This window comes from Methanocella paludicola SANAE (assembly GCF_000011005.1).
Classification (GTDB): domain Archaea; phylum Halobacteriota; class Methanocellia; order Methanocellales; family Methanocellaceae; genus Methanocella; species Methanocella paludicola.
In genome coordinates, this window is record NC_013665.1 from 1,868,809 (window position 1) to 1,924,413 (window position 55,605).

General features: G+C 53.3%; 62 protein-coding genes and 1 tRNA gene (2 of these 63 cut by a window edge). 25 read left to right on the plus strand and 38 right to left on the minus strand.

Translation table 11 applies throughout. The features are described 5' to 3' along the window. From MCP_RS09405 to MCP_RS09420, 4 genes are all read right to left on the minus strand, one after another. Positions 1-593, minus strand: partial view of an ATP-binding cassette domain-containing protein gene (locus MCP_RS09405; protein ID WP_012900610.1) — the 5' portion only. Its footprint begins 97 nt before the window's first position; the window shows 593 of its 690 coding nt (coding positions 1-593); it begins with the start codon at positions 591-593; its stop codon lies off the left edge, out of view. Continuing rightward, positions 590-1,411, minus strand: a complete 822-nt coding sequence (locus MCP_RS09410) for an ABC transporter permease (RefSeq protein ID WP_012900611.1) — start codon at positions 1,409-1,411, stop codon at positions 590-592. Before MCP_RS09410 ends, MCP_RS09405 begins: the two co-directional genes overlap by 4 nt. Next, positions 1,404-2,111, minus strand: coding sequence for a molybdate ABC transporter substrate-binding protein (gene modA / locus MCP_RS09415; protein WP_197525913.1), 708 nt, complete (start codon positions 2,109-2,111; stop codon positions 1,404-1,406). The genes MCP_RS09410 and modA overlap by 8 nt, the downstream gene beginning before the upstream one ends. A 235-nt stretch (positions 2,112-2,346) precedes the next feature. Beyond that, positions 2,347-2,739 carry a winged helix-turn-helix transcriptional regulator gene (locus tag MCP_RS09420; RefSeq protein WP_012900613.1) on the minus strand — a complete coding sequence of 131 codons (393 nt, stop codon included), beginning with the start codon at positions 2,737-2,739 and terminating at the stop codon, positions 2,347-2,349. Between the two features lie 85 nt (positions 2,740-2,824). Here MCP_RS09420 and MCP_RS15705 point away from each other — a divergent pair, with 85 nt between their 5' ends. The 6 genes from MCP_RS15705 to MCP_RS09440 all read left to right on the plus strand — a co-directional run bounded on the left by MCP_RS15705 (position 2,825) and on the right by MCP_RS09440 (position 6,361). After that, positions 2,825-2,989 (plus strand): hypothetical protein, encoded by a 165-nt coding sequence (locus tag MCP_RS15705; RefSeq protein ID WP_158301479.1) that lies wholly within the window; start codon positions 2,825-2,827, stop codon positions 2,987-2,989. Between the two features lie 36 nt (positions 2,990-3,025). Next, entirely contained in the window at positions 3,026-3,544 is a 519-nt protein-coding gene (locus MCP_RS15980) for an ABC transporter ATP-binding protein (protein WP_012900615.1), read from the plus strand. Beyond that, entirely contained in the window at positions 3,541-3,948 is a 408-nt protein-coding gene (locus MCP_RS15985; protein ID WP_197525914.1) for a DUF4162 domain-containing protein, read from the plus strand. The genes MCP_RS15980 and MCP_RS15985 overlap by 4 nt, the downstream gene beginning before the upstream one ends. 2 nt (positions 3,949-3,950) lie before the next feature. Then, positions 3,951-4,712 carry an ABC transporter permease gene (locus MCP_RS09430; protein ID WP_012900617.1) on the plus strand — a complete coding sequence of 254 codons (762 nt, stop codon included), beginning with the start codon at positions 3,951-3,953 and terminating at the stop codon, positions 4,710-4,712. A 181-nt stretch (positions 4,713-4,893) separates the two neighbouring features. After that, positions 4,894-5,199, plus strand: coding sequence for a cupin domain-containing protein (locus tag MCP_RS09435; protein ID WP_012900618.1), 306 nt, complete (start codon positions 4,894-4,896; stop codon positions 5,197-5,199). 616 nt (positions 5,200-5,815) lie between these two features. Further along, positions 5,816-6,361, plus strand: a complete 546-nt coding sequence (locus MCP_RS09440) for a hypothetical protein (RefSeq protein WP_128860020.1) — start codon at positions 5,816-5,818, stop codon at positions 6,359-6,361. Positions 6,362-6,959: 598 nt separating this feature from the next. On the opposite strand, the gene MCP_RS09445 is transcribed toward MCP_RS09440, so the two are convergent. After that, on the minus strand, positions 6,960-7,526 hold the full coding sequence (locus MCP_RS09445) for a TATA-box-binding protein (RefSeq protein ID WP_012900620.1): 567 nt from the start codon (positions 7,524-7,526) through the stop codon (positions 6,960-6,962). 705 nt (positions 7,527-8,231) lie between these two features. On the opposite strand from MCP_RS09445, the gene MCP_RS09450 reads away from it, so the two are divergent. From MCP_RS09450 to MCP_RS09470, 5 genes are all read left to right on the plus strand, one after another. Continuing rightward, positions 8,232-8,510 carry a PadR family transcriptional regulator gene (locus tag MCP_RS09450; protein ID WP_231845054.1) on the plus strand — a complete coding sequence of 93 codons (279 nt, stop codon included), beginning with the start codon at positions 8,232-8,234 and terminating at the stop codon, positions 8,508-8,510. Beyond that, a complete protein-coding gene (locus tag MCP_RS09455) occupies positions 8,511-9,452 on the plus strand; it encodes a hypothetical protein (protein ID WP_012900622.1) in 942 nt (313 codons plus the stop codon). A 159-nt stretch (positions 9,453-9,611) separates the two neighbouring features. Beyond that, on the plus strand, positions 9,612-10,094 hold the full coding sequence (locus tag MCP_RS09460; RefSeq protein WP_012900623.1) for a DUF6326 family protein: 483 nt from the start codon (positions 9,612-9,614) through the stop codon (positions 10,092-10,094). 481 nt (positions 10,095-10,575) lie between these two features. Beyond that, positions 10,576-11,598 (plus strand): toll/interleukin-1 receptor domain-containing protein, encoded by a 1,023-nt coding sequence (locus MCP_RS09465; protein WP_012900624.1) that lies wholly within the window; start codon positions 10,576-10,578, stop codon positions 11,596-11,598. A 266-nt stretch (positions 11,599-11,864) separates the two neighbouring features. Further along, positions 11,865-13,157 (plus strand): hypothetical protein, encoded by a 1,293-nt coding sequence (locus tag MCP_RS09470; RefSeq protein WP_128567141.1) that lies wholly within the window; start codon positions 11,865-11,867, stop codon positions 13,155-13,157. Positions 13,158-13,397: 240 nt separating this feature from the next. On the opposite strand, the gene MCP_RS09475 is transcribed toward MCP_RS09470, so the two are convergent. From MCP_RS09475 to MCP_RS09510, 9 genes are all read right to left on the minus strand, one after another. After that, entirely contained in the window at positions 13,398-14,063 is a 666-nt protein-coding gene (locus MCP_RS09475) for a metallophosphoesterase family protein (protein ID WP_012900626.1), read from the minus strand. A gap of 97 nt (positions 14,064-14,160) precedes the next feature. Next, positions 14,161-14,856 (minus strand): metallophosphoesterase family protein, encoded by a 696-nt coding sequence (locus tag MCP_RS09480; protein ID WP_012900627.1) that lies wholly within the window; start codon positions 14,854-14,856, stop codon positions 14,161-14,163. Between the two features lie 4 nt (positions 14,857-14,860). Then, complete coding sequence (phoU, locus tag MCP_RS09485) at positions 14,861-15,514, minus strand: phosphate signaling complex protein PhoU (protein WP_012900628.1); 654 nt, start codon at positions 15,512-15,514, stop codon at positions 14,861-14,863. Positions 15,515-15,519: 5 nt separating this feature from the next. Then, entirely contained in the window at positions 15,520-16,284 is a 765-nt protein-coding gene (gene pstB / locus MCP_RS09490; protein WP_012900629.1) for a phosphate ABC transporter ATP-binding protein PstB, read from the minus strand. Further along, positions 16,284-17,132 carry a phosphate ABC transporter permease PstA gene (gene pstA / locus MCP_RS09495; protein WP_012900630.1) on the minus strand — a complete coding sequence of 283 codons (849 nt, stop codon included), beginning with the start codon at positions 17,130-17,132 and terminating at the stop codon, positions 16,284-16,286. The genes pstB and pstA overlap by 1 nt, the downstream gene beginning before the upstream one ends. Then, complete coding sequence (pstC, locus tag MCP_RS09500) at positions 17,132-17,995, minus strand: phosphate ABC transporter permease subunit PstC (RefSeq protein ID WP_012900631.1); 864 nt, start codon at positions 17,993-17,995, stop codon at positions 17,132-17,134. The genes pstA and pstC overlap by 1 nt, the downstream gene beginning before the upstream one ends. A 47-nt stretch (positions 17,996-18,042) precedes the next feature. Then, complete coding sequence (locus MCP_RS09505; protein WP_012900632.1) at positions 18,043-18,906, minus strand: phosphate ABC transporter substrate-binding protein; 864 nt, start codon at positions 18,904-18,906, stop codon at positions 18,043-18,045. 199 nt (positions 18,907-19,105) lie between these two features. Then, complete coding sequence (locus MCP_RS16170; protein WP_269445982.1) at positions 19,106-19,234, minus strand: hypothetical protein; 129 nt, start codon at positions 19,232-19,234, stop codon at positions 19,106-19,108. A gap of 74 nt (positions 19,235-19,308) precedes the next feature. Next, positions 19,309-20,310: a phosphate uptake regulator PhoU gene (locus MCP_RS09510; RefSeq protein ID WP_012900633.1), complete on the minus strand. Its 1,002-nt coding sequence runs from the start codon at positions 20,308-20,310 to the stop codon at positions 19,309-19,311. A 157-nt stretch (positions 20,311-20,467) separates the two neighbouring features. On the opposite strand from MCP_RS09510, the gene MCP_RS09515 reads away from it, so the two are divergent. Both MCP_RS09515 and MCP_RS09520 read left to right on the plus strand, forming a co-directional pair. Beyond that, positions 20,468-21,232 (plus strand): 23S rRNA (uridine(2552)-2'-O)-methyltransferase, encoded by a 765-nt coding sequence (locus MCP_RS09515; protein WP_012900634.1) that lies wholly within the window; start codon positions 20,468-20,470, stop codon positions 21,230-21,232. A 220-nt stretch (positions 21,233-21,452) separates the two neighbouring features. After that, positions 21,453-23,150 carry an NBR1-Ig-like domain-containing protein gene (locus MCP_RS09520; RefSeq protein ID WP_158301480.1) on the plus strand — a complete coding sequence of 566 codons (1,698 nt, stop codon included), beginning with the start codon at positions 21,453-21,455 and terminating at the stop codon, positions 23,148-23,150. A gap of 70 nt (positions 23,151-23,220) precedes the next feature. Here MCP_RS09520 and MCP_RS09525 read toward each other — a convergent pair whose 3' ends face one another. Further along, a complete protein-coding gene (locus MCP_RS09525) occupies positions 23,221-23,859 on the minus strand; it encodes a DedA family protein (protein ID WP_012900636.1) in 639 nt (212 codons plus the stop codon). Positions 23,860-24,007: 148 nt separating this feature from the next. On the opposite strand from MCP_RS09525, the gene mch reads away from it, so the two are divergent. After that, positions 24,008-24,952 (plus strand): methenyltetrahydromethanopterin cyclohydrolase, encoded by a 945-nt coding sequence (mch, locus tag MCP_RS09530; RefSeq protein WP_012900637.1) that lies wholly within the window; start codon positions 24,008-24,010, stop codon positions 24,950-24,952. 658 nt (positions 24,953-25,610) lie between these two features. On the opposite strand, the gene MCP_RS09535 is transcribed toward mch, so the two are convergent. From MCP_RS09535 to MCP_RS09555, 5 genes are all read right to left on the minus strand, one after another. After that, positions 25,611-25,889 (minus strand): hypothetical protein, encoded by a 279-nt coding sequence (locus tag MCP_RS09535; RefSeq protein ID WP_012900638.1) that lies wholly within the window; start codon positions 25,887-25,889, stop codon positions 25,611-25,613. 28 nt (positions 25,890-25,917) lie between these two features. Next, the gene (locus tag MCP_RS15710) at positions 25,918-26,091 is read right to left on the minus strand and encodes a hypothetical protein (RefSeq protein WP_012900639.1); all 174 of its coding nucleotides are present in this window, start codon (positions 26,089-26,091) and stop codon (positions 25,918-25,920) included. A 227-nt stretch (positions 26,092-26,318) separates the two neighbouring features. Next, positions 26,319-27,893, minus strand: a complete 1,575-nt coding sequence (locus MCP_RS09540; protein ID WP_012900640.1) for a GTPBP1 family GTP-binding protein — start codon at positions 27,891-27,893, stop codon at positions 26,319-26,321. Positions 27,894-27,940: 47 nt separating this feature from the next. After that, a complete protein-coding gene (locus MCP_RS09545; protein ID WP_128860022.1) occupies positions 27,941-28,414 on the minus strand; it encodes a hypothetical protein in 474 nt (157 codons plus the stop codon). Between the two features lie 794 nt (positions 28,415-29,208). Next, positions 29,209-29,577: a hypothetical protein gene (locus MCP_RS09555; RefSeq protein WP_012900642.1), complete on the minus strand. Its 369-nt coding sequence runs from the start codon at positions 29,575-29,577 to the stop codon at positions 29,209-29,211. A 241-nt stretch (positions 29,578-29,818) separates the two neighbouring features. On the opposite strand from MCP_RS09555, the gene MCP_RS16175 reads away from it, so the two are divergent. Together MCP_RS16175 and MCP_RS09565 are read left to right on the plus strand one after the other, a co-directional pair. Further along, positions 29,819-29,950 carry a hypothetical protein gene (locus MCP_RS16175; RefSeq protein WP_269445983.1) on the plus strand — a complete coding sequence of 44 codons (132 nt, stop codon included), beginning with the start codon at positions 29,819-29,821 and terminating at the stop codon, positions 29,948-29,950. Positions 29,951-29,968: 18 nt separating this feature from the next. After that, positions 29,969-30,580: a hypothetical protein gene (locus MCP_RS09565; RefSeq protein ID WP_012900643.1), complete on the plus strand. Its 612-nt coding sequence runs from the start codon at positions 29,969-29,971 to the stop codon at positions 30,578-30,580. A 20-nt stretch (positions 30,581-30,600) separates the two neighbouring features. Here MCP_RS09565 and MCP_RS09570 read toward each other — a convergent pair. After that, positions 30,601-30,686: transfer RNA gene (locus MCP_RS09570), tRNA-Ser, on the minus strand. Positions 30,687-30,839: 153 nt separating this feature from the next. Here MCP_RS09570 and MCP_RS09575 point away from each other — a divergent pair. Both MCP_RS09575 and MCP_RS09580 read left to right on the plus strand, forming a co-directional pair. Then, complete coding sequence (locus MCP_RS09575; protein ID WP_012900644.1) at positions 30,840-31,127, plus strand: hypothetical protein; 288 nt, start codon at positions 30,840-30,842, stop codon at positions 31,125-31,127. A 68-nt stretch (positions 31,128-31,195) separates the two neighbouring features. Continuing rightward, positions 31,196-31,615 (plus strand): NUDIX hydrolase, encoded by a 420-nt coding sequence (locus tag MCP_RS09580; protein WP_012900645.1) that lies wholly within the window; start codon positions 31,196-31,198, stop codon positions 31,613-31,615. Positions 31,616-32,336: 721 nt separating this feature from the next. Here the strand turns inward: MCP_RS09580 and MCP_RS09585 are convergent. Continuing rightward, positions 32,337-32,714, minus strand: a complete 378-nt coding sequence (locus MCP_RS09585) for a non-histone chromosomal MC1 family protein (protein WP_012900646.1) — start codon at positions 32,712-32,714, stop codon at positions 32,337-32,339. A 332-nt stretch (positions 32,715-33,046) separates the two neighbouring features. Then, positions 33,047-34,012, minus strand: a complete 966-nt coding sequence (locus tag MCP_RS09590; protein WP_012900647.1) for a class I SAM-dependent methyltransferase — start codon at positions 34,010-34,012, stop codon at positions 33,047-33,049. Positions 34,013-34,102: 90 nt separating this feature from the next. On the opposite strand from MCP_RS09590, the gene MCP_RS09595 reads away from it, so the two are divergent. Both MCP_RS09595 and MCP_RS09600 read left to right on the plus strand, forming a co-directional pair. Continuing rightward, entirely contained in the window at positions 34,103-34,681 is a 579-nt protein-coding gene (locus MCP_RS09595; protein ID WP_128567144.1) for a hypothetical protein, read from the plus strand. A 285-nt stretch (positions 34,682-34,966) separates the two neighbouring features. After that, positions 34,967-35,710: a metallophosphoesterase family protein gene (locus MCP_RS09600; RefSeq protein WP_012900648.1), complete on the plus strand. Its 744-nt coding sequence runs from the start codon at positions 34,967-34,969 to the stop codon at positions 35,708-35,710. On the opposite strand, the gene MCP_RS09605 is transcribed toward MCP_RS09600, so the two are convergent. The 4 genes from MCP_RS09605 to argB form a co-directional block, all read right to left on the minus strand. Next, positions 35,679-36,272, minus strand: coding sequence for a nucleotidyltransferase (locus MCP_RS09605; protein ID WP_012900649.1), 594 nt, complete (start codon positions 36,270-36,272; stop codon positions 35,679-35,681). The genes MCP_RS09600 and MCP_RS09605 overlap by 32 nt on opposite strands. Before the next feature lie 61 nt (positions 36,273-36,333). Then, positions 36,334-39,018 (minus strand): calcium-translocating P-type ATPase, SERCA-type, encoded by a 2,685-nt coding sequence (locus MCP_RS09610; protein WP_197525942.1) that lies wholly within the window; start codon positions 39,016-39,018, stop codon positions 36,334-36,336. Between the two features lie 12 nt (positions 39,019-39,030). Beyond that, on the minus strand, positions 39,031-39,468 hold the full coding sequence (locus MCP_RS09615) for a universal stress protein (protein ID WP_012900651.1): 438 nt from the start codon (positions 39,466-39,468) through the stop codon (positions 39,031-39,033). A 6-nt stretch (positions 39,469-39,474) separates the two neighbouring features. Further along, on the minus strand, positions 39,475-40,353 hold the full coding sequence (argB, locus tag MCP_RS09620; RefSeq protein WP_012900652.1) for an acetylglutamate kinase: 879 nt from the start codon (positions 40,351-40,353) through the stop codon (positions 39,475-39,477). An 89-nt stretch (positions 40,354-40,442) separates the two neighbouring features. Between argB and MCP_RS09625 the strand changes: the two genes are divergently transcribed. Next, complete coding sequence (locus tag MCP_RS09625) at positions 40,443-41,372, plus strand: NAD(P)/FAD-dependent oxidoreductase (RefSeq protein WP_012900653.1); 930 nt, start codon at positions 40,443-40,445, stop codon at positions 41,370-41,372. Positions 41,373-41,399: 27 nt separating this feature from the next. Here the strand turns inward: MCP_RS09625 and MCP_RS09630 are convergent, their stop codons facing one another. The 5 genes from MCP_RS09630 to MCP_RS09645 all read right to left on the minus strand — a co-directional run bounded on the left by MCP_RS09630 (position 41,400) and on the right by MCP_RS09645 (position 47,708). Next, the gene (locus MCP_RS09630; RefSeq protein ID WP_012900654.1) at positions 41,400-42,980 is read right to left on the minus strand and encodes a sodium:solute symporter family protein; all 1,581 of its coding nucleotides are present in this window, start codon (positions 42,978-42,980) and stop codon (positions 41,400-41,402) included. A 3-nt stretch (positions 42,981-42,983) separates the two neighbouring features. Beyond that, the gene (locus MCP_RS16240) at positions 42,984-43,094 is read right to left on the minus strand and encodes a symporter small accessory protein (RefSeq protein ID WP_394296146.1); all 111 of its coding nucleotides are present in this window, start codon (positions 43,092-43,094) and stop codon (positions 42,984-42,986) included. Positions 43,095-43,205: 111 nt separating this feature from the next. Beyond that, the gene (locus MCP_RS09635; protein WP_012900655.1) at positions 43,206-44,798 is read right to left on the minus strand and encodes an L-lactate permease; all 1,593 of its coding nucleotides are present in this window, start codon (positions 44,796-44,798) and stop codon (positions 43,206-43,208) included. A gap of 31 nt (positions 44,799-44,829) precedes the next feature. Next, a complete protein-coding gene (locus tag MCP_RS09640) occupies positions 44,830-46,083 on the minus strand; it encodes a UbiD family decarboxylase (protein ID WP_012900656.1) in 1,254 nt (417 codons plus the stop codon). Between the two features lie 104 nt (positions 46,084-46,187). After that, positions 46,188-47,708 (minus strand): PAS domain S-box protein, encoded by a 1,521-nt coding sequence (locus MCP_RS09645; protein WP_128567146.1) that lies wholly within the window; start codon positions 47,706-47,708, stop codon positions 46,188-46,190. A gap of 297 nt (positions 47,709-48,005) precedes the next feature. Between MCP_RS09645 and MCP_RS09650 the strand changes: the two genes are divergently transcribed. Next, on the plus strand, positions 48,006-48,752 hold the full coding sequence (locus tag MCP_RS09650; protein ID WP_012900658.1) for a HesA/MoeB/ThiF family protein: 747 nt from the start codon (positions 48,006-48,008) through the stop codon (positions 48,750-48,752). Positions 48,753-49,001: 249 nt separating this feature from the next. Beyond that, on the plus strand, positions 49,002-49,262 hold the full coding sequence (locus MCP_RS09655) for a hypothetical protein (protein ID WP_012900659.1): 261 nt from the start codon (positions 49,002-49,004) through the stop codon (positions 49,260-49,262). 10 nt (positions 49,263-49,272) lie between these two features. Here MCP_RS09655 and MCP_RS09660 read toward each other — a convergent pair whose 3' ends face one another. The 4 genes from MCP_RS09660 to MCP_RS09675 all read right to left on the minus strand — a co-directional run bounded on the left by MCP_RS09660 (position 49,273) and on the right by MCP_RS09675 (position 51,784). Then, on the minus strand, positions 49,273-49,545 hold the full coding sequence (locus tag MCP_RS09660; RefSeq protein ID WP_012900660.1) for a hypothetical protein: 273 nt from the start codon (positions 49,543-49,545) through the stop codon (positions 49,273-49,275). Positions 49,546-49,647: 102 nt separating this feature from the next. Further along, the gene (locus MCP_RS09665; protein WP_012900661.1) at positions 49,648-50,253 is read right to left on the minus strand and encodes a UbiX family flavin prenyltransferase; all 606 of its coding nucleotides are present in this window, start codon (positions 50,251-50,253) and stop codon (positions 49,648-49,650) included. Continuing rightward, a complete protein-coding gene (locus tag MCP_RS09670; protein WP_012900662.1) occupies positions 50,238-50,594 on the minus strand; it encodes a hypothetical protein in 357 nt (118 codons plus the stop codon). Before MCP_RS09670 ends, MCP_RS09665 begins: the two co-directional genes overlap by 16 nt. Continuing rightward, the gene (locus tag MCP_RS09675; protein ID WP_012900663.1) at positions 50,594-51,784 is read right to left on the minus strand and encodes an HD domain-containing protein; all 1,191 of its coding nucleotides are present in this window, start codon (positions 51,782-51,784) and stop codon (positions 50,594-50,596) included. Before MCP_RS09675 ends, MCP_RS09670 begins: the two co-directional genes overlap by 1 nt. Before the next feature lie 118 nt (positions 51,785-51,902). Between MCP_RS09675 and cofD the strand changes: the two genes are divergently transcribed. Then, entirely contained in the window at positions 51,903-52,796 is an 894-nt protein-coding gene (gene cofD, locus MCP_RS09680) for a 2-phospho-L-lactate transferase (protein WP_012900664.1), read from the plus strand. A gap of 569 nt (positions 52,797-53,365) precedes the next feature. On the opposite strand, the gene MCP_RS09685 is transcribed toward cofD, so the two are convergent. After that, entirely contained in the window at positions 53,366-54,190 is an 825-nt protein-coding gene (locus tag MCP_RS09685; protein WP_012900665.1) for an ATP-binding protein, read from the minus strand. Positions 54,191-54,287: 97 nt separating this feature from the next. On the opposite strand from MCP_RS09685, the gene MCP_RS09690 reads away from it, so the two are divergent. Next, positions 54,288-54,818: a DUF5817 domain-containing protein gene (locus MCP_RS09690; protein WP_012900666.1), complete on the plus strand. Its 531-nt coding sequence runs from the start codon at positions 54,288-54,290 to the stop codon at positions 54,816-54,818. Between the two features lie 4 nt (positions 54,819-54,822). Here MCP_RS09690 and ablB read toward each other — a convergent pair whose 3' ends face one another. After that, on the minus strand, positions 54,823-55,605 hold the 3' portion of the coding sequence (ablB, locus tag MCP_RS09695) for a putative beta-lysine N-acetyltransferase (protein WP_012900667.1). Its footprint extends 63 nt past the window's final position; the window shows 783 of its 846 coding nt (coding positions 64-846); its start codon lies beyond the right edge, outside the window; the stop codon is at positions 54,823-54,825.

The following is a 55,605-nucleotide window of genomic DNA, read 5'->3' on the forward strand; positions in this document are numbered from 1 at the left end:
GTGTTTCCGATCATCCCCGCTTCCCACGGGTCGTGCGTTATGTATATTACGGGTATGCTAAATTCTCCTAGCACATCTTTGAATGTGGGCAGGAGTTGCTCCTTTTTAGCCCGATCCACCTCGGTCATAGGTTCGTCCAGGAGCAGGACCCTTGGCCGTGACATGATCGCTCTGGCCAATGAAACCCGACATTTGTATCCGCCGCTAAGCTCCCCGGGCCTCATCAAAAGATATTTTTCCAGGCCTAAGAGCGAAACGACGTTTGCGAATGCTTCTTTCGATCCTCGCCCGTTTTTCAGGCTATAGGAAATGTTATCCTCAATGGTCAGGTGGTTGAAAAGCGAAGGGTGTTGCGGCACATAACCCACGTTTCGGTCCTCAGGGGGTAGATTGGTCACATCCTTTTCGTCGATCTTGATGACGCCCATGTCAATCTTTATGACGCCTGTTATGGCCTTGAGAAGGGTTGATTTTCCGCTCCCGTTCAAGCCTATGATGACTCTTGTTTCGCCGTCTTTGACGGCGATGCTGGCGCCGTTTAATACGGGCCGGTGGTCATAATACTTTACGAGGTCGTGGGCTTCGAGCATCATTTCCCTCCCGGCAGAGGTATGGCCTTCATTTTCCGTATGCCTCTTCTCGTGGCCATATGCCTGTTCCACAATCGAAGGGCGAGCACAAGGGATAGCGATAGTAGTACACAAATGGCGCTCGCCGTGACGGCCATTTCCACCTCACCCTCCTCCACCTTTGTGAACACGTAGGATGCCAGCACCTGAGTAGCGCCGGGCACGTTGCCCCCGAACATGATGACCGCGGCGAACTCGCTCAGTGAACGCGAGAAAGCAAGGATGAGGGCAGAAATGAGCGCCTCGCCAATCAATGGTATAACGACTCGGATATAGGCCTTTGTCGGAGTATCTCCGAGAGTCCTGGACACGTCGATCGTCTCCCGATCCACTTCGTCTATGGCCGAGGCGATCGCCCTCGATGCCAGCGGATACGATACAAAGAACATGGCAAGGGAGACGGCAAACAGTGTGAAAGCCAGGCCGGTGCTGCCCGCAAAGCCGAATGCTTTCCTGCCGAACGCCAGAAGCAATGCGAGTCCAGCCACGGTGTGAGGGAGGGCTATCGGGAGGTCGTTCGTGAGGTTGGCTAGCCTATACATCAGAGTACTTTTATGGAAAATATAATAATATCCGAAACCCATGGCCAGTAAGACCCCCAACAGAGCGGCAAAGGTAGCGGCCAGTATAGTGTTTATAAAGCTATTCCAGAAAAAGGAATCGGAAAGGGTCTTATATATGCCGACCAGGGTGACGTTGCCCACGATAGCCGCGACGGGGTAGACGATTAGTAATAAAAAAAGGGGAATGAATAGTATTTCGAATGGGCTGATCTTACGCATATCTTTCCCACCCGTACCGCTCGAACTCTCCGGCGTTTTGGATAAGGTAATCCATGAAATTCTTGGCCTGCGCCTCATTTCCACCTTTTATGGTTCCGAGGCCGAAGGTGATGTCTCCGCTCTGTGCTGGGGAGTATTTTTCCGCGTAGTGGAGGCCATATAGGTTGGCCGTGCTGGAAAAGACGAATGCTGCATCCACGTCGTCGTTCCTGACCATCAATGCAGCCTGGTTTACCGTCACCGGCTGGGCCTTGATATTGCCCTTTTTCTGTAACGTATCCCATATGCCGAGGCTCTTCAGCACGTTCTCCGTATACCTTCCCACTGGAGCGCGCTTATCGCAGACGGCGACCGTCATACCATCCTTCGTAAGGTCTGTCGCTGATTTTATGCCCTTTTTCTCTCCTGTTTTTGATACGATGAGCACGACGTGGTCCCTTAGAAATTTTTTTGAATCTACTATCTTTCCCTCGTTTTTAAGCTTATCGATATATAGCCAATCGGCTGGAAGGAACAGGTCACAGGGCTGGCCTTTCTCGATTTGTGCATAGAGGCCACCCGCCGATCCATAGTTGGGGATGACAGTTACACCCTTTTCCTTATGGTACTTTTCTATCAGCGTGTCCATTGGCTTCTTAAGCCCCGCCCCCGAATCCAGCATCAGCGGTTTTTGATCCGTCGAGGACGCATATCCGGACATAAAAAAGGCTGATGTAACCAAGGCGGCCAAAACAAATACGCAAATTAACCTGGCCATAATATTTTTCGTTGCCAATCCCCCCCACAACGACAATGCCATCGCGAATCTGAAGTAAATTATGCCGACGATAGCATATGCAATATAAGTAATTATATTAAATTTATAATATTAACCATTTGGCACGGATGCGGGTTATTTTTTATCCGCCGCCCATAGTTTTATAGCTTTGACAAAATTATTTTAGGGTAATCCTTTTTGCACCATTTGGCCCGTTTTTACAGGGATATGGGCACTTCCCCGAGCCATGATTATCCCGGCTCGCGGCCCATTTTAACAGAGGTACGATGGCACACCTTAGCGATTTCCCCTCATCTGTCAGGTAATATTCTACACGGGGTGGTATTTCGTTGAACGACTCTCTGCCAATCAATTGTTCATTCTGGAGGTCTTTGAGCGTATCGGCCAGAGTCTTGGGGCTGATCCCTTCCAGGTCCCCCTCGATCTGCTTGAACCGCGCCCTGCCCCGGTTCCCGATGGAATTGATGATGAGTAGAGCCCACTTCTTAGAAATAATATTGATGATTCCATCCAGGCGGCATATGCAGAGGTACTCGCTATCTTCGGGCATAGTAACTATATTACTATAAACTTGATAGCTTATACGCTTTACTTTTAATAGTAACATTGAAGGCGATAACGTGTGTAACACCCATATGATACAAAACTGTGGCTGCCACGAAGAATGCTGCTGCGGCATGGAGGCCGAGGACGAGGTCCAGATGCTTGAGCTGAAGAAAAAAATGCTGCAAGTGAGGGTCAAGGCCATCGACCGTAAGATAGTCCAGCTTAAAGAGAACGAAAAGGAAGCCGGGAGCTAGACAGTCCCGGCTATTTTTGAATCGCGAAGGCAGGATATGACCGAGGCCATAAAAGCTCAAGGGCTCACGAAATTGTTCGGGCGAACCGCAGCCGTCGACCACGTTTCCTTCGAGGTCAGAAAAGGCGAGGTCTTCGGCTTCCTTGGCCCGAACGGGGCAGGCAAGACCACCACGATGAGGATGCTCACCGGGATAATCAAGCCCGATGAAGGTGCGGCATCCGTCATGGGCCATGACGTAGTGAAGGAGACCATCCTGGCAAAGCAGGTCAGAGGAGTAGTCCCCGACACATCGAACGCATACGTGGACATTTCCGCGTGGCAGAACCTAATGCTTACGGGTGACCTCTATGGCGTTCCTCGGAAGCTAACGGAGGAGAGGGCCGAAAGGCTGCTCCGGAGGTTCGGGCTTTATGAGAAAAGGAACCAGGTCGTAAAAGGCTACTCCCGGGGGATGAAGCAGAGGCTCATCCTCTGCATGGCTTTGGTTAGCGAGCCCCGGTATTGTTCTTGGATGAGCCGACTTCGGGCCTGGACGTCGAAAGCTCCCGGTTGATCAAGGACATCGTCCGCGAGGTGAACAAGGACGGTGCCACCATCTTCCTAACGACCCACAATATGGAGGAGGCGAACCAACTCTGTGACCGGATTGCGATTATAAGGATGGGCAGGATCGTGGCCGTTGATAGTCCGGAGAAGCTTAAAGCCCAGAGTAAAGGGCTTCAATCGATCGAAATCAGTTTTGACCGACCGGTGGACCTTGACAGTGTGCCCTTGAGCGGTATCACCAAGGCTGTCAAAGTGGGGGATAAGTTCAGGCTCTACACAGGCGATCCCGACTCCGTAGTTAAGCAATTGGTTGATTACGCGGAGGAAAAACGACTGAAAATCATTTCCCTTAACCTGCTCTCGCCGTCCCTGGAGGACGTTTTCGTTGAATTGACCAGGAAGGAGGCCTGAGCATGCTTTCCCTTAACATGTTCATGGAGCAATTAAAGCGGTCGGTCGCCATAGCCCGGAAGGACATGAAGATCTACTACATGAAGGGGCCGGTGATCACCTTCGGGCTGATTTTCCCGTTCTTCCTGATCGTGGCGTACACGCTGGGGAGAAACGTCCCCATTAAGGACCTTTACCCTGGCATCATGGGCATGACGGTGTTCTTCACGGCGACGTCAGTAGGCCCGGCCATCATTCCGTGGGAGGTGCGCTCCCAAACCTTCGAGCGGCTTATTTCCATGCCCGTCGCGTTGTGGGCGATGCTTTTCGGGGACGTGCAGGCATCATTCTGCTTCGGCCTGGTGATCTCCCTGCTGACGGCATTGATCGCCCCCATCATCGGCGTCTCCATCCTGCACTTACTGGTCTTTAGCTTCGCCCTCCTGCTCGGAACATTATGCTTTGCCACGCTGAGCATCCTACTCTCTGCATACCCGCCCACGGACACGCCCGGCAACACCATGATGCTCGCCTCCATGATCAAGTTCCCTCTCGTGTTCATCAGCGGCGTGTTCCTGCCGATAGGGCAAATGCCGGAGTGGGGCAGGCTGGTCTCGTATTTCTCGCCACTAACATACTACACGGACCTGGTGAGATATTCCATCGATGGTGTAAGCTATTTCCCAATCCTAGTGGATTTCACGGCTATAGCTGTCTTTACCGTCGTCTTCATGTTCGCCGCCATTAAGATCCACGAAAAGGTGCTGACACGGAGATTAACCTGATATTAATCGTTTCTTTATACAATACACCGGCTATGATTTATTCTCAGGACGTCAGTTGGAAATATTTTATCATTCCCCCCGGTCTTATCATTATCGGAATTTGTGCCTGCGTGTATGATACATTACCTTCGTAAAGTGACATTAGATATTTTAACGTTTATTTAAATACCGTATTATTACTATGAGCCTGATCGATTTAAGTGCCTTAATTGAATTTTCGAGAGTGGGCCGGGTGAAAAAGGATCTGATAAAAACGAAGGGATTTAATGCGATCCTCGTGTGCTTGGACGCCGGGCAGGAGATATCTCCCCACCCCGAGCCTTACGAGGTGCTGTTCGTTGTAATCGAGGGTGAGGGAACGATTACCTGTGGAGATGGCCGATACGGTGTCAAGCCCGGGAGCGCTGTCTATGTTAAAAATGGCGAGGACCGCGGGATTAGGTGTGATAAAAGGATGGCGGTCGTGGGGATACAGGAAGCCCATTAGCGGTGGTGATGCGAATGAGCTCCATTGAAACCCGTGGGCTGACTAAACTTGGTCTCATACATTAGCTGTGAGAATCTTGTTTTTCCAGACAACAGATGCTATCATTAAATCATTGATGTTCGAGAGGTTTCGGAAAGAATACGAAGGCCATCGGCAATGGCTTGGGCCTTTACCTGGTCAAGTCGCTCGTAGAGTACTTCCGCGGTACAGTCCATGTCTAAGACCGTGTGCTAGGCGACCATAAAAGGGCATCAGGTTCGTGCTCACGCTGCTGGCTGTTGATAAATAATTATTATCCAGATATTTTTATAAGAAAAGTGTCCAGAAAGTCGATGCCTAACTATATCCCCGAAACATAAGTGGGGGGGATATAGTTAGCAGGCCAGAAACCGGACTGTTTTCTTATAAAACAAGAAGTATAATAAATAGTAGCTATTCAAGGGCGTATTTTATAACGTTGTGTAATTAAACAATATTAAAGGTTATTTACAGATTAATTTGTCATTCTTCCGTATATACCCAAGCAGTAGTGCTTTTACCGGTGTTTAGGCTTAAATATATAATATAAATTATATAATAATTATATTTTAAATAATAAGCCTTAGAGGTGTTAACCATGAGAACAACACGAATGATAATTGTGGCCATGCTGGTGATAGCACTACTTGCCGCGGCCATTACTCCAGTGTCCGCTGTTACAGATCCTTCTAATTTGAATAAGAACAATGGTAAAGACTTCAAGAGTTTAGAAAAAATTTTGAAAATTCTCGAGAAGATACATAAAAAGGTTACGAAATTCTTTGAGAAGCAGGGGTTTGTGGCAGGTGGCGTGCCCGAAGTGTTTAAGACTTTAACACTCAACCCCGATGGGACATGGCACATCGCCATATACCAGACGGTACCCACGGATTTTACGGGGTTCATCTATGATTATCCGGTTAACCTTGTGCCCATTCCAGGATCGTTCACTCCTATACAACCTAACGTAGTGAATGAGGGGTATATAGAATATGATAACCTACCACCGGGCACCTATGTGCTACAATTCAACGCAACACAGCCCGTCTCGGGATACGTCGCCGACGAGGTATACAGTAGTGGTATTAATATCCCTGTTGCATACTGGTCCAGTTATAATGTGACAGGATATAACGAATTTTAGATATGACGAGTATGGAAATGAGGCAACACCGGCCTGCTGATGTGCCGGTATTTTATCATATTAACAAAGTAAGCTATTATTATCCAAATATTTTTGATTCTTCCGCGGTTTTGGGATGAATATTTTTTTATCCTTTTCTAGTTATGCCGTCGTTGAGTGGTCCAACCACAGGGGCACGGAGCGCACGGGAGTTACACAGAGTTTTCTTATAATTTGAGACTCAGAGAGCTCAGAGGCCGGTTTATTGGCTTTCCTGGGGCACAGAGTTTATTGAGGCCCGATTGACCAATAAACAATAATGCGGTTTATCCTCGCCAGTGCCTCTTTCAACTCCGTGCCCCGGGAATGTTATAAACCCGTCCCCTGTGCCCTCTGAGCCTTCCTTTATAAGAAAACTCCGTGAAACTCAGCGCTCTCCGTGCCCCTGTGGTTGGACCACTCAACGACGGCATAACATAAAAACGAGCGAAGGCATCAGCCAAAACGATGAACTATACTCCCCCAATTAAATCTGAAATTAGGACCAGGCGGTTCCGGGTGTAACAACAGAATATCCGATGTACGAAGTGTACAAAGAAAAATGGGCGAGAAGGCTGCCTTATATTAAGGCGAGGCCCTCGAGCTCCTTGACGATATGGTCGACGGCCGCTTCGGCGTCCTCGGGCTTCTTGCCGCCGGTGACGACGAGCTTGCCGCTGCCGAATAACAAAACTACGACCTTTGGGCTGTCCAGCCTATAAACTAAGCCCGGGAACTGCTCGGGCTCGTACTCGATGTTCTCGAGGCCGAGGCCGATGGCGATGGCGTTCAGGTTAAGCACCGAGCCCAGGTCTACCGATGAGACGATGTTCTGCACGACGATCTCCGGATTTGGCATTACCTTGATGCCGACGCTGCTCATTTTTTTGAATACCTTATCCAGGCCTTTGCCCACATCCTCGACTTTCTTGGCGCCCGTGCAGACGATCTTGCCGCTTCTGAAGATGAGAGACGCCGTCCTGGGGTCTTTTGTCCTGTATACTGATCCCGGGAACTGTTCCGGGTCATAGTCCCCACCCATATCGAGAGACACACGTGTCAGATCATCTATCTCATGTCCGATAGCAGTGGATGCCACGACGTTCTCGATCCTTATCGTTTTTTTCGCTTCTTCAGCTTTACTCATAGGCATACATCTCTAACATTTTCCAAATACCCACCAATAACGAGTATTTATCAAATATTTGCATTAGGTACTATTTGCTAGTACCTACGGTCACCCGCCATGGCGCCAGGAATCCATTACAATGAAAAGAACTGGAGAATAAAAATGGGCGCCAGTAAAATTGACACCACATAGGCTAAAATAGGCGTGAAGGCTGTACATCTGTGTCAATATAATAACGAACTTCAAATCTAAATTCCAGAATATACCTAACAATTGCTGAACAAGTAGGTGTTTTACTATTTAACTATTTTTATAAGGAAATAGTCCAAAAACGAGGAACTGACTATATACCCTGAAATAGAAGTGGGGGGTATATGGTATCTTTTAAATCTGGACTTTTTTTATAAAAATAACTGAATAACATTTTTTATAGTCACATCATCTGGCGTCTCTTCAGCGACAACCTCACCTCCATTTTTCCCACCATCGGGCGTCTGTCCATAATCCGATGCGTGTGTTGTTGCACTTCGGGCTGTCTGATTTCTTACTATTATGTTTGTCACCGGCCATGGGGCAACTTATTTATACATTGTGACACACAGTATACTGTGTGGCAGTATAAATTGTGCCACATGTTATCTGGCGAGAAAAGTGATACAGATGGACGCTATCTTGGAACGGTTCGAGACGGAGGTCAGGCGGGGTGTGATGCAGGTGACCATCATGTGTCTCCTCGATCAGGAATCCTACGGCTACGACATCATCCGGAACCTGAAGGAGGTCGGCATTGAGGTCGACGACGGCACGCTCTACCCGATCCTCCGCCGGCTCGAAGACGACCAGCTCCTCGTGAGCCGCTGGGAGATGAAGGGGCCGCGCCCCAGGAAGTACTACGTGATCACGGAATACGGAAGGGACGTAAGAGAGAAAATGCTGACTTCACTCGCGTCGATGAACACGGCGCTGGAGACGATGAAAAGCCGGATACGGAGGAAGGACTGAATGTACGAGAGATTGATCGACGAATACGTTGGAAAGGTCACGAAAGACATGGGCGCAAAGCAGCGTGACGAGGTCGGCAATGAGCTTAAGGCGCACATATACGACAGCGCCGAAGCTATCACGGCAAAGCGGGGCGCCGGTGTTGACGAAGCGGCCGTCCAGGAAGTGCTGTCGAAGATGATGGCGCCCGAAAAGCTCGCGGCCATGTACCCGTCTAAGGAAACGTTCCTGCGAAAGAGCGGGGTGTGGAAAGCCGTCCAGGCCCTCGCGGGCATAGCCGTCGCCTTCCTACTGCTGGCCGCGATCATATACGCCGTGGCCCCCGAGGCGGCCGGCATATCGGTCGGCGTGATCCTCTCGGTCGTGTCGGCGCTGGCGCTGGCGATCGTCGCACTGGTGGCCATATTCTTCCTCATCTACCTGTATGAGTCCAGGCTCAAGCTGACCTACGAAGCCCGGCTGTGCAGGCTTGTCAAAAGCCTCGAATACCCCGCTTCGCCCCTCGAGGTAGGCATCGTGATCGCCCTGTCGGTCTTCGGGTTGATCTTCATCTTGTTGCTCTGGCCCTACGTGCCCTTCCTCGCTGACTTCGGCACCGGCAGGCTGGTGCCGCTGTTTTCGCCGGCATTCGCCACGTTCGTACCCTACTACGTGCTGTGGCTGGTGGCAGAGATCGCTGTCCAGCTACTGTACCTGGCGCTACGGCAGAAGTGGGTGCCGTCTCTCGCGGAGACAGGGCTGAGCCTTGCCAGCGCCCTGCTGACCTTGTGGGTCCTCCAGGCCTTCCCGTTCAACCTAGAACTATCGGTGACGATCCAGGCAGGCATCAAGGTACTGCTGGCCCTGTGCATCCTGGGCACGCTGATCGACGCCGCCCAGAAGCTATGGCAGACTGCCAGGTTTTTCATCTATGGAGATTTCCGGAATACCCCGGTGGATTAGGCCGGCCTTCCACCTTCCATGAAAATACCCGGACCGGCCGTCGACAGCCGGCATAAGCCTTGGTCGAGGCCGGGATGAAGAAAGGAAAAATGTCTTGACATGATAGCTGTCGCTATCGCTATGAAACGTAACAAATAAACTCATGCTGGAGGAAAAGAAATGGCAAATCATTCTGTAAAAATACTGGAAGATGTAAAGATAGACGTGAAGCTGAAGATTGCGGCATTGTGGACGACGATGATGCTGTTGTTCGCCTACGGGGATATTTTCAGCTATTTCCGCCCGGGGCTTATCGAGGATATCCTCAAGGGGACGGTCGCAGGTAACCAGATCGATCAGGTATTCCTGATGTTCACGACGGTATACGTTTTGATCCCTAGCCTGATGGTTTTCCTGTCCCTGGTGCTGAAGCCCGGGATTAACCGCCTGGCCAACATCGTGCTGGCAGTGGTTTATGCCGCCAGTATCATGTTATTCTGCGTAGGGGAGACGTGGGCATATTACATCTTCCTGAGCATCCTGGAATGCGCGGTTCTGGCAATGGTTGTATGGTTTGCGTGGAAGTGGCCCGCGCAGGGATCACCCATAATAAAACCTAACGATAAGGCTTCGAATACGGCAGCCCCTAAAGCCATCCAGTAACCAGGTACTATATACCGGCTGCCGATAACCTGGTAAGGACAAGTGGCCGGGTTTCATCTTTTTAATTATAGTTCCCCATACTTGATATGCCCACGACACACGGGGCTTGAGTCATAAGACATAAACATCTCCGCGGGGCAAATGATCGCAGAGCGTTCGCGCAATAAAAGCCAAAGAAATTATTATTCTATTATTTTTATAATAAAAGGTCCAAAAACGCCATTCTGACTATATATCCCGAAATCGAAGTGGGGGGTATATTATACACCTTTTATTTTGCCTTTTATCATGTGCGCCATATAATTAAATGAGCGTATGCCACGCGCTGAAGACAAGCGCCCCCTGCAACTAAGTATAATATATGGCACCATTTTTCTGTCCTTATATACATTGATTTGAAAATATGTATCTATAATAAGTATTATTTATCTCGGGCATCATACTATAATCGAATCTATAGGTGAGTTATAGGGGTAGATATATGGCGCATGATGTTTTCATCAGCTATTCATCCCGTGACAAGGCGATAGCTGATGCCATATGTAATAGTTTGGAAAATCGTAAGATACGTTGCTGGATTGCACCCCGAGATGTCTTGCCTGGAATACCGTATCCAAAGGCTATTATAGATGCTATCAATAGCTGTAAGGTTTTAGTCCTCGTATACTCGGCCAGTGCCCTCGAATCTAAAGATATTGAGAGCGAGGTGGGAAGGGCATATAAAAAAGGCATACCAATACTGCCCTTTAAGATCGAGGATGTGCCGCTGAACGATATCATGGATTATTATATCGGGAATGTCCATTGGCTAGATGCCATGACGCCGCCGCTGGAAAAGCATCTTCAGCAGCTCGTCGATAAGATCCAAGTGCATATATCCGACCCGAATACAATCCATGAAAAAATTACTTCAGAAAAAATAGAACCCTCCGTATCTGCACTACAGAATAACGTAGAACGGACACAACATTTTGTGAAGTATCTTAAAAAAACAGCCTTGATAAGCATATTTTTCGGCATTGTTATCACCGTGAAATCGCTAGTATTTGGGTTTTGGTTGTACGATAAGGTCGTCAACCACATCCAAACTGGTGACTTTCTATGGGATATGCTAGTCGAGGCTGCGATAATTGTTATTGCGGGTATAACCATTATCATTGTTAGTGATCGCGTATTAAAAAAATTGATAGATGCCGTAGTCATTGCCTTTTTTAGCGGATTAATAATGGGTCTGACAATCGCAGTTATGAACCTGATCTTTTTCTTAGCGACAAATAGCTGGGATAAACCTTTAAATATTGTAGTGAATGCGGGGGGAATAATCACAATAATAGCTTCGGAATTTGGACCTCAATTTGAGTTTGAAGGTGTATTATTCAGTGGACTAATGATTATTCTATTTAGTACGATTGCTTTAGGTATATTTGGTGTCATTTATTGGGGATATAGGTGGTTCCTCAAAGCATTCAGCTCATTAGAAAAAGGGCAAACTCGCGGAGAATAAGCATAAATTCGGACAATGAGGTAATTACACCCCAGATTTTGCTATAATTTTGCGCCAGTGCAACTAAGTATATTAAGCAATTATTTAATATTTATATGGTTATTACATGGGCCTTTTTGTTATTACCGTTAATTAATTAATAAAATTATATAAATACTAAAATATTATAGTTATATAGCTTGATAGCCAGCCCTATCTGAGAGCATCGCTGTTCCTAGAAACAACGAACATGGGTCGGCTCTAAAAAAATAAGGGAGTGATATGTGATGAATAGGAAACTAATCGCGTGGCTTCTCGCCACGATCATGGTATTCGCATTCTTCGCCGCTGCTATCGGGCCATCGACCGCGGCGAGGGAGAAAACAACGGTGGTCGAACCTGCTATTGTATGGCAAGACACTTACGGCGATGACGACCTGTTCGCCCATGATGTCATCCAGACGAGCGACGGGAACTTTGCGGCGACCGGAGAATTCATATTCTTTAGCCCCAGCGGGCTGGAGGGCGGAGCCATATTCCTGCTGAAAGCCGCCGGAGCCGATGGAGAGAAGCTATGCCAGACCTTTGAGAGCCACGGGTTAGCACGCTTCTATGACGGGGAGTTCATACAGCAGACCGAAGACGGATATGTCGTGGCAGGCTCGGGGACTGAATTGTTACCGCCCACATCCTTCTTCTACCTTGTGAAATACGACGAGAACGGTAACGTCCTGTGGAGCAATAGCTATCGCCCGGTAGGCGGGAACAGCCAGTGCACAGGAGCCACCGCGACGCCGGACGGCGGCTATCTACTGGTAGGATACACGATTGAGCCATCCAGTGCATCATATGCCTATGTGGTCAAGACAGACGCGCTCGGAAATAAGCAGTGGGATACCGTAATAACCGATCCGGCTGGCCTGGGCGTATCATCATCGATCCCGCGCTCGGTCACCAACGCTCCGGGAGGATATGCCATTACCGGTGAAGTCCTCAATGAAGAAACAGGATTGAATGAAGCGTTCCTGTTGAGATTAAACACCCATGGAAAAGTGATCACGACCGAGCACTATGTTTTCGCTCTGCCTGACACGTTAAGAACCGAATTAGACGGTGCATCCATACAATATACGAAAGACGGTTTCATCATAGCAGGTCGTGCCTATGGCTATGGTTTGATCGGCATTAACGCGAAGGCAGCATTCCTGCTCAAGGTCTCTGTAAATGGAAACATCCGGTGGTACAACACCTATGGGCGGGATACGTTTAGCGGCGCCTCATCGGTAGCCCAGACAGTAGACGGCGGGTACATCCTTACGGGAACAACCAACTTTATCACCGCCGGCTCACCGATCTATGCATACATCGCGAGGACGGACTCGGACGGAAACCTTCTGTGGAGTAAAACCATCAGCGGTAAAACCATCGGACCCATAGTGGTTCCATATGCTACGGCATCCGGTAGTAAGGTAAAAGTGACCTCGGACGGAGGATACATAGTGGCTGGAATGGCCGTACCAGGCGGCTCTTCCGATACCCTTCTCGTGAGGCTTGCGCCGGATATCGTTCCCCTGAGCTGAAGGCGTTTCGACCTAAAAAACGGTGGCATTTGCCACCGTTTTATTCTTTAATTTTAGCAATTAGAAGGCCATAATAGCATATTATTATAAAATCAATTTTTATATTAGTGCATTTAAAAACATGCCGCCCATTACCCCGAAAATGAAGCGGGACACTCATAATTTGAATAGAACACCAATCAACAAAAGAGTAAGATATAATTATAATAATATCTTTATAAATGCAATAAATAATATTAGCTATTTCCCATAAGTGAGCCGCTCGGCCATCAGGTCCGGCAGCCCTTCGGCGAGGATCTTATCCTGGACCTGCTTCAGGTCATACTTGACCCGGCGAAGCTCGAACGTCCGTTTCTCCGTATCCCAGATGGCATAGCTCGCTTCGCTGTTGCCGTCCCTGGGCTGCCCCACGCTTCCCGGGTTCAGGATGATCTTATCTCCGCACTCCTTGATAAGGGGGACATGCGTGTGCCCGTACGTGAAGACCTTGTGGCCGACCGAGTTGAAGACGCTACACATCTTCTCGGGCTCGTACTCGATGATAAGGTCCTTCATGTTCCCCGGGTTGCCGTGATAGACGGTCATGCCGTCCAGCTCGATGTGGTCAGGCAGGGATTTAATAAAATTAAAGTTGTCCACTGTAAGGTGCTTGATGGTCCACCGTAGAGTATCTGCAGTGACCCCGTTAAACCACTCCGTGTCGCCGGTGATGATGGCCTTATCGTGCTCCCCCATGACGCACTTTACATCATATCGTCTTAAAAGCTCGATCGTCTCGTTGGGGTACGGGTTGTACCCGACGATGTCGCCCGCACAGATAATGGCGTCCACGTCGCCCATGTTCTTTAATACGGCCTCCAGCGCGACCGCGTTAGAATGGATGTCGGCTATAAGCCCGATCTTCATTTCCCTCTCGTCCTTCTTGTATTCTCAGTGTCCTTTTTTAATAAATACTTTATATGCTTAGCCTAAGAAAAGAGCAGGCCAAATGGATTATTTCCGCTTAGTAGCCCCGCCTCAAGATGCGTTCCAGTTCTGACGCATGGGGCATTACCTTTCGGATCTTGTCGCAAACGCTATCGATGTCGTACTGCACCCGGATTATTCGGGCATCTCCCGTGGCCGTATCCAGGCTAAGGCACGACGCCCGGCTGTCGCCGTCCCGGGGCTGCCCCACGCTTCCCGGGTTCAGGATCGTCTTATCCGGTAAAGATACGATCATCGGCTTATGCGTATGCCCCACGGCCAGATAGTCGCAGCTTATGGCGCCTGTCAGCTCGGCGAGGCGCTCTGCCGGCGTATCCGGGTACATATAATCGAAGAACGACCCCGGGCTTCCGTGGGCCAGAACGAGCTTAACCCCGTCCACCTCCTTTTCAAGGAGCAAAGGTAGCCCCTTTAGAAACGATATATCGTTATCGTCGATAGAGGCCCACGTGTACTCCCGGGTAGCCTCCGATAGATGCTTATATACATAGCCGCACCCGCAGTCGACCCTATATGCCACCGCATTATCGTGGTTTCCTCGTATGGTCGCCACGTTATTTTTCCGTAACCAGTCGATGCATTCCGCGGGCTCCGGGCCATAATCCACAATATCGCCCAGACAAAATACGATGTCATAGGGGACCTCGTCATTCACCGCTTTCAGCGCCTCAAAATTGCCGTGGATGTCCGAAATAAAAAGGACCTGTGTCATACGATCACTTGATCCTGACACGCTTGCCGGTGGCCCGGTAGATGGTCCACGATGCGATGACGCAGGCGTGGTCCGCCGTCCGCTCCAGGTACATGGCCACGAATGAGAGGTGCGAGGCCATGTCGATGGACGACGGGTGCTTCACCATCTCGTCTATCAGGGCTCGGCGGATCTGGTCGTACTCAGCGTCGACGGCGTCGTCCCGGGCGCCCATGCCCCGGGCAAGCTCGACATCTCCCGACACGAACGACTTGAGGCTGTCCTTGACCATGCCATTCACGAGTTTATAGAGCTCCATGAGGTCGTCGATCTGGGGCAGTAGAGGCTCTGTATCGATGCGCAGGGTGATCTTGCTGATGTCCCAGGCGTACCGGGAAAGCCGCTCGAAGTCGGTCAGGATCCGCAGCGTCGTGACTAAAAATCTCAGGTCGGAAGCCATGGGCTGCTGCAATGCCAGGAGCTCGATACACTTGTTCTCCAGCTCCATTGCCCTCATATCCACATTCTTGCTGCCATCCATGACCGTATTGGCCAGCGCCTTATCCTTATTGATGAGCGACTTCAGGGACAGCGAAAGCAGCCTCATGCACTCGTCGCCCTCCGCTATCAGGCCGTCCTCCAGCTCCTTTATCTGTCTAACGTAATATTCTCTGGACATATCATTCACCCGAACCTGCCCGTGATGTAATCCTCTGTTCTCTTATCCTTCGGCGCCTCGAATATCTTTTTCGTATCGCAGTACTCGATCAGCTCGCCCATGAGGAAGAATGCCGTCTTCTCCGATACCCGGGCGGCCTGCTGCATGTTGTGCGTGACGATGATGATGGTGTACCTATCCTTGAGCTTCTGCATGAGGTCCTCTATTTTGGAGGTCGCGATGGGGTCCAGCGCCGAGCAGGGCTCGTCCATCAGGATGACTTCCGGCTCGACCGCCAGGCACCTCGCGATGCAAAGCCGCTGCTGCTGGCCGCCCGACAGGCTCATGGCGGAGTCGTGTAGCCTATCCTTCAACTCATCCCACAGGGCGGCCTGCCTCAGGCTTGTCTCTACGGTGATGTCCAGCTTCGCCCTGTCTTTTATCCCGTGGATACGGGGCCCGTAGGCTACGTTATCGTAGACAGACATTGGGAAGGGGTTAGGCTTCTGGAAGACCATGCCTATGTTCTTCCTCAGCTCGACCACGTCCACGTCCTTGTCGTAGATGTTCTTACCCTTAAAATTCACAGTGCCTTCTACGCGCGTGCCCGGTATCAGGTCGTTCATCCGGTCCAGGCACTTGAGGAACGTGGATTTGCCGCACCCTGACGGGCCGATGATGGCCGTAATGCTCCGCTCCGGTATGTCGATATTTATATTTTTCAGCGCATGGGTCTTACCGTAATAAAGGTCAAGGCCTTCGACTTTGAAGGCCGGCTTATCCGTTGTCATTATGTCTTACCGCCCAGCTTTGCTATGTATCTTCGAGTGATGATGCTGCTCGTTATGGTGATGGCCAGGATCATGATCACCAGCACGGCCGAGGTGCCGAAGGCATTCTCGATCGAGATGTTCTCCATGGCCAGGATGAACGTGTGGTATGTCATCGTCCTGATGGGGTCGAACAGTGAATCGGGTACCTTGGCCACCGTGCCCGCCGTAAGATAGACGGCCGCCGTTTCTCCCACGGCCCGGCCCATGCCCAGGATGATGCCGGTGAGGATGCCCGGGAGGGCCGTGGGAAGCACGACTTTGCGGATGGTCTGCCACTTGCTGCCGCCCAGGGCCATGCTGCCCAGGCGGTAGGACTCGGGCACGACCTTGATGGCCTCTTCCGCTACTCTCATGATGATAGGGAGTGCCATGAGCGCCAGCGTAAGCCCGCCTGCAAGCAGGGAATATCCCATTTTCAGATAGTACACGAAAAAGATGTACCCGAACATGCCGAACATGATGGAGGGTATCCCCGACAGGCTGTCGGCCCCGAAGCGCACCAGCCGGGTCAGGATGTTATTGCCCGCGTACTCCGACATATAGATGGCCGCCCCGACGCTCAGCGGCGTGGCGACCAGGATAGCGATGGCCGTGATCGCGACGCTTCCGACGATGACCGGGAATATGCCGCCGGTCCGCCCCATGTTCTTGGGCATCCCGGACAGGAAATCCCAGCTGATCACGCCGATGCCGTTCACGAGCACGTACCCGATGATGACGAGTAGTATGGCCAGCGTAAGGGCCCCGGATAACCATAATAAGCCTATGCCCATGTCGTTGAATAAGTATCGGCGGCTTCGGCCCATCATATCCTCTCCACGATACGTCCCCGGTTTGTCATGTATACGGCCAGGTTCAGCAGCATGATGATCGCCAGCAGCACGATGCCGATGGCGAACAGCGCCGTCCGGTGGTCGCCGGAGGCGTAGTTCCATTCAAGGGCGATCTGGGAAGACATGGGAGCGACGGAGCTGAGCAGTGACGTGGGGATCAGTCTCGTGTTGCCGCTGACCATCCACACCGCCATGGTCTCGCCGATAGCGCGGCCCATGCCCAGGATGGCGGATGCCAGTATGCCTGAGCGGGCGGCGGGCACGACGATGCCGGCGATCATCTGCCATTTCGTGGCCCCTATGGCGAGCGACCCCTCCCGGTATTCCTTCGGCACCGAGCGTAGCGCGTCTTCCGAGATACTGATGATAGTCGGGAGTATCATGATGGCGAGCACGATGCCGCACGCAAGGACGCTAAGTCCGCCACCTCCCAGGTTGTTCATGATGAACGGCACGATCAGGATGAGCCCAAAAAAGCCGTATACGACGGAAGGTATGCCGGCGAGCGTTTCGATGGCCGGCTTCAGTATATCCCTCGACCACCGGGGCGCCACTTCCGATAAGAGGATGGCACACCCGAGCCCGAGGGGGAGGCCCAGTATCAGGGATAGTGCAGTGATCGCCAGCGTGCCGACGATCATCGGGAATATGCCATAGGTGCCTCCCTCGGCGGCGGGGTCCCAAACGCTGCCCGTGATAAACTCGACGATGCCGACTTGTTTTAAAGTGGGGAGGCCTTCGTTCACGATAAAGAACAGGATAAGCAGGATGATCAGGATAGTCGATAATGCGGTAATTAAAAGGCTACCTTCGACGATCTTTTCCATATACTTCATTGTGCCACCAGAAATATAAGGGCGGGAGGTCATCCCGCCGATCGGATCTATTTTGTTATGAGGTTGTGCTTAGCCAGGATGGCCTGCCCATCGGAGCCTAAGGTGTAGTCGATGAACGCCTTCGCCAGTCCCCCGGGCTCGCCCTTCGTCACGAATAAGAAAGGCCTCTGGATCTTGTAGGATCTGTCCTTGATGGACTGGGTCGTAGGGGCTACTCCATCAACCTGGACTGCCTTCACGGTGTCCTTGAGCGAACCGTAGGATACGTACCCTATCGCGTTCTTGTTCGTTTCCAGATAGGCCGTGACGCTGCCCGTGCTGCCCTGTGTGATGGCGCCCGTCGTTATGTTCGCCTTCTTCTGCATGACCAGCTCCTCGAAGGCGCCCCTGGTGCCGGAGCCCGGCTCCCGGGTCACGACAAAGATCTGTGCGTCGTTGCCGCCGACCTGCTTCCAGTTGGTGATATTGCCGGCATAGATCTCACGGACCTGAGTCGTCGACAGGTTCGAGACCGGATTGTCCTTATTAATGATGACTGCTATGCCATCGATGGCGATCTCATAGGTCTTTAAGCCCTTCGCGGTCTCGGCCGCGGTCAGCTCTCGCGAGGACATGCCCACGGCGGCCGTGCCGTCGAGGACGGCATTGATGCCCGCCGTGGATCCTACCTGCGACACATCCACGCTGGTCTTACCACCGTTCTTCTCGTCGAACGCCACGGCGAGCTCTTCCGCGTACGGCCCTACGGACGTCGAACCGATGACCTGTAGTGAGCCGGAAAGCGGTGCAGGGGTCGCCGAGCCGGCGGCCGGGGTAGGAGTAGGGGTCGTGCCCGTACATCCGAGGATTAAGGCGCTTGCGCCTATGATCGCAATTGTAAGTATTGTGATCGCTAACTTCTTATTGTCCATTTGTCTGTTCACCTTATGCGGTTAGAGTCGGCATGGGGTAATAAAAATAATCTCCATACCGTATATATCACTATATAGAATATTTATAAAGAGGCGTATGCCGATTGATAGCGAATATCAATTCTGTTTATTGTGATATGAGAAAAACGTCCAGAAAAATGTGGCAAAGGGCGATGCCCTTTTTAGCTTTTATATAGTTTTACTTCTGCTTTACCTGGCAGTCTACCTGTCCCTGGCGGCACTGATACCAGAAGATACAGTCGCTACATGTGCCGTTGTTGATGGCCTTTATGCCCGTGTTATTTTGGTTTTTCATCTCTTTCACCATTACGAAGATAGAAAATGGTTATAATATATATGTTTTTAACATAAAATATATAGTACTATATAAAAAGGTGAGTGTCAGGGGTTAGACCCGGACACGGCTGAATTAATGGCGATCTCGGCGATATTACAGCCGTAGTCGCTGGTCCTCTCGATACTATCGAGGATGATCCCGACAGGCACGGAGAGGTCCGACTTTAGCCCCAGGACCGATTCCTCGCTTACCCTGATCCGCTTATTAAGGTCGTCACGCCTTGCGAACGTCGTATTCGCCAGCTCGATATTTTTCTTGAACAGGGCGTCGGTCGCGTCGTCAACGATCTTCAGGGATAACATGTTCATATCGTCAATAGCCCGGACGATGTCCGCCGGGACTTCCTTATCCCCGATCTGGACGACCGAGTTACAGATCTTCGTGGCGTGGTCGCCGATCCTTTCGAGGGACGTGGAGGCCAGGCGCATGTCCAGGTGCTCTTCCATGCTCATGTCGAACTTGTCGGCGATGGATATGTCGCGCATGACCATCCGGAATTGTTTGGAAACCAGCAGATAGAGCTTGTCGACCTCGCTGTCCCGGTCCATGACGTCCTTGGCAAGGTCGAAGTCCTTTTCCTTTAGCGCACGGATGGCGTTCTCCTGCATGGCCCGGGTGATCATGTGCATGCGGCGTATGCTCTTTTTCACGGAAAGCTCGGCCGGGTTGAGGATATCCTGGAGCACGATCTTGTCGAGCGTCTCCTCGATGATCTCGGGGCCTATGAGCATGTTGACGGTCTTCCGCACTACATCGCGCTGCTTTGAGAGGATCTTGTTGGCTTTTAGCTCGATAGACGTATAGCCGGCGATATAGGCGGCGATGACCTCCCGGACAAGATTATCGCCGTCCTTGCCCTCGATGTATATTAGCTTGGTATTGTGTATCTCGGGAGCCGTCCTCGTCCGGAGGGATAGTGACCCGTCGGACTGGGGCTTGAGCGTTACTTCGTCGCCCGCGCTGAGATTGACCTTGTTGACCCAGGATTTTGGGAGGGAGACGATGAGTGTCGTGCCCCCGGTAAGCTGAACTTTGCGAGTTTCCATGGCCTGACTTCCTCGTGACTTAATGAAATCTATATATTTTTACGTTATAAATAACTATCATATATAGTTTATTTAGTTCTATTGTGGATAAGCGCATGCAGGCCGGGTGTTCTAGAAAGGTAAATAATGTATGATGCACGTTCCTTGTGTAGGGATCATGCCGACGAAGAAAAGGGATTTTTACTATAACAAGGCCAAGCAGATGGGATACCGCTCCCGCGCCGCCTTTAAGCTTAAGTTCATCAATGAGAAGTTCGGGCTCATCAAGAAGGGCGACGCGGTCGTAGATCTGGGCGCCGCCCCCGGCGGCTGGCTGCAGGTGGCGAAGGAGATTTCGGAAGGCACCGTCATCGGCGTCGACCTCCAGCGTATAGAGCCCGTCGAGGGGGCCGTCACCATCAAGGGCGACATGACCTCTCCGGAAACGCAGGCTAAAATATTTGAGAAAGTGGAGAAGGTGAACGCCGTGATCTGCGATGCGGCGCCTAATTTGTCCGGTAACTGGGCGCTCGACCACGCCCGTTCCATCGACCTATCGAAGACGGCGCTCGACGTCGCTGCTAAGATCTTAGCGCCCGGCGGGAACTTTTTAGTCAAGGTCTTCCAGGGCGACCTGTACCAGGGTTTCGTAGACGAGGTCGGCAGGCGCTTTTCCCGTGTCTACACGTACAAGTCCCCGGCCTCCAGGCAGCAGAGCGCCGAGATATACGTCATCGGCAAGGGCTTCCTGACTACGGGCATCCGCAAAGGCGACGTCCTGGACCTGGCGATCGACGGCGTCGGAAAGAACGGCGACGGCATAGCCCACGTCGACGGCTTCGTCATTTTCGTCAAAGGGGCGAAGCAGGGGAGCAGGGTAAAAGTAAAAATCACCGATGTGAAGCCCGAGTTCGGGTTCGGTAAAATAGAAAAAGGTCATTAATAACAAAAATTTTTTAAATATTTACCGGATAAGCATTAAATTAGCCATGGCTTACTAAGCAATCTATATCAATAGGTACTCCCAGATAATGAGTTTAATTCCCATCGAATGTTTCCCCGGAAGCAGCAGGGGAACATATATGACGGGTAATACAACGAATCTAGGTGGTTAGGGCATGAATCAAAGTATCAGACGGCTAGTTAAGCCTATCTCGTTTTGTATGATATGCCTGGCAGTGTTTTTATCGCTTGCCAGTGCCATGTCGGCGGCGGCAACGGCCCCGGCAACAGTATGGGAAAAGAGCTACGGGAACGACGGCTTCGTGGACACGGGCGCCTCGGTCTGGCAGACGAGTGACGATGGCTTCATCATCACGGGCCTCACGTATTCGAAAGGTACGGCCTCGGGGATCACCAGGGTCATGCTGGTTAAGACCGACTGGCAGGGCAACCAGGTGTGGGTCAAGTACAACGACGAGGGCAAAGAGGGTAAGTTCGTCCGGCAGACCAGCGACGGCGGCTACATCGTGACGGGCTCGGCGGGCGGTAGTCTTTTCGTCCTCAAGACGGACGCTAACGGCGATAAGGTGTGGAGTAAGATCTACCCGCGGCCGAACGGCAAGACCGTCGACGGCGCGTGCATCCAGCCGACGGCCGACGGCGGCTACATCGTTGCCGGAAGCATTAACATGGGCGGCAAAGACGGCTCGGACATGTACGCCACGAAGATCGATGGCAGCGGTAACCAGCAGTGGGAAAAGATGTACGGCGGAGATGATGGCGAGGTCGGGAATGGGGCCGATTTCTGCTATTCCGTCTGGCCGACCAGCGACGGCGGCTATATCCTGGGAGGCAACGACTGGTCTTCGACCTACTGGCCTAAGGCGGCCCTGGTAAAGATCGATGCGAACGGGAACCAGCAGTGGTATAAGGTCTTCAGCGAGTCCGACGCCCGCATGGACGGCTCGTACATCCAGGTCCAGCAGACCCGGGACGGCGGCTACATATGGGCAGGCATCCGGAGCGGAAAGATGTGCTTGCTCAAGGCCGACTCAAAAGGTAATGAGCAGTGGAATAAGTCATATGATAACGGCCAATGCTACTCCGTCCAGCAGACCTGGGACGACGGCTACATCATCACCGGCGGAGCCGGGACCGGCGCGGACAATGTTACTGTGATCCGCACTGATCCCACGGGCAGCGTACTCTGGCAGAAGCAGCTGAAAGGCCTGGGCCTGGGTAAAGGCACGTCCGTACAGCAGATTGGGAATGGCAGCTACGTCGTGGCCGGGTTCACGAAGAAGGACAAGAATACCCAGGATGACTTTTACCTGGCTGAGCTGGAGAAGGATATGACCCCGGTGCCGAACGCTAAGGTCACAAAGGAGAACATCCCGGCGCAGTTCGAGGCGAACCAGTCGTTCACTGTCTCGGTGACCTTCGAGAACAACGGTACGAAGCCCTGGACATTCCAGGACGAGACCATGTTCAGCCCGGTAGGCGGAGCGAGCGGGGATGCGGCACAGTTCGGGGTAACGAAAACCCAGACGATACCCATCGGTACGGTGATCCGGCCGGGCCAGAGCATGACGTTCGAGTTTGTCATGACCGCCCCCGCGATGAACGGCACCTACTATCCTGAAGTGCGCATGCTCTGGGAAGGCCACGACTACTTCGGCCAGCCCGCGGTCAAGGCTGTAAAAGTAGTTAACGGCACTCCCGATACGAGAAAGCCGACCGCTACGGCCACGGCAATAGCGACCGGAACGGCTAACCCGACGACTGCGCAGGCTTCGTCCACGCCGACGGGAACCCCGACGACAGAGAGTAAGTCCGGCTTACCCTGCTTATCGGTCGTCTTACCCCTGCTCATCGTAGGGACGGTCTCTGTCGGGCTGTACAGGCGCAGAAATAAGTAAGAATAATGGCATTTTCTGCCGGCACCACAATATGCCTGCCGGCAGAGCCCTTTTTTATTAAAAAAATATACTATTTGTTGGACTTCAACATCGACTGTACAGAATTTTTTATGATAAAGGCATGATAGGTCACATAGACGGCGACGACGATGATGCCGAGCACGGTGAGGATATCCAGGTATATCCAGTACTCCTCGAGCAGGCTCCAGTTGTCCCCAAGGATCACTCCCGCGTAGGCCAGCGCAAAGCACCATGGCACCGAGCCGACGAACGAATAGAAGGAAAATTTCTTGAAGTCCATGCCGATAATGCCCGCCGGCAGCGAGATGAACGTCCGGACGATCGGCAGCAGTCTCGCGACGAAGACCACCTTGACGCCGTACTTGCCGAACCAGCTCTCGGCCATCTCAAGATCATGCTTCTTGATGAGCACGACCTCGCCGTAATTATCCAGCATGGGTCGGACAATGCGCTGCCCTATCACGAAGGACAGGATTGAGCCGGCAAGGCACCCGAGGCTGCCCACAAGGCCGACCATGATGAAGTCCAGGCTCCCGCGCTGGGCGGCAAAGCCGCTGAAGGGCATCACGATCTCGCTGGGCACGGGCATGCACGCGCTTTCCAGCGTCATCAGAATGAAGATCCCCAGATAGCCGATACTGCTTATAAAATCAGTAATATAAGTGCTCAGGAACTCGAATAATACCAAATTACTTCACCAGGTCCGACAGAAGCTCTTCAATTGTTAAGCACCGCACATCATATATCTTTTCCGCTGTACCGGCGACAATACCTTTAAGAGGGATGCGGCTTAAGCACTTGCATACCGGATAGCGCTCGATTATGGTGGGGTCCCAATGATATCGGTCAACGAAAACGTTACGAAATTTATCGACAAACTGCTCGACCGGGAGGAAGAGCTGGGCATCAAGTCTTATTATCTGGAGAACAAGGCAACGGTCATCGACTGCGGCGTCAATACCGTCGGCAGCATCGGCGCGGGGATACTGTTCGCCGACATCAGCCTGGCCGGGCTGGGGAAGGTTTCGGTCGTACCCGGCATCATCGACAGCTATTATATCAATTTCGCCCAGGTCTACGTCGATCGCCCCGCCATCGCATGCCTTGGCTCCCAGAAGCCCGCGTGGAAGCTCAAGTCCGAGGGCTTCGTCGGCACAGGGTTCGGCCCCGCAAGGGCGATCTCCCAGAAGCCGAAGAACATCTACGCCGCCATCAACTATACGGACGACGCCGAGACGGCCGTCATCAACATCGAGACGCAGGTATTACCTGCAGCAAAGGAGCTGGACTATGTTGCGAAGCAGTGCTCGACGGACCCCGAATGTGTGGTCGCCCTGGCCGCGAGGCCCAATTCTATCGCCGGCTCGGTCGTGAACGGCACAAGGGTCGTCGAATGGGCCATGAACCGCCTTTTCCAGCTGGGCTATGACGTCAAGGACATCCAGTCCGCTTCCGGCGCCTGCCCTATCGCGCCGCTCAGAAAGGAGGAGCCCATGTTCATGGGCGCCTCGTTCGACAGCATCGCCTACTATGGCATGGCCTACCTGTACGCGGGGACCAGGAACGATACGTTCAAAGAAGCCGTTTCAGCCTCCTCGAAGTCATACGGTAAGAGCTTTAACGCGCTGCTCAAGGAGTCACAGGACGATTTCTCGAAGGTGGACCCGGCGATGTTCGCTCCCGCCAGGCTCATGATCAACGGCATACAGGACGGGTCCCTGGAAACTTATGGTAAGCTCGATCCCGCCATGCTGCTTGAGTCGTACGGGCTTAAGCGCTGACCGTCAGGAAAAAATTATGACTCTTCCGCGGTTTTGGGATGAATGTTTTTTTATCCTTTTCTAGTTATGCCGTCGTTGAGTGGTCCAACCACAGGGGCACGGAGCGCACGGGAGTTACACAGAGTTATTTTTTAATAATTTGAGACTCAGAGAGCTCAGAGGCCGGTTTATTAGTTTGCCTGGGGCACAGAGTTTATTGAGGCCCGGTTGACCAATAAACAATAATGCGGTTTATCCTCGCCAGTGCCTCGTTATACTCCGTGCCCCGGGAAAGTTATAAACCCGTACTCCGTGGCCTCCGAGCCTCCATTTATAAGAAAACTCCGTGAAACTCAGCGCTCTCCGTGCCCCTGTGGTTGGACCACTCAACGACGGCATAACATAAAAACGAGCGAAGGCATCAGCCAAAGCAATATATCATCCCAAAAACGCACAAGAACAAAAATTATTAAAAAGGTTTTTACTTTTATCGAACTCAGGAGGGAATAAAGCCGGTATCAGGCCCGGATCCCGTATTTAGATATCGCGATGTTGATGTTTCGCTTGTTTTCTTCAACTCTTTTCTCGATCTCTTTAAATCTACTCTCGAACTCTTCAAGCTTAATTTTATTATTGAGCACTTCTCTGTTCACCAGTATGTATCCCCCGTGGAATTAAGTTATGTATAGACAGTGCCATTCTCGAAGGACATTTTTTTTACGTTGTAGACCGGCTTGCTGTTAATGTGCCAGTTGCCGTCATAGAACAGCTCGACTTTGCTGCCAACCGGATACTCCTTTTCTACAAATCGCCTTTGCCGGACGTCGATCGGGATCGTAACGGTCTTATCCTTGACCATAACGATAACGTCGGCTTCTCTCTTAAACGGGTTCAGATTTTGAGAATATTTTAAAAGTACACCGGTTACTCTCGATGCTGTCAATTCCTTATTCATCATTTTGCCCCCTGAATTAATATTTCTAGCTTTATTCGACCAGTATTCGGTCTTTGACCCGAAGATGAGACAGGTTAAGCATTTCCAGGACCTCGTCCACGCTTTCCGAAAATTCCCGCTCTACGTTCCTGATATACGCGAGGTCTTCTTCCAGCGTAGAATTTAAAGCTTCCATGCACACTTCGGTATCATTTTCCATTGTCATTCATTGCCCCCTATCCAGTAACCGTTTATTGCACAATATATAATAGTCAGTACCTATAAAAAACTTTTCGATTGTTACACAAATAATCGAAATTCTTTCGAGTATTGAATATTATGTTCTAACCAAGGGGATAAAATCGCATTATTTTTCCATGCAAATAAAGAAACAATCAACAAAAATGCTCAAATAAAAAATTTTTTATCGATATAAGCCTATCATCGGGCGATTCAAACGCCGATAACTCGCCCGATACCCTTACTCTTACCCTCGCGGAAAATGAACTTCTGGCCGGGTTCCACCGCGTACGGCCTGAACTTAAACCGGATACGTGCCTTACCCCGCTCTCCGGCCATCATGTACTTCCGGTCCAGGCCGACGATCTTCACGGCCTCGCAGATGGTCTCCAGGTGGATGACGGGCTCGTAGCCGATGCCTATACGGGTGGGATGGTTCAGGATGGCGATCTCCGCCTCGAACTCCTGCACTACTGCAGGCTCTTTTTTCGACAGGACCATGCCCCGTGCGATGTCCGATGCCTTCAGCCCTTTGACTGCGATGCCGACGATGTCTCCGGATATGGCCTTATTGACCCGGTAGTGGTGCATCTCGATGGACTGGACCCGGACTTTCTTGAACGAGCCGTCCTCCATCGGGCCCAGGTAGACGGGGTCGTTCTGGTGTACGATGCCCTGCTTGATGGTGCCGCTCACCACGACGCCCACGCTGTCTACCGTATATATCCGGTCGATATACATCTCGAACGGCTCTTCGCTCGTCATGTTGCGCTTGGGCAGGCGGAAGATAAGATGCTCGAGAATGCCGTAGCCTTCTCGGGTGACCGAGGATGTGTGCAGGATGGGCACGATGACGCCTTCGGGCACTTTGCCGATGATCGTCTCTACGTCTTCGGGCGTTTTGACTCGATAGGGTACTTTGCCTACCAGTCGCAGCGTCGTGTGGATGCTCGCCTCGGTCTTCTTGAGCTGCTCCGGCGTCGCCAGGTCGATCTTGGTCATGGCGATAATGACAGGGAGGTCCATGGCCAGTAAAATGCCCAGGTGCTCCCTCGTGATGTGCGTAATGCCGTCGTCCGCGGCCACTACGAGCAGCCCGTAGTCGAGCTTCTGGCCTACGATGCCGCGGATAGTCGTCCTGAGCCAGGGCTCGTGGCCGACGGTGTCCACGAATGAGATGATCTTGTCGGACTGCGCCACGACGCTGGCGCTTTCCCGCTTATTCAGGGGATTCTTGAGATGGATGATATCCGAGCCCTTGATGCCGTAGACGGCATACGACAGGTCGGCAGACAGGCCCCTGGCGATCTCGTGTGGCAAGACGTCGAGATAGATCCGGGTCCTGCCGGCGCCGTCGTCGGTCGTGCCGGTCACCAGCGCCCCGACGAGAGTGCTCTTGCCGTGGTCGACGTGCCCCGCCGTGCCGATAAGCAGGTGCTCGCTGGATTTGACGTTGTTCTCCACGGAGACAAGCCCGACTAGCCCGCCGTCGACCTTATACTCCTCTACGCTCGCAACGTCCGCATCGATTTTCATGGCTATGTTCTTTAATACCAGAACAGTCTCGTCGAACTCTTCCCTCGTCAGCCCCTTCATGCTCCCCGCGTCCGTCACGCCGATGATGTAGAGCGCTTTGCCGTTGCCCGCGAGCACCCGGTGCTTCATCTGGCAGGACAGGTTCTCCGTCCTCCGGGAGTTGAGGTGGGTCTCCTCGTTGAGGAACTCCTTGAACTCGATATTTGAGGTCTCTCCGGCCGATACAAGGGTCTCGAGCTCGAGTTTGTTCATTAGTCTTTATCTTTTATTTATATGGTGTTATAATCTTTGTGTTGAACTTAACGCCTTTTCCTGGATATACATAGAGAAGTGGCTATTGCCAGTAGCGCCAGTATTGCTGATGGTCCCGGCGATGCTTTTGGGCTCTCGCTGCCGGCCGGCACTGGCGTGCCGGATTGGATCGGCGTCGGACTCGGGGTCTGGATGACGGTGGGAAGCGGCGTCGCCGTCGCATTTAAAAGTGTAAAGGGAGGGATATGGACGTTCGCGGTCTTCGTGCCCACGTTCTCCTCCATGTAAAAGATGGTATACCACCTGTTGCCCTGGTTGTCAGCCTCGAGGTAATACCACTGCCCCGACGGCACCTGCGGGAACGTGTACATGCCAGGCGCGGCCAGCGCAGGGTCCATGTTCACGTGCTGCGGGTTGTCGGGCATGGGCACGATGTCGCCCTTCGTTGCGTTCGCATTGTCATAATGATACAGCGTGACAGTCGTGTTGTACATCTGGCCGAGGTCGGGAGTGCCCTGCATCGTCGCCGGCAGGCTGGCAAATATTAAGGTAAAAATCGTAAAGACCAATAAGGCGAATATCCATGGCTTATTCGGCATTTAACCTACCAGAATAGAATGGGACCCCTTATGGTCTTAAACATTTTCCTGCACCTGCTGTGTTGAATTAGCCTTATTTATCGGAGCATCCCCGGGTTTAAGCACACGAAGCTGGTTAAGTCCGCGAAGACTGTTTCGAGCCCGAAGACCGCAAAGCTTACGCGAAGACCGCGAAGATACATTAATAGATAATTTAAAATGGTTCGCGTAACTTTTAGGATGATAAATTGCATTAGCTGATACAGATTCTCGCCTTTCCACGTTGTGCTGTCCTGGCGTGTCATCAACCACAGAGGGACCGAGAAACGGGATGCGCAGAGATTTTTTAATAATGGAGGCTCCGAATGCACGGAGGACGGGGTTATACTTTCCTGAGGCACGGAGTCGTAAGAGGCACTGGCGAGGATAAACCGTTTAAATTCTTTATTGGCCAACCGTGCCTCAACAATCTCTATGCCTGGCGAAACCCAATAGACCAAGGACAAAAAAAATCATATAAAACTGCGTGAGAGTCTTTAAAACATAGATGAATAGGGTAAAAAATCTAATATTAATATTTAAGATAGTCTTCGCGGTCTTCGCGTAAGCTTCGCGGTCTTAGGGCTCGAAACAGTTTTCGCGGACTTAACCAGCTTCGCGGGCTTTGAAAGCATTAGCGAGATGATAGTAATTCAACCAGTACCTGCACCCAGTTGTACACATAAGTATAAGTTAACTCATATAATGGCTTTCTGGCCACCCTCTTTCGATTTAAAATATTCTGAGACGTCGCCGGCCCTCATGTATTCGAACTCGAGAGTGGCATCGTCGATCCTCGTTATGCGGGCATACTCACGATACCCGCTCTTACCGCTATCGTCACCTTCCTCGATGATATCCCCGGCCTTCAGGCCGTCCACCGAGTACCCGCCGGCTTTACCCCTGGTATCGTAAAGCGAACGCCTGAGAAAGTCACGGCTTAGCCCGAACTTCTCGTCCAGCCCGGTGATCTTCGCCATCCAGTGCTTTTTCTTCGTGTCGACGGGGCATACCTGTCCCGAGCTTATCGCCCTGCCCCGGGGTGACTTGATGATCTCGATCCTCATTTTTTGACCATCTTTAATTATGGGATTATTATATATGTACTTTCACCCCGAGGAAATATATTAAAATAGGTTTGCAGTATGGCGAAATCATACCCGAAAAAAATAATGCATATAATTATTTTCCATCAGGACAAAGTTTTTAACTATGCCTGCTTTTCAATTCATTGGGGTTTATATGGCTGCTAGAAGAAGGCTTATTGACCAGGGGCCCAGATCTAAAATAACTACCGCCCAGAGTATCATGGTGCAGATACTCGAATCGGCGCAGGTGGCGATCGTCGGCATAGCCAGCCTCTACATGATGGCGACCAATAAGTCTGTCAGGGGATATCTAGACAGCCTGGGAAGCCACAATGACAGTAAGAAAACATGATAATACAGGAGGACGCCCTTGAATAATATTTTCATGCTCGGCATCGTGATGGTCGTGCTTCTAACGGCCGGCTGTGCCGGGCCTCAGGATAATAGCGCTCAGCCGGGCGCCGGCCATTCTGGCGTCATCACTCCGGCATCTGGCGGCATGGGCTTTTCTCAGGCAGCCCCGGCACATATCGGCGAGACCATCGCCTTAACCGAGCGAGTGAACGATAGCGGCCAGGGATATGCTGATTACTCTGCACGATTAACCCTTCTCGAAGTCCTGAGGGGAGATGCGGCCTATGAAAAAATAAGGCAAAGTTATCCATATAATCTGATCAATATCCAGCAGGACAGGGAATTCATGGTCGTCCGCTTTAAGTACGAGCTTACGGATACGAGCGTTGCCGGTGTTTCACGCCTGGTGAACCGGGACTCTTTCGCCATATGCCGGGATGGAAAATTCGATTCTGAAGACAACAGGTATATCATAGGCGCTATGCCGGACTTTTATGGAAGGGTCACAAAGGGCGGGTCCGTGGACGGCTGGATCGCCTTTACTGTGCCGAAGGACGCCTCATGGCCCCGGATAGCCTATGGAAGCGCTAACTTGGGGAGCGGCGGTATCTGGTTTGAAACTCATTAAGCCGTAAAATAAAACGTAAGCGCTGAGGGAGAGATTTGAACTCCCGCGAGGCGTGAGCCTCAACAGCTCTCAAGGCTGCCGCCGTGGTCCGCTTGGCTACCTCAGCACGTATGCTAAAAGCAAAATACAGTTACGTTCCATCGATATAAAGCTTGTTACGGCCGGGGAGACCGGCAAACTTTTATCGTCAGCATGGATAGTAATCGGGTGCAATCATATACCGGCACGGTCAATGACCGGCATTATGAGGTGATATCTGATGAAGTTGATTAGCGTTTTAATGTTCGTATTACTGGTCGTGTCCGCCATGACGCTGGGCTGTATCGGCTCTCCGGCGCCTACGCCTACGCCGACGCCCACGCCGACGGCAACTTCGACGCCCACGCCTACGCCTGCTCCGACGGTGACTGTAGCGCCGGTCACTTCCGACATCTACATGCCCCAGGAGACCACGAACGGCCGTACGTATCCGAGTGCGACTGTACCCCCGTCGAATAGAACCCCGGGGAGTGGCGGGCTGATTACCGGGGAGTTAGGCCCCCAGTAATATTTATTTATTTTTAATTTAGTGCGATGAAAGATTTTTTATGATAAGGCCGCATCATAGCTCTTATCATGGCGACCCATTACATCGTAGGCTGCGGGGCCGTCGCCCGTGACGCCGAAGGCCGGTTCCTGATGGTCAGGCAGATGGGAGGCTACTGGAAGGGCCTGTGGATCTTCCCCGGCGGCAAGCTCGAGATCGGCGAGACGCTTGAGCAATGCGCCCGCCGCGAGTTCGCCGAGGAGACGTGCAGCGACATCAACATCAAAAAGCTCATCGGCGCCTACGTGTCCTACGACCCGGACACCGAGTTCGAGAAGCAGGTGGTGCTCGTCTATTTCCTTGGTAATAGTCTGTCCTCAGAGCCCAGGGTGGGCGAGGGTGTCACAGGCATAGGGTGGTTTACCCTAAGTGATATCGAGGCTATGGAGAAAAATCGGCAGACACCTGGGATCATCTCAACGGTCGCAAAAGACTCGATAAAATTATAAATATTATTCATCACGAAGTTTTTTAATTTCCTGTGGGCGTTGGATTGTTTGGTCAGTAACACGAACTTCTCCAAAGGAAATAAACCACTAATTTTTCTTTAAGATTTTACTCACTAAACCCCAAAGCCCCGAACTCACCGTCAATGCACGAACTCTCAAACACTCTGGGCATTGCACGAACGCCCGAAGCCTCAAACCCAAAAAGAAGGCTCTAAAGCTCGAATACACGTTTGAAACGCTAAACGACATAGCACTAACCCTCCAATGCTCGGTTAAACCGCCAACGACACTAAAACCCAAAAATTCTGGGGAATGACCGGGCTCTTAGAGTGTTTTGCTTCGCAATTCGAGCAGTGCTCCACCGTTTAGCGTTTCAAACGTGTTTTAGAGTCTTAGAGACTTCTTTTCGGGTTAGCGCGTTAGAGACTTAGAGCACTGCCCAGAGTGTTTGAGAGTTCGTGCGTTGACGGTGAGTTCGAGGCTTAGAGGCTTCGTGAGAAAAATCTTTAAAAAGAATTCGTGCGTTAATTCCTTTGGAGAGGTTCGTGATACCGACCGAACAAATCAACTCCACGGGAATACTCATAGGATACGGTAAGTGTTACCGATCAAACAAATCTACGATTAATAGGTGATTTATAAAAACCAAGAAACACTAAAATAAAAAAGCAGGCGGCAGGGCCTTAATTATGTCCCCATTCCAACCCGCATAAATATGAACTTACTTCTTGGCCTTCTTCTTGCCGTCCTTCTTCGGGATCTTGAACAGCGACTTGTCGTTCCTGTCAAGCTTCACGTACTTGAGCTGGGCGGTGCCGATCTTCTCGACGTTGGCCTTGTAGATCTTGCCCTTGTTCTCCTTGGCCGCTGCCTGGATCCAGGCCGGGGCGTTCTTCGGGACGGCGACGAGCTCTCTCTTGCCGACGAAGTAGTGGAGCTTCTTGGTGCCCTTCTCCCTCAGGACAATGCTGGCCATGCCGCGGTTCGCGACCTTAAGGGCTGCATCCCTGGGCTGAGCGCCGGTAAAGGTGCCGACCTCTTCGCCTTTCTCGTTTACCAATCCAAAGTTTCTCTTTTCCCTGCCTTCTTTAGCTACCATATTTTAATCACTCCATATATCCACAAGTATAATTTTATTAATTGAATGATTTGTTGCCTTATTAACCTTTTGGTGTTTAGCGGTTTTTTTATCATAATTTTTTTAGAATCCGCATATTTTATATCCCTTTTTTATACGTTATACCGCCTGACAGATAGATTGTTGCCTTAGTGGGTAAAAATATCGTGGATTTTATACACTATTAAAATAGCAAAGCCCCAGGGTACCCATCCGTATATGCGGTTTGGGTGAGCCATAGTAATAACTATTATGTCGAAAAAAACGAAAGGTTTATATAGCCACCCGCTAGTTTATATAAAATTACCTTCATTTTAATGGCTAAATCGCCCGTTCGACCGTACGGCAAAAAAGGCCCAGCCATCGTAGATGTCGTTCTTATTCCGGTTGTCGATAACGGCGCCGCGTATGCCCATTTCCTCGAGCGCGGCCGCCAGGAAGTCCATCTCTTCCTTCGTATTCACCGTGAATAGCAGGAACCCGTCGTCTTTTAGCGTTTTCACCGCTTCCTCGAAGATCATACGCCAGATATTTTTGTTGAACTCGTAGATGGTCCCGAGCATGAGCCCGAGCACGGCATCGTACTTTTCGCCTACGAACCTCGTCAGGGCCATGGCATCCACGACCATCGCGCTCTCGGGGTCGAGTGTGCCGTGGTAGACGCCGTTACAAATGGCGCACCGGTCGTTGTCGATGCAGAGTATATCCTTGAACAGCGGCTTTATCGCGGCCGTGGACATGCCGTTGCCGCAGCATATCTCCAGCGCGCTCATCTCTTTGAGGTTGAACCCGTTCTCCTTTGCCAGCCGCTGCATGAGCACACGGAGCCGCTCGTTACGCCCTTCATTAAAAGCAAATGACTTTGGCTCCCGCCCCTTGTCGCACTCGCACAGCGCCTGCTCGGCAAGGCTTACGGCCAGGTACTCCCGGAGCGCCTTTCGAAACTGGCCGGGGTCGACCTTTTTCTTCCTGACCGACGACACGATACCGCCGCCCAAAACGGCGTTCACGAGCTTTTCGGCCTGCTGCCTTGACGCCTTTGCCGCCGGGTACGGTATGACGAACCAGAAGTCGCCACCATCCAATTTATTCTTAAAGGCAGCGCCGATCGCCGACCCGCCCTTATCGACGATCGTAAGAGCTGAATCGATGGAGCCTGCCGGCAGCATGCTCAGCTTATCGAGGTAGTCCAGCGTCCGGAGGTTCATCTCGAGGCCCTCGAAGCTGCCTTCGACGAGGTACGCGTCCTCTTTTAAGCCCAGCGTCTTTTGCAGGAGCATACACTTTACATCGGCGTTATCCGTTTTATACGTTATCGTCCCGGTAAGGGCATATTTTTTATATATTGTTGAATAAATATTATAGTAGATATGGACGAGGAGCCCGGGCAGCAAAAGGTCAGGAAGATCAGCATTTCCCTGTCGAACGACGTGCTCGACTGGGTCCTGAAGGAAAAGGGCGACCTCAAGGTGTCCACGTTCATCAACCAGGTCCTGAGGAACGCCATGGAGCGCCGGAGGGAAAGCGACGTGAGGGAGGAATTCGCCATACTGGAGCACCGGCTGAAAAAGCTCGAGGAGGACATCCACGACCTGCGGGCGGTGCGCAGCCTGAACGCCGGCAAGCTCGGCCGGTCCGAACACGTTTCCATACTCTCCACGAGGCCGAAGGACGTTTTCGGCGAGCTCGTGCACATCAAGAACGTCTCGGCGAAGAACGCCACCGCAGTCCAGGAAGAGCTCATACGGTTCATGAGGGGCCGCGAGTATATCGACAGGCCCATAGTGCTCAAGGAATTATTCCCTAATACGGGCTCCAGCATCACGAACGACATCAACTACTGGTATAACGCCTGCCGCGGCGTCCTGGACAGACTCATCGAAGAAGGCTTCGTCGTACGCCTCGGTAAGAATAAGTACAGGTGGATCGGCGACAGGAAGCACGATTAACTGGTTTTTACGTGCACGATGGCATAACCGGCCGGCTTATAATTATAACAAATATTAAATATAAATGTGTAATGAGGATATATTGAGGACGCAATACTCAGGCCGTATGCGGGCGCTGCGCGCTTCGTGAGCGGTTTGACCCCTCAAGGGCCTCAAAACCCGGCGGGGAACACCCGAGTCAAATCCGGTGTACTTTGCGCCCTCACTATTCTATACAGCCCTACTCATAACGTGCCGCTATTTTATATAATATTATTTTCATATTATCGAGTGTAAGCCCCCGGAGTGATACTTATCAAGATAGGCGCTATGGCAGACCTGCATTTCGGACCCGACTCGTTAAAGACGTACTCGTCATTGTTCAAGTCCGCAGGCGCCGAAGCAGATATCATTATCTTATGCGGCGACCTTACGATGCGGGGGCTTGTCGAGGAAGCCAGGGGCCTGGTGGAAGCGATGGGCATCGCGGACGTCCCCATAGTCAGCGTGCTCGGTAACCATGACCACGAGGCCAACAACCAGGAAGAGATCATGGACGTCCTCGAGGATGCGGGCGTTAAAGTTCTCGAGCGGGGCTCGTTCATCATGCCGGACCGCTCGGTCGGCGTCTGCGGCACCAAAGGCTTTTGCGGGGGCTTCGCTCCGGCCAGGATAGCACCCTTCGGCGAGCGCATCCTGAAGATGTTCATCAACGAGACATACAAGGAAGCGAACAAGGTGAACCGGTCCCTGAAAAGCATGAAGGCCGGCTTCAAGGTCGTTGCGTACCATTACGCGCCGGTACGGGATACGTGTATCGGCGAGCGCTGCGAGATCATACCGTTCCTGGGCTCGTCCATTTTATCGGACCCGGTCGATACTTTCCGGGCTGACCTGGTATTGCATGGCCATTCCCATAACGGCAGTGAAAAGGGCTCGACACTTAAAGGCGTGCCCGTCCGTAACGTGGCCCTGCACATCCACGACCGCCACTACTGCATTTACGATACCGGCTCCTTCAGCCCATCCGCCTCAGAAGCGTCGAAATGACCTGAAGCGGGACAGGTATCACGTGGTCCCAGTCGGTCCGGACGAATAGCACGAATGACAGCGCCCGTTCCGTAAAATTTTCCGTCAGGCGCAAAAAGTAGTCCCAGTCGAACGTTTTATACGTATTCGAGAGCACCGCGATGCAGTCGTACCAGTCGTCCCGGAGGCAGCGCATGGCCAGCACTTTCCGGAAGACCAGGTCCTCGGGCGACATGATGAACATCCGGCAGCCTGAAACGCACATGTACCGGCCGCGCCCGATGGTCTCGTCGGTGGTGAGGATGCTGCCGATGTTCTCGAGGATGAAGTCGACCTGCACGCCGTTCTTGTACCCCTTGGCGAGCCACTTGACGTCGCTCATGGGGTTGATCTCGAACCCCTCTTGCTGGAGCGCTTCCAGCGCATGCCCGGTGTCTTCAGGCTTGATGTACAGGTCGATGTCCTTGGTCGACCTTACACGGCCATATGCGGCTACAGCGATACCTCCGCCCACTACGTAGGGCACCCGGGCCAGCTCCAGTGCGTCGATGGTCTCCTTGTATATGGCAAAGTCGTTTCTCATGAAAATCCTCCGGCGCGAAATAGAATATTATGGCGCAGATATTAAACCGTGACCGAAGAAGTTACCGACGTTCACCGAGTTTTGGCAGGATAATTTTGCGGGCCTCCACCAGGATGAAGACAGAGGACGTCGCTACTGCGATCGCCAGCCAGTCGTATGCCGACAGAGGGACTGTACTGAAGAGGCCCTCCAGGTACGGTGTGTACAGCAGGGCACACTGTATAAGGAGCGATATGACGATGGCCCCGATGATGTACAGGTTGCTGAATATGCCCACTGAGAATAGCGACCGGGTCTCGGACCGGCAGTTCAGGCAGTTCCACATCTGGAAGACGACGAGGGTCGTGAAGGCGACCGTCCTCGCCATGTCCAGGCCCTGAGGCAGGTATAGATTGAACATGAACAGGGTGCCGATGCCGGTCGTGAAGCCGATGAGCGCCATATCGAAGAGCGTCAGCGGTGTAAATATGCCCTCATTCCTGGGCCGGGGAGGACGCTTCATGACGCCGGGCGCGACGGGGTCGACGCTCAGGGCAAGCGCGGGCAGGCTGTCTGTGATCAGGTTCACCCATAGGATCTGTACCGCCATCAGCGGCAGAGGCATGCCCAGCATGATGCCCAGGAACACGACCAGCACCTCGCCCAGGTTGCTGGAAAAAAGGTACTTGACGACATTCTTCACGTTATCGTATATCTTTCGGCCTTCCTCGACGGCCGAGACGATGGTGGCGAAGTTGTCGTCCATCAGGACCATGTCCGCGGCCTGCCGGGATACGTCGGTACCGGTAATCCCCATGGCCACGCCTATGTCGGCCTGCTTGAGGGCCGGGGCGTCGTTGACGCCGTCGCCGGTCATGGCTACGACCCGGCCGTGGCGCTTTAGGGCGTCGACGATCCTGAGCTTTTGCTCGGGTGACGTCCGGGCGTACACCTTGATGCGGTCGATGTCCCCGACGAGTTCCTCGTCGCTCATCTCCTCCAGCCCGGAGCCTGTGACGACCTCGTCCCCTTCCTTAAATATTCCAAGCTGCTTTGATATGGCGACGGCCGTAGGCTTCTGGTCTCCGGTGATCATGACCACGCCGATGCCCGCGGCCTTGCACTTCTCCACAGAGTCTTTCACTTCAGGCCTCGGAGGGTCCATCATGCCTGCAAGCCCGAGCCATGTCAGGCCGTTCTCGATGTCCCTGGCACTCATGGCGTTCGGGTCGCCCGATATCTCCTTATAGGCAAGCCCGAGGACCCTCATGCCGTTTCTCGCCAGCTCGTCGTTCAGCTTTAATAAGTGGTCGCGCCTGGATGCATCCATAGGCACGGCCTGGCTGTCTACCAGCACCCCCGGGCTGGATGCAAGTACGACTTCGGGCGCGCCCTTAACAAAAACATACTTTTTATCCTTGCACACGTTTACGGTAGACATCCGCCGGGTATCCGTGTTGAACGGGATCTCGAATATCCTGGGGCAGTCGTCCTCCATCAAGACCTTGTTGAAGCCTGCCTTCGACGCGGCCACCAGCAATGCCACCTCGGTCGAGTCGCCCACGATGTTCCACTTTTCCTCGAGGCGCTCGTACGTCGCGTTGTTGCATAGGGCTCCTGCCATCAATAACATCGTCAGCACCGGATCCGAAGAAGGCTCGACCTCCCGGCCTCCGGTGATGAATCCGCCTTCGGGAGAATAACCTGAGCCCGTGACATCATATTTCTGGCCCGCGGTCACGATCTGTCGGACAACGATGACATTCTGAGTAAGCGTGCCCGTCTTATCCGAGCATATGACGCTTGTGGAGCCCAGTGTCTCTACGGCGGGCAGCCGGCGGACGACGGCCTTCTTCTTCGCCATCCGCTGCACGCCCAGCGCAAGGACGATGGTGATGGTCGCCGGAAGGCCCTCGGGTATGGCCGCGACGGCCAGGCTCACCGCGACGAGGAACATATCATATATCCCCCTGCCCTCGAGCCATCCGACGATCAATATGACCGCACAAATGACGACAGCGGCGATGCCGAAAAACTTACCCAGGCGGTCTATGGAGGCCTGCATGGGCGTGTATTGTTCCTTGTTCCCCTCCACCAGGCTTGCGATCCTCCCGATCTCGGTGTCCATCCCGGTGCTCGTGACCACGGCCATGCCGCGTCCGTCGAGCACGCTGGTGCCCATGAACAGCATGTTATCCCGGTCGCCCAGAGCCGTATCTTCAGGCAGTACTTCCGCCGTCTTTTTCGCCGGGCCCGATTCCCCCGTGAGAGCGGCTTCGTCCACCTTCAGGCTGGCCGAGTAAATGAGCCGGCCGTCTGCCGGCACGTTCTCGCCCGCCTCCGCCTCGATGACGTCGCCCGGCACCAGCTCAGAAGCATTAATTTTCAATCGGTGCCCGTCCCGGACAACGAATGCTTCCTGGACCACCATACGCTTTAGCGCCTCGAGGGACTGCTCTGCCTTATACTCCTGGACGAACCCCAGTACAGCGTTCATGATCACGATGACGCCGATGATGGCAGCGTCCAGCGTCTCGCCGATGAGGAACGAGATGGCCGTCGCCGCAATAAGCAGGTATATTAAAAAATTATTGAACTGGCTTAAAAATAGTAAGAGCTTAGAGGCTTTTTTCGTAGCCCGCAGGGCGTTCGGCCCGTATTGTTCCCGGCGCCCGGCAGCTTCACCGGGCGTCAGGCCGTTCTCCCCGGTCTTTAGCCTGGTATAGATATCGCCGATATCCAGAGAATGCCAGGGTATACCGGGCAGAGCGTTAGCCTCCTACGTTCTCCGCACCATGAGCACGGGGCACAACGCGTGCCTGAGCACGCTGTCCGACACGCTGCCTATGAGCACTCGCTCGAGCGCAGACATGCCGATAGAGCCGATGACGATCAAGTCCGCCTCGATCTTGCATGCCACGTCTACGATGGCGGTCTTCGGCTCGCCCTCAACGACCATCTCCTTACACTCGACCCCGTTCTCGTCGCAGAGCGCCTTTATCTTCAGGACGGCTTCCTGCGCCGCCTTTTCCATGTCCACCTTGCTTTCGGCATAATGGATGCCGGCGTGGAATGCGAGGGGGGCGTTGACCACGCTGATCGCGTAGAGCTTTGCGCCCAGGACCTTCGCCAGGTACACGGCGTGCTCCGCGGCATAAAATGAATATTCCGAGCCGTCCGTGGGGACGAGGATATTTTTATAGGGTGGTACAGTCATGAGCTCCTACTCCTTCGTGATACAGGTGCCTATGCCCTTATCGGTCAGCAGCTCCTGCAGCAGCGCGTGCGGGATGTTGCCGTTGATGATATGGACGCTCTGGATGCCGCTCTTGACCACGGAGATGCTGGACAGTATCTTCGGTATCATCCCCTTGGAAATGACGCCCTTCTCGATGAGGTCGTAGCACTGGGCGATGTTGAGCTGGGAGAGCAGCGTCTCTTTTTTCGACGGGTCCATCATGACGCCGTCCACGTCCGTTAATGAGACGAGGCTTCGGGCATTGATGGCCGCGGCGATATCGCCGGCCGCCGTATCCGCGTTCAAGTTCAGGCAATTGCCTTCGGCGTCGTAGCCGATCGGCGATATGACGGGGATGTACTCGTTCTCCATCAGTATGTTGAGGATCTTCGGGTTGATGCGGACCGTCTCGCCGACCCATCCAAAGTCCACTTCGGTCTCCTTGCCGTCGATCACGGCCTTCTCCGGCGCCTTTCGCCTCGCGACGATGAGATCGCCGTCGCTCCCGACCATGCCCACGCCGTTGCCGCCGTGCTTGGATATGAGCGAGCAGATGTCGGCGCTCACGTTGCCCACGAGTACCATGCGCACGATCTCCAGCGTTTCCTCGTCCGTCACTCTAAGCCCGGAAACGAACTTCGGGGTCTTGCCCATGCGCTTCATCATGGCGTCGATCTCGGGGCCGCCGCCGTGGACGATGACGGGCCTTGCCCCGAGATACTTGAGCGTTACGATATCCTTGATCATGCTGCTTCTGGCGGCCGGGTCGACCATGGCATGTCCGCCTACTTTAATGACTATGACAGCTTCCTGGTATTTTTTAAGCCAGGGCAGCATCTCGCCGAACGATTCACTTACGTCCATATGATCCTCGACATCAATAATGCGTCTATGATAATAAATATTTATAATGTCATGAAATCTATAATTAATCTATCATAGAGGAACCAGTAGTGGCTGAAGAAACAGTTTATGATGTAGCTATCATCGGCGCGGGCCCGGCCGGATTGACCGCGGCGCTGTACTGTGGCAGGGCGAACGTGTCGACGGTGATATTCGGCGACCCGTTCGACTCCCAGCTCGCGAAGGCGGGCGACGTAGAGAACTATCCGGGATTCGAGTCCATACACGGCATCGATCTCGCCGAGAAGTTCCGTAAGCAGCTCGATAAGTATAAGATCGAGCCCGTAACGAACTACGTGGGCCGCATTACCCGAAATGGCGACCTTTTTGTATTATCCACCGACGTGGGCGAGTTCCAGAGCAAGTCGGTCATCGTATCCACCGGGTCGAAGCACCGTGAGCTGAACGTACCGGGCGAAAAGGAGTACCTTTACCGGGGAGTATCCTATTGCGCCGTGTGTGACGGCTCGTTCTATAAGGACAAGAGCGTCGCGATGATAGGCTACGGCGAGCAGGCGGCCAGCGCCGCCATTTACCTGGCGGGCCTGGCAAAGCACGTTATCGTCCTGACCCGCAAGCCCGACATGGAATCGCCCATGCACGCCGGGCAGCTAAAGGCCCTGGATAACGTCGAGGTCATCGGCGAAGCGAAGATCCTTGCCATCGAGGGCAACGAGTTCGCCGAGCGCATCCGGTTCAAGGAGAACGGCGGCGAGGAAAAGAGCGTCCGTGTCGACGGCATCTTCATCGAGGGCGGGGTCCCCAACTCGGTCCTGGCCAATGACCTGGGGCTGGAGCTCGACGCCAAAGGCAACGTCGCCGTGGAGCGCCCCGACATGGAGACGAAGGTCGAGGGAGTCTTCGCGGCGGGCGACGTGACTGGCGGCCTACACCAGATCTCCAAGGCCGTCGGAGAGGGGGCGTGCGCTGCCGTCAGCGCTGCCATCTACATCAAGAAAAAATTTAAGGCAAAAAAATGAGAAAGGGGCTGATGACCCCTTTTATATCTATACTGCTTTTTTAATTGTTTCTTCGTCCTTTGATGCGGTCATATGCTCAATAGCCCAGACGACAATGAGAGCTATGGCCGACAGCGGAAGCGCGATAATGATCGGGTCAACGACCTGCCAGGGCATTGGAAGGATCGCCTTCTGGCCGAAGAACAGCATCGACAGGCCCAGCGGCTCAGACTCCTTGATGTGCACGAACGCCGTCCAGAGGAACCAGGTCACTGCGCCGACCACGAGGCTCACTTTGGCCGCGTTCGCAGAGGGCTTCTTGCTGAATATCGCGTGGGTGAACGCGGGCAGGAAGGCCGCTGCGCAGAGGCCCATGAACATGGCCGTGGCGCGGGCGATGATGCTGCCGGGCATGATGTATGCGAGCGCGACGCTGACGATGATCATGAGGATAACGAAGGTCTTCGTCTCGACCAGCGACGGCTTCTTGTTCCGGAGACGGCCCCAGATATCGTTCACGGCAGCCGTGCCCATGGCGTGGAACAGCGCGCTCAGCGTGGACATGGCTGCGGCGAGCAACGTGAGCAGGAATATCACGACGAACCAGTCGGGCAGCGCCATGTTGATGTATAAGGGGAATACGGAGTCCGTGTTGCCTCCCGCTGCCGCGACCGCCAGCTTCCCCATTTCCTGGTAGAAGTAGACGTTCGTCAGCGCGCCCACGGTGTAGGCGACGCCGGGCAGCATCAGGATGGCGAACCCGCCGATCGCCACGGCCCGGTTCAGGGACTTGTTATCCTTTGCCGTCATGAACCGTACGATCAGCTGCGGCTGGGCGAGAACGCCGATGCCGACACCCATTATGATGGTGGTCACGAGCGTGAGCCACATGGGCGAGCCGAAGGCCGGCATGGAAGTCCAGCCTGTCATGCCCTGGCTGCGGGCCGCGTCCGACACGAGGCTCGCCATGTTCGTGAGCGTCTCATGGGCGTTCGTGATACCGCCCATGGATACGTATGTAAAGACCAGCAGGAAGGTCATGCCCACGAGCATGATGATGGCCTGGAACGAGTCCGTGTAGATGACGGCCAGTAATCCTCCGACGACAACGTAGATGGCCGTGATGGCGGCGAATAATATCAATGCCAGGTTATAGTCCATGGCGAACGTGGTCTCGACGAACCGGGCGCCCCCGATCATGACCGCCGAGGTGTACAGCGGCATGCCCAGGACGATCACGAGGCCGCAGGCGTACTGCATGAAAGCCGAGTTGAAGATCTTCCCCATCAGGTCGGGGAAGGTGACGGCCTTCAGCCTCTGGCCGATCTCCCGGGTCTTTTTGCCATAAACGACGAACGCGATAAGGATGCCGAAGAAGATGTTAAAGCCGACCAGCCAGATGATGCCCATGCCCATGTTGGCCGCGACGCCGCCGAAGCCCACGATGGCCGAGGTGCTGATGAACGTGGCCGCGTAGGACAGCGCGATGAGCGCCGGATGGACTTTCCGGCCGGCGAGCATGTAGTCCTCGGTGCCCTTGGTCTGTTTCCATCCCAGGTATCCTAAGAATAATACGATGGCTAAATAAACGGCCGTACATAAGGCGAATATCCACAGGTCCACGGCCATTTACTATTCACCGCCTTCGTTCCATTTCAATATGCCGTATAATATGCAAGCGATAGTCACGCCTATCGTGAAAATATATCCGCCCAGAATCCACGGATCATCGATGCCGAACATTTAAACTCTCCCTGACTATGGTATGTCATAACATAGCATTTGGTATGCTATAGCATAGCATTCGTACTTTTGGGATATAAAGATTTTGTCTGTATTGCGGCGTTAAAAAAATTATAGGGCGATCCAGACGAAGAGGATCGCTCCCACGATAAGCGTCAGGAGAATAGAGACGACGGCCGACTTGCGGATGACCTCGCCCTCGATGCCGAGCCGGTCGATGACGGCGGCGGCGTTCACGATCTTGGCGGGCGATATGCCCGATGCGATGCCGCCCGAGACGGCGTGGGCGGCGTAGACCTTCATGAAGTCGATGTCCAGGACATCGGTCGACTTTTTCAGGATGCCGTGGAACATCACGTTCGACGACGCCTCGCTGCCCGATACGAAGCAGCCGAACAGCCCCAGCAGCGGGCTCACGGCAGGGAATGCGGAGGCGCCGAAGAACGCCGCAAGGCTCAGGCCTATGACCGCGTTCATATTAAGGTCTATGGCCCCGGTAGCGAATGCCAGAGCACCGTCGACGACCGACTGCGCCGAATAGTCCATCACATAGGCGATGGCGAAGAAGACTGCGGCCGCCAGCGTGGGGCTCCAGGCCCGGCGGGCCCACACTTTAAGGACTTCCCGTGCCTGGCTTTTCGATTTAACTAAAAACGGGGCCGAGATGACCGTGCTTACCAGCACCCAGAAGTACGCCTGGTTCAGGACCTTCAGGTCGATGACCTTGTTCGAGTAGACGGCGACCTTGTTCAGGCCTCCGGGTATGCCGTGGAGCATGGTGGAAATGAAAGGTATGCTGATCAGGATACAGAACGCTATCAGCAGCCCCCACGGGAGCAGCGCATTCCGCAGCGGCATCCGTGCGCCGCCGTCGGGCGATATGGTGCTATCTGAGGCCGCTTTGATGATGATGGGCTTGCCGCTGACGAGCCTCAGCGAGAACAGGGCGATGATGGCCATGAGGCCGGAGAACACGCCGACAAGCTGGACGAACTCTACCCCGATATAGGGCAGAAGCCTGACGAAGACGATGGCCGAGATGCCCAGCGTCAGGCCGGCCACGACGGCCGGCACGAATCCCTTCCGGACGCCGTCGAAGCCTTCGGCGACCCAGAGCATGCCCAGGGCCAGCCCGGTCGATACGACGGGCAGGAAAATGGAAATATTGGACGAGAGCAGGCCAAGGTCCAGGCCGAAGGCCTGGGCGGGGAGCGTGATGGGCACGGCGAGCAGCGAGAACGACGTGAGCGGGTCGTAGCCCAGGCAGGGCAGCGCTACGGCCGCCAGCGGGGAAAATCCCAGGGCGATCATGATGGGCGGCAGCATGGTGACGGGCGTGGCGCCGATGGACACCAGCAGGGAGCCCAGGCCCACGTTGAGGATCATGACCTGCTCGTACTTCTCCGCGGCGATGGTCTTGATGAACCCAGTGATGCGCTTTATCGCCCCCGTCATGTCCATCATCGTCACCTGTAAGATGGTGAACAGTACCATGAGCGAGATGCCGAACGAGGACAGGATGCCCGCGAAGGATGCCCGCAGGGCGACGTCCAGGGAAGTGCCAAAAAAAAGAACGGCGATGGCGACGGTAAGGGCCCAGCCGGCGATGCCCATGTAGGTGCCGGACTTTTTAAAGAAAACCAGCCCGGCGAAGATGAAGAGAATGGGTAGTATGGCTAAGATAAAGGCTAATAGCTGCTCCATGGTATGCTTCCGCCGGAGTACAAAGGCGCTATTATATCTTAGCCCTTTCGTATTTATCGCTGGCCTTCAGGGGCTTGGTGGCGTCGATGCCCATCTTGCTGGTGATGTTGTCCTCGGACACGGGGTCAAGCGAGCTCCCCCTGACGTTGGAGACGATCATCACGTCCCTGTCGGCCTTGGTGCGGGTGGCGATGGCGTATTCGACGTCCGCCGTGTCGAAGATGTTGATGTCGGTGTCGACCACAACGACGTGCTTGAGGCTCGTGTGGGCCGCGAAGGCGGCCATGATGGCGTTCTTGCCGTCGCCCTCGGTCTGCTTCTCGATCTGGACGATGGCGTGCAGGTAGCAGCATCCGCCCTCGGTCAGGACGACATTCTTGACTTTCGTGACGTTGGCCACGGCATTGTATATTAAAGGCTCGTAGGGCACGCCCATGAGGAGCTTGTGCTCGTTGCCCCCGGGCAGGATGCCATGGTAGATGGGGTCTTTCCTCATCATCATGTTGTTTAAATGGATGACAGGCTCGGGCCGGATATGGTCGTAGGAGCCGGTGATATCGACGAAGGGGCCTTCCTTGACCTTTTCAGAGGGGTCGATGTAGCCTTCCAGGACTATCTCTCCGTGGGGGACTTCCACCCCGTTGTCCAGCGTGACCAGTTCGAGAGGCTCTCCCTTGAGGGCGGCCGCGTATTCCCATTCCCTTTTCGGCGGGACCCTCGTGGAGGCGGCGAACACGGTGACCGGGTCTACACCAATGACAATGCCCACAGGCAATGGCTCATTCTTAGCCGCAGCCTCCTTCTGCATGACGTAGGTATGGCGGGGAGGCACAAGCCTGGCGGCCAGCGTATTATCGTTGACGACCATGAGCCGGTGAATGGAAGCGTTATACATGTCCTTATACTTCGAGACGACGATGCCGGCCGTGATGTACGCGCCGCCGTCCTTCTTGAAGTGCTTCATGATCGGGAGCCGGGATAGATTAGCTTTTGACTTGACCTCGAACATCGGCGAATGATCGACGTGTTTGACCTCGCCGTTATAACCGGTTGAAGTCAGCTTGTTGATGATGTTATCGGGCGAGACGCCCAGGGCCCGGGCGAACGTCTCCCGGGAGTTCATGACGTTCATGGCTGCCCGCATGCCGTTGCAGTCGTTGAACAGGACCGGGCGCCGGTCCTGGTACGCGTACCTCGGCGCCTCGAATATAGGCGATATCGGCTTGTTGATCTCCTGCAGGTTCCCTTCTTTTTTCAGCCAGTCTAAAAATTCTCGTAGACCCATTGTCCGAACTCCTCGATGAACGCTATATTGTCAGAAAACGCCCGTTTCGTTGATATATTTTGTTATTCGGCGCCGTATAATACCGACGCGATAAAATATTAAATCTATCGGTTTGCTATGGGAAGCGTTACCACGAACCGGGCGCCCTTCGAAAAGTCCCCGTTTACGCGGTCCTCGACCCAGAATTCGCCGTTAAAGTCCTCCAGGAGCATTTTAATGAGGCAGAGGCCGAAGCCCTTGCCCCTCGACTTCGTATGCGTGAGGTCGAGCTCCAGCAGGGTCTGCTTCATCTGGTCCGTGATGCCGGGGCCGTTATCCTCGACGGAGACGCCCACGTATTCCTTTCCGGCCTTCACGACCCGGTATAAGCTGATATTGATCGTCAGGTCCCCCGTGGAGTGCTTAATCGCGTTGCCCACCAGGTTAATGAATACGTCCTTGAGAAGGTCGTTGGCCTTGACCGTGAAGCCTTTCACGGGAGTAAAATCGATCCTCACGCGCCTGCCGGGAGTATCCAGGTGCTGTTCCACTACATCGCTTAATACCGTGCTGACGTCCATGATCCTGGGCTCGTACAGGCCCCGCTTCTCCCGCTGGATCTTCCGCACGTTATCGATGAGCAGGGAGCTGTTCTTGATGGAATCCATGGCCTTATCCAGTAAATAGAGATTGTCGGAGGTCAGTTTGCCTTCGTACTCGATGATGTTGCGGGCTAGCTCCATGAACCCCAGGGTGATCTGGTTCATGTTATTGATATCGTGGCCCATAAGGTCCACGTACAGCTCGCTCTCGGCCATCGCATTTCGTAAGATGCTATCGGCCTGTATGCGGTCAGTGATGTCCCGGACCTGCTCGACGGTGCCCGCCACGTCCCCGTCGTCATTGACCAGCGGGTAGGCGTAAAGCTCCTTCCACCCGATGAGGTCGTGCACGACCTCGCGCTGCATGCTTTTTTCCCGGACCGCCCGGATGCTCGGGCAGTTCTCGCATGGCTCGTTTCGCCCATGGAAGAGCCGATAGCATTTTTTCCCCACGAGGTCCCTGCCGTGCCACTTTTCAATGGTCGGGTTATGCCGTACGACGTTCAGGTCTATATCGAGGACTGTGAGGCCGTCCTGTATACAGTTGAAAATATTGTTCAGGAGCGCCTGGCTTTTACGGAGCGAATCTGCCGCCCTCTGGCGCTCGGTGATATCCCTCGCGATACCGACGATCGCTTTTTCCCCGTCGAGGATGATGCCTCGTGAGTTGACCTCCAGCGGGAACGTGCTCCCATCCTTTCGCCGGTGTACCGTCTGGTATACGCAGCCATACTTGTAGCACCGCTCCAGCATGCCCGGCAATTTTTTTCGTTCTTCATCGGTCCGCAGCATGGCGATGTTCATGGACGGGAGCTCGTCCCTGGAGTACCCGTAGGCCCTGACGGCCGCGTCGTTGACTTCGATGATGCTGCCGTCGAGGCGGAGAAAATAGGCGATATCCTGGATGCTGTCGAAAAGAAAATGATATTTATCCGCATCCGCGGTCTTCACTAAAGCCTGCGCCCCCTGCCGCTGCTCAGCTAAAAGCTGCTCTTTTGCCTTACAGGCATCGGATTGGCGGGCGGGACTATTATCCAGACTCATAATTACATGCTAAAAGAGATTAGTATAAATTATATTAATATTTTTAGGTCTATATAACGATAAATAAAATAGCTTTGGCTTAGTGGGAAAGAAGAAAAAATGAGAGCCAACGTCCGGAGTCGAACCGGATTAGGATTGCTCTGCAGGCAATTGCATGGCCGCTCTGCCACGTTGGCGAGTTTTGCAACAGTGTACATACATTTTTTCTATTTAAATCTGTTGATATCGGCATAAAGGGATACAAACGCTGAATTAATCAACATTAATATTATCCATCACGCCGTACAATTATTGAGTATGCCGCAGCGAGAGCTTAACGATTATGACCTCAAAAGATACGACAGACAGATAATTCTCCGGGGATTCGGCGAGGAAGGGCAAAAGAAGCTTAAGAATACGCGGGTTTTTGTGGCGGGATGCGGAGGCCTGGGGAGTCCAATCGCTTACTACCTGGCCGCTGCAGGGTTCGGTCACCTCGTTCTTGTGGACATGGATGTCGTCGACCTGAGCAATTTGAACCGCCAGATCCTTCACTGGGACGAGAATATCGGGGAGCTTAAGGTGAAAAGCGCTTACGAGAAGCTCTCCCGGCTCAACCCGGAGATCGAGCTTACTCCCCTGAACATGGAGATCACCGGGGATAACGTCTATGAGCTGACGGAAGGCTGCGACATCATCATGGACGCCATGGACAACTTCCCCGCCCGGTACATGCTCAACCGGGCGTCGCTAAAACACGGAATACCGTTCATACACGCCTCCATCTGGGGCATGGAGGGCCGCCTGACGACGCTCGTCCCGGGAAAGACGCCATGCCTGGAGTGCATCTTCCCGAATGCCCCCCCTAAGGAGAAGTTCCCCGTTCTCGGGGCCACGGCGGGCGTGCTGGGCACGCTGCAGGTCACTGAGGCCGTTAAGGTCATCCTTGGCACAGGCGAGCCGCTGCTCAACCGGCTGCTCGTCTACGACGGCGAGTACATGGAGTTCCACGAGATCTGTATCGATAAGAACCCGGATTGCCCGGCCTGCAGGCATATGGAATAATTTATTCGATAATACGTCATAAATCGAAATATTTCTATCTATTTTAGAAAAAACTGGTGGTTTTAGGGTAATCAATCGAAATATTTATCAAGCGCTTGTTATATATAATTAATAAAAATTCCGTAGTGGCCCGGTATCTTCCCGGCCACCCGGGAAAAGGGGGCAAAACATATCGAGCTATATCAGGCTATAGCCTTACTCGTCGTAGTAGGGTGCATCATAGTCCTGCTCTGGCTATTTCAAAATGCCATGGGCGGGACGGCTTCGAAGACTCTCATCAGCTATGAGGCACTCGCCCTCATGCTCATCATCATTTTTTCGCTCATCGGGGATTACTTCTTATTCCAGGGCGAACTATTGATCAGGCCCATTTTCGGCCAGAACGCAGTGGAGCGGATACACTATGTTTATGATAACATGGGCAACGATATGAAAATATATCTCGTTTCTCTGATGTCGTTCATCGTGATCTGCCTGTTCCTGGTGTTATACTATATTTCTAAAAAATAGGCCACAACCACTAAAATATCGAGCGCTCATCGATCGGTAAAACATATTCATTCGTATCGACGGGCCGGCTTTTAATGCGCCAGACGCCGTCAAAATAAATTTCGACCGTAGCCCCGATCCCGTATTCTTTTTCTAAGAACGGGATCTGTCGTCTATCGATGGGCACTTTGATCAACGTCCCCTCGACGTTCACCAGAATATTGGCATCATTGACGAGCGGGTTCCAGTGTTTCTTGATACCTTTAAAAATGCCTGTAGCTACCGCTCCAGTATCATGATGCACATTTGCGCCCCCTCGTTAATATCCGTTATTGGCTCGAGTGCCCATAAACGTTTGCTTTCTTGTACGAGCCGATAACATGCTGGCGGTTTTGAGCTTATGGCTTTACCGTATCTTATGTGGTGTGGAGGGTAATACGTCCTGCTTTTTCTGCTTCTGGCCCCAGCGCTGGTACACGTCGTTATCGATGCCTAGCTGATCCAGGATCCGCCCGACGACGTTGTCGACCAGATCGTCGATCGTCTTTGGCTTGTTGTAGAACCCGGGGCTTGCCGGCATGATCACGGCCCCCGCCTGCTTTAGCTTTACCATGTTCTCGAGATGAATGAGGTTGAGGGGCATTTCGCGGGGCACGATGATGAGCTTGCGGCCCTCCTTGAGCGTTACGTCCGCGGCACGGCCGATGAGGGTGTCCGCGTAGCCGTTCGCCACCCCGGCCATCGTCTTCATGGTGCAGGGCACGATGACCATGGCGTCCCAGCGGTATGAGCCGCTCGCGATGGGCGATAAAAAGTCGTTATCCTCATAATGGAAAGTAGCTTTCTTCAGCAGCGAGCTCACGCTCGTGTCCGTCTCGATCTCGACCAGTTCCCGTGCCTCCTGCGAAAGCACCAGGTGCGTCTCCTCGTTGCCCTCTAGGACCTCTAACAGCCGGATGCCGTACTGCACCCCGCTGGCGCCGGTCATCGCGATGATCAGTCTTTTTTGCATAGTTCACCCGCCAGTGCGCTTATCAGCTCGTCGCAGAGCCTCAGCGTTTCATCTATTTCTTCTTTCGTGATATTATCGTAATGTATGCCTGCCACGATAACGACTGTTTTGTTTAGCTTTTTTGCCAATTTTTCCGCTGCGCCCTTTACTACGCGGTCTTCCCTGTGCGCCGGGACTGTGATGACTGAGGATGTGGCGACTCCTTCGGACTTTATTCCGACCGCCACGGCCCCGATATGCGCCTTACCGCCCGTGATGGCCACGAGCAGGTCGTCGCCCACGTCGACCGCTTTCAGGGACACCGCAATGCGGCCCGATGAGTTCGAGAACAGCCGCTCCATCAAACGACCTCGAGCTTACTCTGCTTCGGCACCTTTTCAACGTTAAAGTAATCCCTGGCGATGCGGCCGACCTTCTCCCGGTATTCGGGCAGCGTGTAAACACCCATGCGCCAGTCGCTCGAATAGGACTCTTCCATGATCTTCACTAGATTTGACACGTCGTCCAAATATTTCAACTGGTCATTTTCCATGAGCACCGTGGCGTTGCGCTCCCTGAAGTCGGGTATCTTCGGGATGTCGATGAGCACGTAGCCGCTGTCGATGCCCGCCATGCGGGCGATCTCGCGCTCGATATCCTTATGTATCCTGGTGTAGCGGACGATGCTCCTGTCGACGGAATCGAATCCGACGTACAGCGCCCTCTTGAAGAGGTTCCGCGAGTTCAGGCGGCCGATCATTTCTGCCGAATATTTGTTGAAGTGCCTCATGCGCTCGTTGAGCTCGTAATCGTCCATGAGCTGTAGCTCGAAGGCGTTCATGTCTCCCTCGCTGATGGCGGCGTCGATGCCGTGGACGAACATGGAGCCCGCGATGCGCCCGACGTGGTGGTCGTATACGGAGGGATACATTAAAAACCGGGACATCAGCAGCGATTCGGCGGATTTGAGGCCCCGGTAGTACAGGACGATGTTGTTGTCGTAGAAGCGGATGTTCCGCAAGAGGTGCTCGTAGTCGACGATGCCGTAGGCGACGCCCGTGTAATAGGAATCGCGGATGAGGTAGTCCATCCGGTCCACGTCTAGCGAGCCCGTGATGATCTGCCCGACCTTCGTTTTCCCCTGGATGTGGCTCGATATGGCCGAGGGCTTGATGCCGTACTCGTCCAGGATAGTAGCGATCTCGGGATTTTCCAGTAAGAATAAGACATCGTCGTGCTTGCGGCGGGTGTACTCCTCGATAATGTCCTCGCTGTCGTGGGAATAGGGGCCGTGGCCGATGTCGTGGAGCAGCGCCGCGATCTCGATCTCCCGGCGTTCTTCCTCGGAAAGCTCGGAGCCCAGCCTGCTTGCGAGATAATAGGTGCCAAGGGAGTGCTCAAACCGAGTGTGGTTGGCTCCCGGGTAGACGAGGTTCGTCCAGCCGAGCTGCTTGACGTTGCGGAGGCGCTGCACTATGCGCGTGTCGAGCAACTTTTCAATGTGAGGTGAAATTTCGATGTAACCGTGTATGGGGTCTCTAATGGGACTCATAGGCATGCTCATGCTTGTTTTATTTTAATACATCTTAGTAGGCGCCGTTAATGATAAACTTGTCCTTCGGCCCGATTCTAAATCCTTATTTAGAAAGGGCGCCTAGATATCTGCTGTTATGTTATCCATCTTATCTGGCGGCACGGGAACCCCCAAGCTACTGAGGGGCTTCAAGGACAGCGAAGACATCTCGGTCATCGTGAACACGGCGGAGGACGTGTGGGTCTCCGGCAACAAGGTAACGCCGGACGTCGACTCGGTCATGTATACTGTCGCTGGCATCATCGACGACAAGAAATGGTGGGGGATCAAGGGCGATACTTTCAACACGTTCAAGGCTCTCGAGGAGATGGGCTATTTCGAGGAGATCATGCTCGGCGACCGGGACCGGGCCACCTGCATCTACCGTACCGATGTGATCAACAGCGGCAGCACGCTGACTGAAGCCACTAAGGACCTATGTAACGTTTTCCAGATAAAGATGAACGTCCTGCCCATGAGCGAATACGATATAACGTCCGTTATCAGTACGCCCCTGGGCGACATGCACTTCCAGGACTTCTGGGTGGGCATGCACGGCGAGCCTGATGTCTCCGCAGTAAGGCTTATGGGGCAATTGCTGCCCACGCCCGAGGTCATGGATGCCCTGAACGCCTCGGATGATATATTCATCGGGCCCAGCAATCCTATCACCAGCATCGGGCCCATTCTGTCTTTAGAAGGCGTGCGAGAGACATTGCAGATCAAGTTCGTTATCGCCGTCAGCCCCTTCATCGGCGACCAACCCATCAGCGGCCCGGCCGCAAAGCTCATGAAGGCCAGGGGACTGGAGCCTTCAACGAAGGGAGTGGCAGAGTTTTACAAGGATATCGTCGATATACTCATCGTGGATGAGCGTGATAAGACCGACCTCTCGGGCTACGATTTTGAGGTGGACCATTACGATACGCTGATGACGAGTGTGGAGAAGAGCAAGGCACTTGCCGATTTCATGCTGAGTAAGTGCGTATAATATACCGTGTTCCCATGGGCGCTGATTTGTTCGGTCGGTATCACAAACATCACTAAATGAATTAAAACACGAATTTTTTTTAAGATTTTACTCACGAAGCCTCTAATGCTCTAAAACACCGTCAATGCCCGAACTCTCCAAGCCACAGGGCAGTGCTCGAATTACACTAATGCTCCAACCCGAAAGGAAAGCCCGAAAGCTCGAAAACACGTTTGAAACTCGAAACAGCCATGCACAAACACTCTAAAAGCCCGGTCGTTTCCCATTAGGTCAGTTTGTAATGGCTTGGTGCCGTTAGCGGTTTAGCCGTGCTTTGGAGTGTTCGTGCTCCATCGTTTAGCGTTTCAAACGTGCATTCGTGCTTTAGAGCCTTCGTTTCGGGTTAGAGGCTTCGAGAATTCGAGCACTGCCCTGTGGCTTGGAGAGTTCGGGCATTGACGGTGAGTTCGAGGCTTAGAGGCTTCGTGAGTAAAATTATAAAAAAGAATTAGGGAGTTAATTCCTTTTGAGAGGTTCGTGATACCGACCGAACTAATCAGCGAGCGCGCATACACGCTTTAAGATATGAGTTACTCTACTTCTCCCTGTATCGTGATCGTCTTCTCGCTCACCGGGATATTCTTCGCAGACTTTTCAAGTGCACGATCAACTACATAGCGCACGCCGCTGCAGCATGGAACTTCCATGTGTGCGACCAGGATGGATTTGATCGTGTGGCTGGAGAAGATATCTGCAAGTTTCTCGACATAACCGTCGATGTCCGAATCCAGCTTCGGGCAGAAGATGATGACGATGCGGCCACGCACGAACTCTTCGTGGAATTCCGCATAGGCGAAGGGAACGCAGTCCGCAGTGATGAGCAGATCAGCATTATCAAAATACGATGCCGCAGGATTCAGGAGCTTGAGCTGGATAGGCCATTGTCGAAGCTCGGACCCAGAATTTCCAGAAGGCTTCGGGCCTGGAGTAGTTAGTTTCCGCGGGATGCTCCTCACTGCAGAGCCCGGGCAAGCTCCGAAATTCGGGTGGCCGCCGTGCATACTGCCAGGAACGGGGATCTTAAGCTCCTTAAGGTATTCGACCGCCTGGTCATACAGGTCAGTCTGCCCGTGACCCTTAAGATGCTCGAGGTGGGCCTTGATAACGGGCATGCCCTGCTTCACGATATTCTCCATTACTTTCTTTTCATCATAGGGCTCGGCCTCTCGCTCAATGACACAGATAGCGCCTTGGGGGCAGGTACCGATGCAGGCGCCGAGGCCGTCGCAGAAGAGGTCGCTTATTAGTCGCGCCTTCCCCTCGATGAGCTGAATGGCGCCCTCCGGGCAGTCAGGGATGCACTCGCCACATCCCGTGCATTTTTCATTGTCGATACTGATGATCTTACGTTTCACAGTTATTTCGTATGTTCACGAACATAAAATGTTTCCGGTTAATAGGTTCAACCCGCCCTGTCAAGCTTTTTATACTGGCCCGGCCATTTTTATGACCATGCCGAAGTTCGCCGTCGTCGTTTGCCCCCACTGCAAGAACGCTTTCATCATGGAGCCCGGCCATAAGACAGTATCGTGCCGTAGCTGCAATAAGAGGCTGGAGGCCTCGCGGCTCAAGGTCTTTTTCGCGTCCGACGACTTCAAGGAAGCCCAGGCGGCCCGGGGCTCCGTCGTGGCCGGCATATCAGGCGACACGGCCGCCTTCGAAGAAGCGCTACCCGGCATTGGCAGGGACGTCATGGAACGCATTGGCGAGGACGTCCAGGAACAGCGATACATGGAAGACAAGCGCAAGGTCAACGAGAAGATGGACGAAGAGGCCCGTAAGACCAAAAAGAAGGGGCAGCAGGCCATCCTCAGGGATACGTTCGAAGAGCTCGCTGAAAACGGCGACATCGACATCGAAGAGTACTGGAAAAAAATATCCTTCAGCGGCATCGACCGCCTCAAGTTCGACAAGTGGGTGGAGAAGCTCGTCGAGACGGGAGTAGCCTATTCTCCTCGATTCGGGTACCTGAGAAAAAGCTGAGGGCTTAAGTGGCCCCCAGCGGCTTGTACCAGACGTTCATGCTCTCGTAGGCGCCGCAAATGTTCGTATTATTCACCAGCCTCCCGCCGTAGGCGTATCCAGCTCGCGAGAATACCTTGTTCATCGGATAAGACGTGGCCCGGGCGATGGTATAGGACAGCTTCATTCCCTCGGCTGCCATGCTCTCCTCCATCTTTTTCAGGAGGAACGCCGAGATGCCTTTACTCCTGTGGCCCTCGAGCGTGGCGAAGTCCGTCATCTCGACGTTCTTCTGCTCATGGTCCATCTCTGCCGATGCTGCGCCCACCATCCTGCCCTTCATGCACATGAAGTAGTACTTTACGTTCTCGCCCATAGACTTCTTAATGTATTCGGCGTCCATGATCGGGAACGGGTATGTGCTGAAGGTCCGGCGGTAGAGCCCGGCAAGCTCCTTCGCATCGTCGGGATCCGCTGTGTGGAAGGTGAAATGCTCCTTAAGTGCCGGCACCTTGAACCATTCGGAGAAGGCTTTCGCTTCGGCGAGCACGTTCTCGAGCAGGCCGCTCCTCTTATCGACGGACCGGGTCCAGTCGGTATACTTCGCCATAAAGTAGCCGCCCTCGATGCCGTTGAAGAAGCCTGGCACGTAGGCTTCGATGCCGTAGCCGGCCTTGATGAATGTATCCAGGGCATAGCCGGGCACCTTGACGAATATCTTCGAGTACGAGTTTTCCAGGGCCATGTCGTAGAGCCGGTGCACGATACGGGGCATATCGTCTTTGGCCAGCCGCATGACGTATATGCG

Excerpts from the sequence above, each read along its gene's own strand:
- MCP_RS09410 (WP_012900611.1), bottom strand. The coding sequence starts at position 1,411 with ATGCGTAAGATCAGCCCATTCGAAATACTATTCATTCCCCTTTTTTTA.
- modA (WP_197525913.1), bottom strand. The coding sequence starts at position 2,111 with ATGTCCGGATATGCGTCCTCGACGGATCAAAAACCGCTGATGCTGGAT.
- MCP_RS09420 (WP_012900613.1), bottom strand. The coding sequence starts at position 2,739 with ATGCCCGAAGATAGCGAGTACCTCTGCATATGCCGCCTGGATGGAATC.
- MCP_RS15705 (WP_158301479.1), top strand. The coding sequence starts at position 2,825 with ATGATACAAAACTGTGGCTGCCACGAAGAATGCTGCTGCGGCATGGAG.
- MCP_RS15980 (WP_012900615.1), top strand. The coding sequence starts at position 3,026 with ATGACCGAGGCCATAAAAGCTCAAGGGCTCACGAAATTGTTCGGGCGA.
- MCP_RS09430 (WP_012900617.1), top strand. The coding sequence starts at position 3,951 with ATGCTTTCCCTTAACATGTTCATGGAGCAATTAAAGCGGTCGGTCGCC.
- MCP_RS09435 (WP_012900618.1), top strand. The coding sequence starts at position 4,894 with ATGAGCCTGATCGATTTAAGTGCCTTAATTGAATTTTCGAGAGTGGGC.
- MCP_RS09440 (WP_128860020.1), top strand. The coding sequence starts at position 5,816 with ATGAGAACAACACGAATGATAATTGTGGCCATGCTGGTGATAGCACTA.
- MCP_RS09445 (WP_012900620.1), bottom strand. The coding sequence starts at position 7,526 with ATGAGTAAAGCTGAAGAAGCGAAAAAAACGATAAGGATCGAGAACGTC.
- MCP_RS09450 (WP_231845054.1), top strand. The coding sequence starts at position 8,232 with ATGTGTCTCCTCGATCAGGAATCCTACGGCTACGACATCATCCGGAAC.
- MCP_RS09455 (WP_012900622.1), top strand. The coding sequence starts at position 8,511 with ATGTACGAGAGATTGATCGACGAATACGTTGGAAAGGTCACGAAAGAC.
- MCP_RS09460 (WP_012900623.1), top strand. The coding sequence starts at position 9,612 with ATGGCAAATCATTCTGTAAAAATACTGGAAGATGTAAAGATAGACGTG.
- MCP_RS09465 (WP_012900624.1), top strand. The coding sequence starts at position 10,576 with ATGGCGCATGATGTTTTCATCAGCTATTCATCCCGTGACAAGGCGATA.
- MCP_RS09470 (WP_128567141.1), top strand. The coding sequence starts at position 11,865 with ATGAATAGGAAACTAATCGCGTGGCTTCTCGCCACGATCATGGTATTC.
- MCP_RS09475 (WP_012900626.1), bottom strand. The coding sequence starts at position 14,063 with ATGAAGATCGGGCTTATAGCCGACATCCATTCTAACGCGGTCGCGCTG.
- MCP_RS09480 (WP_012900627.1), bottom strand. The coding sequence starts at position 14,856 with ATGACACAGGTCCTTTTTATTTCGGACATCCACGGCAATTTTGAGGCG.
- phoU (WP_012900628.1), bottom strand. The coding sequence starts at position 15,514 with ATGTCCAGAGAATATTACGTTAGACAGATAAAGGAGCTGGAGGACGGC.
- pstB (WP_012900629.1), bottom strand. The coding sequence starts at position 16,284 with ATGACAACGGATAAGCCGGCCTTCAAAGTCGAAGGCCTTGACCTTTAT.
- pstA (WP_012900630.1), bottom strand. The coding sequence starts at position 17,132 with ATGGGCCGAAGCCGCCGATACTTATTCAACGACATGGGCATAGGCTTA.
- pstC (WP_012900631.1), bottom strand. The coding sequence starts at position 17,995 with ATGAAGTATATGGAAAAGATCGTCGAAGGTAGCCTTTTAATTACCGCA.
- MCP_RS09505 (WP_012900632.1), bottom strand. The coding sequence starts at position 18,906 with ATGGACAATAAGAAGTTAGCGATCACAATACTTACAATTGCGATCATA.
- MCP_RS16170 (WP_269445982.1), bottom strand. The coding sequence starts at position 19,234 with ATGGTGAAAGAGATGAAAAACCAAAATAACACGGGCATAAAGGCCATC.
- MCP_RS09510 (WP_012900633.1), bottom strand. The coding sequence starts at position 20,310 with ATGGAAACTCGCAAAGTTCAGCTTACCGGGGGCACGACACTCATCGTC.
- MCP_RS09515 (WP_012900634.1), top strand. The coding sequence starts at position 20,468 with ATGCCGACGAAGAAAAGGGATTTTTACTATAACAAGGCCAAGCAGATG.
- MCP_RS09520 (WP_158301480.1), top strand. The coding sequence starts at position 21,453 with ATGATATGCCTGGCAGTGTTTTTATCGCTTGCCAGTGCCATGTCGGCG.
- mch (WP_012900637.1), top strand. The coding sequence starts at position 24,008 with ATGATATCGGTCAACGAAAACGTTACGAAATTTATCGACAAACTGCTC.
- MCP_RS09535 (WP_012900638.1), bottom strand. The coding sequence starts at position 25,889 with ATGATGAATAAGGAATTGACAGCATCGAGAGTAACCGGTGTACTTTTA.
- MCP_RS15710 (WP_012900639.1), bottom strand. The coding sequence starts at position 26,091 with ATGACAATGGAAAATGATACCGAAGTGTGCATGGAAGCTTTAAATTCT.
- MCP_RS09540 (WP_012900640.1), bottom strand. The coding sequence starts at position 27,893 with ATGAACAAACTCGAGCTCGAGACCCTTGTATCGGCCGGAGAGACCTCA.
- MCP_RS09545 (WP_128860022.1), bottom strand. The coding sequence starts at position 28,414 with ATGCAGGGCACTCCCGACCTCGGCCAGATGTACAACACGACTGTCACG.
- MCP_RS09555 (WP_012900642.1), bottom strand. The coding sequence starts at position 29,577 with ATGAGGATCGAGATCATCAAGTCACCCCGGGGCAGGGCGATAAGCTCG.
- MCP_RS16175 (WP_269445983.1), top strand. The coding sequence starts at position 29,819 with ATGGTGCAGATACTCGAATCGGCGCAGGTGGCGATCGTCGGCATAGCC.
- MCP_RS09575 (WP_012900644.1), top strand. The coding sequence starts at position 30,840 with ATGAAGTTGATTAGCGTTTTAATGTTCGTATTACTGGTCGTGTCCGCC.
- MCP_RS09580 (WP_012900645.1), top strand. The coding sequence starts at position 31,196 with ATGGCGACCCATTACATCGTAGGCTGCGGGGCCGTCGCCCGTGACGCC.
- MCP_RS09585 (WP_012900646.1), bottom strand. The coding sequence starts at position 32,714 with ATGGTAGCTAAAGAAGGCAGGGAAAAGAGAAACTTTGGATTGGTAAAC.
- MCP_RS09590 (WP_012900647.1), bottom strand. The coding sequence starts at position 34,012 with ATGCTCCTGCAAAAGACGCTGGGCTTAAAAGAGGACGCGTACCTCGTC.
- MCP_RS09595 (WP_128567144.1), top strand. The coding sequence starts at position 34,103 with ATGGACGAGGAGCCCGGGCAGCAAAAGGTCAGGAAGATCAGCATTTCC.
- MCP_RS09605 (WP_012900649.1), bottom strand. The coding sequence starts at position 36,272 with ATGAGAAACGACTTTGCCATATACAAGGAGACCATCGACGCACTGGAG.
- MCP_RS09615 (WP_012900651.1), bottom strand. The coding sequence starts at position 39,468 with ATGACTGTACCACCCTATAAAAATATCCTCGTCCCCACGGACGGCTCG.
- argB (WP_012900652.1), bottom strand. The coding sequence starts at position 40,353 with ATGGACGTAAGTGAATCGTTCGGCGAGATGCTGCCCTGGCTTAAAAAA.
- MCP_RS09630 (WP_012900654.1), bottom strand. The coding sequence starts at position 42,980 with ATGGCCGTGGACCTGTGGATATTCGCCTTATGTACGGCCGTTTATTTA.
- MCP_RS16240 (WP_394296146.1), bottom strand. The coding sequence starts at position 43,094 with ATGTTCGGCATCGATGATCCGTGGATTCTGGGCGGATATATTTTCACG.
- MCP_RS09635 (WP_012900655.1), bottom strand. The coding sequence starts at position 44,798 with ATGGAGCAGCTATTAGCCTTTATCTTAGCCATACTACCCATTCTCTTC.
- MCP_RS09640 (WP_012900656.1), bottom strand. The coding sequence starts at position 46,083 with ATGGGTCTACGAGAATTTTTAGACTGGCTGAAAAAAGAAGGGAACCTG.
- MCP_RS09645 (WP_128567146.1), bottom strand. The coding sequence starts at position 47,708 with ATGAGTCTGGATAATAGTCCCGCCCGCCAATCCGATGCCTGTAAGGCA.
- MCP_RS09650 (WP_012900658.1), top strand. The coding sequence starts at position 48,006 with ATGCCGCAGCGAGAGCTTAACGATTATGACCTCAAAAGATACGACAGA.
- MCP_RS09655 (WP_012900659.1), top strand. The coding sequence starts at position 49,002 with ATGGGCGGGACGGCTTCGAAGACTCTCATCAGCTATGAGGCACTCGCC.
- MCP_RS09665 (WP_012900661.1), bottom strand. The coding sequence starts at position 50,253 with ATGCAAAAAAGACTGATCATCGCGATGACCGGCGCCAGCGGGGTGCAG.
- MCP_RS09670 (WP_012900662.1), bottom strand. The coding sequence starts at position 50,594 with ATGGAGCGGCTGTTCTCGAACTCATCGGGCCGCATTGCGGTGTCCCTG.
- MCP_RS09675 (WP_012900663.1), bottom strand. The coding sequence starts at position 51,784 with ATGAGTCCCATTAGAGACCCCATACACGGTTACATCGAAATTTCACCT.
- cofD (WP_012900664.1), top strand. The coding sequence starts at position 51,903 with ATGTTATCCATCTTATCTGGCGGCACGGGAACCCCCAAGCTACTGAGG.
- MCP_RS09690 (WP_012900666.1), top strand. The coding sequence starts at position 54,288 with ATGCCGAAGTTCGCCGTCGTCGTTTGCCCCCACTGCAAGAACGCTTTC.